Source organism: Hydrogenophaga sp. PAMC20947, assembly GCF_004795855.1.
In the GTDB taxonomy this organism is placed as follows: domain Bacteria; phylum Pseudomonadota; class Gammaproteobacteria; order Burkholderiales; family Burkholderiaceae_C; genus Hydrogenophaga.
On sequence record NZ_CP039252.1, the window covers coordinates 4,119,632 to 4,176,979 of the forward strand.

50 protein-coding genes (2 of these 50 only partly in view) are annotated in these 57,348 nt (G+C 63.4%); 35 read left to right on the forward strand and 15 right to left on the reverse strand.

Annotated features, from left to right (window positions below):
* The 3 genes from E5678_RS18845 to E5678_RS18855 form a co-directional block, all read left to right on the forward strand.
* A protein-coding gene (locus E5678_RS18845) for a metallophosphoesterase (protein ID WP_136179954.1) crosses the window boundary here: on the forward strand, positions 1–717 show its 3' portion. 363 nt of this gene lie to the left of the window's left edge; 717 of the gene's 1,080 nt are visible here — the last part of the coding sequence; its start codon lies beyond the left edge, outside the window; its stop codon occupies positions 715–717.
* A gap of 946 nt (positions 718–1,663) precedes the next feature.
* A complete protein-coding gene (locus E5678_RS18850) occupies positions 1,664–3,277 on the forward strand; it encodes a cation:proton antiporter (RefSeq protein WP_136179955.1) in 1,614 nt (537 codons plus the stop codon).
* An 82-nt stretch (positions 3,278–3,359) separates the two neighbouring features.
* Positions 3,360–3,629: a hypothetical protein gene (locus E5678_RS18855; RefSeq protein ID WP_136179956.1), complete on the forward strand. Its 270-nt coding sequence runs from the start codon at positions 3,360–3,362 to the stop codon at positions 3,627–3,629.
* 135 nt (positions 3,630–3,764) lie between these two features.
* On the opposite strand, the gene E5678_RS18860 is transcribed toward E5678_RS18855, so the two are convergent.
* The gene (locus E5678_RS18860) at positions 3,765–4,796 is read right to left on the reverse strand and encodes an isocitrate/isopropylmalate family dehydrogenase (RefSeq protein WP_136179957.1); all 1,032 of its coding nucleotides are present in this window, start codon (positions 4,794–4,796) and stop codon (positions 3,765–3,767) included.
* Positions 4,797–5,320: 524 nt separating this feature from the next.
* On the opposite strand from E5678_RS18860, the gene E5678_RS18865 reads away from it, so the two are divergent.
* From E5678_RS18865 to E5678_RS18890, 6 genes are all read left to right on the forward strand, one after another.
* Positions 5,321–5,683: a carboxymuconolactone decarboxylase family protein gene (locus tag E5678_RS18865; RefSeq protein WP_136179958.1), complete on the forward strand. Its 363-nt coding sequence runs from the start codon at positions 5,321–5,323 to the stop codon at positions 5,681–5,683.
* Between the two features lie 614 nt (positions 5,684–6,297).
* Positions 6,298–6,681, forward strand: coding sequence for a hypothetical protein (locus tag E5678_RS18870; protein ID WP_136179959.1), 384 nt, complete (start codon positions 6,298–6,300; stop codon positions 6,679–6,681).
* A 70-nt stretch (positions 6,682–6,751) separates the two neighbouring features.
* Positions 6,752–7,267, forward strand: a complete 516-nt coding sequence (locus E5678_RS22375) for a histone (RefSeq protein ID WP_168708608.1) — start codon at positions 6,752–6,754, stop codon at positions 7,265–7,267.
* Positions 7,268–7,912: 645 nt separating this feature from the next.
* Positions 7,913–8,215 (forward strand): hypothetical protein, encoded by a 303-nt coding sequence (locus E5678_RS18880; RefSeq protein WP_136179961.1) that lies wholly within the window; start codon positions 7,913–7,915, stop codon positions 8,213–8,215.
* Positions 8,212–12,267: a PAS domain-containing protein gene (locus E5678_RS18885; protein WP_136179962.1), complete on the forward strand. Its 4,056-nt coding sequence runs from the start codon at positions 8,212–8,214 to the stop codon at positions 12,265–12,267. Before E5678_RS18880 ends, E5678_RS18885 begins: the two co-directional genes overlap by 4 nt.
* A 510-nt stretch (positions 12,268–12,777) precedes the next feature.
* Positions 12,778–13,455, forward strand: coding sequence for a nitroreductase (locus E5678_RS18890; protein WP_136179963.1), 678 nt, complete (start codon positions 12,778–12,780; stop codon positions 13,453–13,455).
* Between the two features lie 253 nt (positions 13,456–13,708).
* Here the strand turns inward: E5678_RS18890 and E5678_RS18895 are convergent, their stop codons facing one another.
* The 6 genes from E5678_RS18895 to E5678_RS18920 all read right to left on the reverse strand — a co-directional run bounded on the left by E5678_RS18895 (position 13,709) and on the right by E5678_RS18920 (position 18,770).
* A complete protein-coding gene (locus E5678_RS18895; RefSeq protein WP_136179957.1) occupies positions 13,709–14,740 on the reverse strand; it encodes an isocitrate/isopropylmalate family dehydrogenase in 1,032 nt (343 codons plus the stop codon).
* A gap of 76 nt (positions 14,741–14,816) precedes the next feature.
* Positions 14,817–15,113, reverse strand: coding sequence for an alkylphosphonate utilization protein (locus tag E5678_RS18900; RefSeq protein ID WP_247596831.1), 297 nt, complete (start codon positions 15,111–15,113; stop codon positions 14,817–14,819).
* A gap of 78 nt (positions 15,114–15,191) precedes the next feature.
* The gene (locus E5678_RS18905) at positions 15,192–16,838 is read right to left on the reverse strand and encodes a SulP family inorganic anion transporter (RefSeq protein ID WP_136179965.1); all 1,647 of its coding nucleotides are present in this window, start codon (positions 16,836–16,838) and stop codon (positions 15,192–15,194) included.
* Entirely contained in the window at positions 16,835–17,629 is a 795-nt protein-coding gene (locus E5678_RS18910; RefSeq protein WP_136179966.1) for a fused MFS/spermidine synthase, read from the reverse strand. Before E5678_RS18910 ends, E5678_RS18905 begins: the two co-directional genes overlap by 4 nt.
* Before the next feature lie 32 nt (positions 17,630–17,661).
* Complete coding sequence (locus E5678_RS18915; RefSeq protein ID WP_136179967.1) at positions 17,662–17,916, reverse strand: hypothetical protein; 255 nt, start codon at positions 17,914–17,916, stop codon at positions 17,662–17,664.
* Positions 17,917–18,017: 101 nt separating this feature from the next.
* A complete protein-coding gene (locus E5678_RS18920; RefSeq protein ID WP_136179968.1) occupies positions 18,018–18,770 on the reverse strand; it encodes a YoaK family protein in 753 nt (250 codons plus the stop codon).
* Between the two features lie 84 nt (positions 18,771–18,854).
* Between E5678_RS18920 and E5678_RS18925 the strand changes: the two genes are divergently transcribed.
* The 7 genes from E5678_RS18925 (at position 18,855) to E5678_RS18955 (ending at position 26,903) form a co-directional block, all read left to right on the forward strand.
* Complete coding sequence (locus tag E5678_RS18925; RefSeq protein WP_136179969.1) at positions 18,855–19,205, forward strand: hypothetical protein; 351 nt, start codon at positions 18,855–18,857, stop codon at positions 19,203–19,205.
* A 48-nt stretch (positions 19,206–19,253) separates the two neighbouring features.
* On the forward strand, positions 19,254–19,460 hold the full coding sequence (locus E5678_RS18930) for a ribbon-helix-helix protein, CopG family (RefSeq protein ID WP_136179970.1): 207 nt from the start codon (positions 19,254–19,256) through the stop codon (positions 19,458–19,460).
* A 1,471-nt stretch (positions 19,461–20,931) separates the two neighbouring features.
* Complete coding sequence (gene pyk / locus E5678_RS18935; protein ID WP_136179971.1) at positions 20,932–22,365, forward strand: pyruvate kinase; 1,434 nt, start codon at positions 20,932–20,934, stop codon at positions 22,363–22,365.
* A 33-nt stretch (positions 22,366–22,398) separates the two neighbouring features.
* Positions 22,399–23,313 (forward strand): alpha/beta hydrolase, encoded by a 915-nt coding sequence (locus tag E5678_RS18940; protein ID WP_136179972.1) that lies wholly within the window; start codon positions 22,399–22,401, stop codon positions 23,311–23,313.
* Between the two features lie 113 nt (positions 23,314–23,426).
* On the forward strand, positions 23,427–24,491 hold the full coding sequence (gene fba, locus E5678_RS18945; RefSeq protein ID WP_136179973.1) for a class II fructose-bisphosphate aldolase: 1,065 nt from the start codon (positions 23,427–23,429) through the stop codon (positions 24,489–24,491).
* A 120-nt stretch (positions 24,492–24,611) separates the two neighbouring features.
* Positions 24,612–25,868 carry a DUF2254 domain-containing protein gene (locus E5678_RS18950; protein WP_136179974.1) on the forward strand — a complete coding sequence of 419 codons (1,257 nt, stop codon included), beginning with the start codon at positions 24,612–24,614 and terminating at the stop codon, positions 25,866–25,868.
* A gap of 126 nt (positions 25,869–25,994) precedes the next feature.
* Positions 25,995–26,903, forward strand: a complete 909-nt coding sequence (locus E5678_RS18955; protein WP_136179975.1) for a phosphoribosylaminoimidazolesuccinocarboxamide synthase — start codon at positions 25,995–25,997, stop codon at positions 26,901–26,903.
* A 65-nt stretch (positions 26,904–26,968) separates the two neighbouring features.
* Here E5678_RS18955 and E5678_RS18960 read toward each other — a convergent pair whose 3' ends face one another.
* Together E5678_RS18960 and E5678_RS18965 are read right to left on the reverse strand one after the other, a co-directional pair.
* Complete coding sequence (locus E5678_RS18960) at positions 26,969–27,229, reverse strand: hypothetical protein (RefSeq protein WP_136179976.1); 261 nt, start codon at positions 27,227–27,229, stop codon at positions 26,969–26,971.
* Between the two features lie 114 nt (positions 27,230–27,343).
* The gene (locus E5678_RS18965; RefSeq protein WP_136179977.1) at positions 27,344–28,294 is read right to left on the reverse strand and encodes a LysR family transcriptional regulator; all 951 of its coding nucleotides are present in this window, start codon (positions 28,292–28,294) and stop codon (positions 27,344–27,346) included.
* Between the two features lie 130 nt (positions 28,295–28,424).
* Here E5678_RS18965 and E5678_RS18970 point away from each other — a divergent pair, with 130 nt between their 5' ends.
* The 5 genes from E5678_RS18970 to E5678_RS18985 all read left to right on the forward strand — a co-directional run bounded on the left by E5678_RS18970 (position 28,425) and on the right by E5678_RS18985 (position 36,962).
* Complete coding sequence (locus tag E5678_RS18970; RefSeq protein WP_136179978.1) at positions 28,425–29,936, forward strand: CoA-acylating methylmalonate-semialdehyde dehydrogenase; 1,512 nt, start codon at positions 28,425–28,427, stop codon at positions 29,934–29,936.
* Between the two features lie 318 nt (positions 29,937–30,254).
* Positions 30,255–30,386, forward strand: coding sequence for a hypothetical protein (locus tag E5678_RS22850; RefSeq protein ID WP_281728082.1), 132 nt, complete (start codon positions 30,255–30,257; stop codon positions 30,384–30,386).
* Positions 30,387–30,457: 71 nt separating this feature from the next.
* Positions 30,458–32,035: a methyl-accepting chemotaxis protein gene (locus E5678_RS18975; RefSeq protein ID WP_168708609.1), complete on the forward strand. Its 1,578-nt coding sequence runs from the start codon at positions 30,458–30,460 to the stop codon at positions 32,033–32,035.
* Positions 32,036–32,685: 650 nt separating this feature from the next.
* Positions 32,686–33,825, forward strand: a complete 1,140-nt coding sequence (locus E5678_RS18980; protein ID WP_168708610.1) for an efflux RND transporter periplasmic adaptor subunit — start codon at positions 32,686–32,688, stop codon at positions 33,823–33,825.
* A gap of 35 nt (positions 33,826–33,860) precedes the next feature.
* Positions 33,861–36,962, forward strand: coding sequence for an efflux RND transporter permease subunit (locus E5678_RS18985; RefSeq protein ID WP_136179981.1), 3,102 nt, complete (start codon positions 33,861–33,863; stop codon positions 36,960–36,962).
* A gap of 99 nt (positions 36,963–37,061) precedes the next feature.
* On the opposite strand, the gene E5678_RS18990 is transcribed toward E5678_RS18985, so the two are convergent.
* Entirely contained in the window at positions 37,062–38,405 is a 1,344-nt protein-coding gene (locus tag E5678_RS18990; RefSeq protein ID WP_136179982.1) for a hypothetical protein, read from the reverse strand.
* 790 nt (positions 38,406–39,195) lie between these two features.
* On the opposite strand from E5678_RS18990, the gene mgrA reads away from it, so the two are divergent.
* Complete coding sequence (mgrA, locus tag E5678_RS18995) at positions 39,196–40,236, forward strand: L-glyceraldehyde 3-phosphate reductase (RefSeq protein ID WP_136179983.1); 1,041 nt, start codon at positions 39,196–39,198, stop codon at positions 40,234–40,236.
* Positions 40,237–40,402: 166 nt separating this feature from the next.
* On the opposite strand, the gene trxA is transcribed toward mgrA, so the two are convergent.
* Positions 40,403–41,311, reverse strand: a complete 909-nt coding sequence (gene trxA, locus E5678_RS19000; protein ID WP_136179984.1) for a thioredoxin — start codon at positions 41,309–41,311, stop codon at positions 40,403–40,405.
* 159 nt (positions 41,312–41,470) lie between these two features.
* Here trxA and purE point away from each other — a divergent pair, with 159 nt between their 5' ends.
* The 3 genes from purE (at position 41,471) to E5678_RS19015 (ending at position 44,310) form a co-directional block, all read left to right on the forward strand.
* Positions 41,471–41,962: a 5-(carboxyamino)imidazole ribonucleotide mutase gene (purE, locus tag E5678_RS19005; protein ID WP_136179985.1), complete on the forward strand. Its 492-nt coding sequence runs from the start codon at positions 41,471–41,473 to the stop codon at positions 41,960–41,962.
* Positions 41,963–42,041: 79 nt separating this feature from the next.
* The gene (locus E5678_RS19010; protein ID WP_136179986.1) at positions 42,042–43,277 is read left to right on the forward strand and encodes a 5-(carboxyamino)imidazole ribonucleotide synthase; all 1,236 of its coding nucleotides are present in this window, start codon (positions 42,042–42,044) and stop codon (positions 43,275–43,277) included.
* Positions 43,278–43,287: 10 nt separating this feature from the next.
* Complete coding sequence (locus E5678_RS19015) at positions 43,288–44,310, forward strand: L-threonylcarbamoyladenylate synthase (protein WP_136179987.1); 1,023 nt, start codon at positions 43,288–43,290, stop codon at positions 44,308–44,310.
* 65 nt (positions 44,311–44,375) lie between these two features.
* On the opposite strand, the gene E5678_RS19020 is transcribed toward E5678_RS19015, so the two are convergent.
* Positions 44,376–45,050 (reverse strand): OmpW family outer membrane protein, encoded by a 675-nt coding sequence (locus E5678_RS19020; protein WP_136179988.1) that lies wholly within the window; start codon positions 45,048–45,050, stop codon positions 44,376–44,378.
* 308 nt (positions 45,051–45,358) lie between these two features.
* Here E5678_RS19020 and E5678_RS19025 point away from each other — a divergent pair, with 308 nt between their 5' ends.
* On the forward strand, positions 45,359–45,616 hold the full coding sequence (locus tag E5678_RS19025; protein ID WP_136179989.1) for a hypothetical protein: 258 nt from the start codon (positions 45,359–45,361) through the stop codon (positions 45,614–45,616).
* Positions 45,617–45,674: 58 nt separating this feature from the next.
* Here the strand turns inward: E5678_RS19025 and dacB are convergent, their stop codons facing one another.
* Complete coding sequence (dacB, locus tag E5678_RS19030) at positions 45,675–47,264, reverse strand: D-alanyl-D-alanine carboxypeptidase/D-alanyl-D-alanine-endopeptidase (RefSeq protein ID WP_247596832.1); 1,590 nt, start codon at positions 47,262–47,264, stop codon at positions 45,675–45,677.
* A gap of 98 nt (positions 47,265–47,362) precedes the next feature.
* Here dacB and tsaB point away from each other — a divergent pair, with 98 nt between their 5' ends.
* The 3 genes from tsaB to E5678_RS19045 all read left to right on the forward strand — a co-directional run bounded on the left by tsaB (position 47,363) and on the right by E5678_RS19045 (position 49,715).
* Complete coding sequence (gene tsaB / locus E5678_RS19035) at positions 47,363–48,196, forward strand: tRNA (adenosine(37)-N6)-threonylcarbamoyltransferase complex dimerization subunit type 1 TsaB (RefSeq protein WP_136179990.1); 834 nt, start codon at positions 47,363–47,365, stop codon at positions 48,194–48,196.
* 131 nt (positions 48,197–48,327) lie between these two features.
* Complete coding sequence (rimI, locus tag E5678_RS19040) at positions 48,328–48,825, forward strand: ribosomal protein S18-alanine N-acetyltransferase (RefSeq protein WP_210732075.1); 498 nt, start codon at positions 48,328–48,330, stop codon at positions 48,823–48,825.
* Complete coding sequence (locus E5678_RS19045; RefSeq protein ID WP_247596833.1) at positions 48,822–49,715, forward strand: uracil-DNA glycosylase; 894 nt, start codon at positions 48,822–48,824, stop codon at positions 49,713–49,715. The genes rimI and E5678_RS19045 overlap by 4 nt, the downstream gene beginning before the upstream one ends.
* A gap of 11 nt (positions 49,716–49,726) precedes the next feature.
* Here E5678_RS19045 and E5678_RS19050 read toward each other — a convergent pair whose 3' ends face one another.
* Positions 49,727–50,620: an EamA family transporter gene (locus tag E5678_RS19050; RefSeq protein WP_136180872.1), complete on the reverse strand. Its 894-nt coding sequence runs from the start codon at positions 50,618–50,620 to the stop codon at positions 49,727–49,729.
* A gap of 140 nt (positions 50,621–50,760) precedes the next feature.
* Between E5678_RS19050 and E5678_RS19055 the strand changes: the two genes are divergently transcribed.
* The 6 genes from E5678_RS19055 to E5678_RS19080 all read left to right on the forward strand — a co-directional run bounded on the left by E5678_RS19055 (position 50,761) and on the right by E5678_RS19080 (position 55,891).
* A complete protein-coding gene (locus tag E5678_RS19055) occupies positions 50,761–51,540 on the forward strand; it encodes an alpha/beta hydrolase (RefSeq protein WP_136179992.1) in 780 nt (259 codons plus the stop codon).
* Positions 51,541–51,577: 37 nt separating this feature from the next.
* On the forward strand, positions 51,578–52,420 hold the full coding sequence (gene pyrF, locus E5678_RS19060) for an orotidine-5'-phosphate decarboxylase (protein ID WP_210731950.1): 843 nt from the start codon (positions 51,578–51,580) through the stop codon (positions 52,418–52,420).
* An 82-nt stretch (positions 52,421–52,502) separates the two neighbouring features.
* Positions 52,503–53,234, forward strand: a complete 732-nt coding sequence (locus E5678_RS19065) for a glutathione S-transferase N-terminal domain-containing protein (RefSeq protein ID WP_136179993.1) — start codon at positions 52,503–52,505, stop codon at positions 53,232–53,234.
* A complete protein-coding gene (locus E5678_RS19070) occupies positions 53,231–53,848 on the forward strand; it encodes a glutathione S-transferase family protein (RefSeq protein WP_136179994.1) in 618 nt (205 codons plus the stop codon). Before E5678_RS19065 ends, E5678_RS19070 begins: the two co-directional genes overlap by 4 nt.
* 90 nt (positions 53,849–53,938) lie before the next feature.
* Positions 53,939–54,766: a MipA/OmpV family protein gene (locus tag E5678_RS19075; RefSeq protein ID WP_136179995.1), complete on the forward strand. Its 828-nt coding sequence runs from the start codon at positions 53,939–53,941 to the stop codon at positions 54,764–54,766.
* A gap of 411 nt (positions 54,767–55,177) precedes the next feature.
* Entirely contained in the window at positions 55,178–55,891 is a 714-nt protein-coding gene (locus E5678_RS19080; protein WP_136179996.1) for an NAD(P)H-dependent oxidoreductase, read from the forward strand.
* A 661-nt stretch (positions 55,892–56,552) separates the two neighbouring features.
* On the opposite strand, the gene uvrA is transcribed toward E5678_RS19080, so the two are convergent.
* On the reverse strand, positions 56,553–57,348 hold the 3' end of the coding sequence (gene uvrA, locus E5678_RS19085; RefSeq protein WP_247597052.1) for an excinuclease ABC subunit UvrA. 2,180 nt of this gene lie beyond the right edge of the window; only the last 796 of its 2,976 coding nucleotides appear in the window; the start codon falls outside the window, past its right edge — the gene reads right to left on this strand; its stop codon occupies positions 56,553–56,555.

A 57,348-nucleotide genomic window follows, 5' to 3' on the forward strand; every position in this document is an offset into this window, starting at 1 on the left:
GAACGCATTGTGGCGTTCGTCTCCACGCTTCCCGTCGCGCTGGAGCGGTCAGACCTGCGCGTGGTCCACGCAGCCTGGTTGCAGCAACACATCGATGCCGTGCGAGACATGCCTGTGGAGGCATTTCGGCAGACCTACGACGCGTGGGAGCAACTGGCCACCGACATCGCCAGCAACACGGATCTGGGTGAGCGCATGCAAGCGGAGGTCGAAGACTGGCCCTGGGGCGTGGAAGACCGGGAGCGGCGACCGCCGTTCCTGCATGCACGGGCCGAGCACGAGGTGAACAAGCAAACGCTCAATCCGTTGAAGGTGCTGACCTGTGGTGTGGAGCGCACTGGCAAGCAGACCTTCTATGCTGGAGGCAAGTGGCGTTTTGTCGACCGCATGGCCTGGTGGGACGAGTACGACCAGGCCATCCCTGTGGTGGTGGGCCACTACTGGCGCCAACTCAACCCGGTGGATCGGACCAACCTGGGCAAGGAAAACACAGACCTCTTCGAGGACATCTCGCCGTTGCACTGGCATGGCAAACACCACAACGTGTTTTGCGCGGATTTCTCGGTGGGCGGTCGTTGGGCGGCGCGCAAGTCAGGCGGTGTTTTGCACCACGATTTCAAGCTCGCGGCGCTGCGCTGGCCGGAGAGGGTGCTGCAGTTTGATGACGGCAGCTCAAAAACCACCGAAGGGTTCCAGGCTTCAGCCGGTGTGGCGTGAGCAGCGCCACAGTACCGAGATCGCGCACCTGCAGTGGGCCGGCATTGCGACCTTGAGACCGAACAATCTGAAATAGACACACGGGTCTGCCAACGCGCGACCGGGTGGCTTGCGGGTCAATCCCCCATCGGCACACGCCCGGGCAGCCGATCAATTTGGGGCCGGCGCATACAGGGACACAACGGGTTGAGATCGCGGCCCAGGCCTGGCTTTTCAACACGGTGTCCCCGCCAAATCCAAGGCAAGGACGGGCGCGCAAAGCAAGGGGGTTTGGTGTGACCTTTGGAGGTTTTACTGGTCTGTCCAATGTTTCAATTTTTGCGCACGATGGACAGATGCTGGAGCAACGAAAACACCGGGCCAACCATGCAGCAACGTTCGGATGCAGCGCTCAGCTCTGCCGTTGGCTCGGCGTGTGCAGATGCAGATGCGATTGATGCCCAAACGATGCAGCCGCTGGATGAAACCTGCATGACTTGCAGCCCGATGCGTTGTGCGTCATTGCCGGCGCTACCCCCGCACCCGGGGCTGTGGCGCTGTGCAACACCGCCAGCAGGAAAGCGGGGCTGCATCCCCATACCAGGCTCCGTGCCATTGAACGCGCAACAAGCCAGAGCCGCCAGCCCTGCCTGGTGAGCCCCCGTAGCGTGTCCACCAGCCGGGGCACGACCAGCCGACCCGTCTGTGCCGTCAGCTTCAGCAAAACGAATTCAAGCCTGGCGCGCAAGCGCGCTTCATCCGTGCACTTTCCGCCTCGCACTTACGTGCTCATTGCGGAGCAATGGTGGAGTCATTCGCATACTGCCTCCATATTCGACCAACATACTCCGGGCTGTTGCAGCGGACCGACAGTTCGCCCGCTGCTATCGATCATTTCGCGTGCCTGCAGGCTTCCAGGCCCATGGCCCGCGGTTGATTGCAATGCGTGACCGCAGGAGTTTTTGTGATGTCGAACATCGAGTTGGCCTTTGTCGTGGTGTGTGTCGTGGCCGTTGTACACGCCATAGGACGCCATGTGCTTGTTCCCTCGGCCATCTTGCAGATCGCCGCCGGGGCAGCCCTGGCGGCCTTGGTTGACATGGGCGACTTGCGCGAGCAGTCGGTTTTTCTCTTCGCTGTCGTTGTGCCGCCCCTGCTCTACGTCGAGGCGCGCCGGATTCCAAAACGGGAACTGTTGCAGTCCGTCAAACCGGTATTGGGCATGACCATCGGCCTGGCAGCGCTGACCATTTTTGTGATCGGCTTTGGCCTGCATGCGATCGCTCCAGACATGCCGCTGGCCATGTGTTTCGCGCTCGCCGCCGCGCTGGCGTCGACCGACTCCATGGCGGTCAGCCGCCTGGTGCACAGGCTTCCCCTGCCTCCGCGGTTGCAAATCCTGCTGAGCGGTGAGAGCCTGCTGAATGACTCGGTCGCACTCGTCGCGTTCAAGGTCGCCATGGTGGCCTGCGTGACGGCCGAGTTTTCCACCGGGCAGGCTGCAGCGTCGCTGTTGGCCACCAGCGTGGGTGGCCTGCTCGCCGGTATCGTCGTCGCTGTGATTGGCACCGCTTTGCGGCGCCTGCTGCAATCCGACGGGACCGACAGCGCGCGTGTGGATACCACCTTGTCCCTCCTGACCCCCTACGCAGCCTATCTGGTCTGCGAACAGTTTGCGGTGTCAGGTGTGTTGGCCGTGGTGGCCGCCGGCCTGTGTGCCGGCCGGCTGGAACGCAAGCACTTGCGCGCGGACACCCGCTTGCACGCCAGCGCATTGTGGGGGATCGTCACCTGGGCCCTCAATGGCGCGGTGTTCGTGATGTTGGGGCTCCAGATGCGCCAGATCGTGCACCAGGTCGATAGCTACAGCGGCGTTCAACTGCTGGGGTATGTGGCCGTGTTGACGTTTGCGCTGTTTGCCTTGCGCCTGCTGTTGACCTTGCTGCTGGATGGCCGCACGCACCGTGATCCGGACCCCCGTCCGAAAGCCGTTTCTGGTTTTGGGCTGCTGCTGGTGCCGGTGTTAAGCGGGGTCCGTGGCTCATTGGCCCTGTGCGCGACGCTGTCCATACCGCTGTTCACAGACAGCGGCGCCGCGATGCCGGGTCGGGACCTGGCGATTTTTCTGTCTGTCAGCGCCATTGTGGCCACGCAGATGCTCTGTGGCCTGATGCTGCCGCTCCTGAAGTCCCTCGGAGATGACGAGGTCGACAACACCATGCCGACGGTGCGACGCGCCCGCTTGGCCATTGCCGGCGCGGCCGTGCGGACGATCGACAGGACACCGTTGAACGCGGTGTCGACCCAGCTTCGGGATTGGGCGATGGCGATGCGAAACCTGCATGAAAGCCGCATGGCCTCTTCGCAATCGAACGACAACATCGCTGTGGCGCATCGCGCAGAGCTGACCGCCCAGCGCGACCTGTCGATGCGCGTCCTGATGGCACAACGCCGGGCGCTGCTCCGTTTGCAAAATGAAGAAGGCGTCGCAGTCGCCGTGTTGCAGGATTTTGAGGTTGAGCTGGACCTTGTCGAAATTGCACTGAGCCGCCTTGAGTGGTTTGATCCGAAACCCGCATGAAGCTGCGCGCCTCGCTGATACGCACCGAGAGGCGATGCCGCCACCCCTGGCTGGATCCCCCGAAATTCGAGGATGAAAACTGGTGCGCCTGAATCAACATCGACCAGGGACCGGAGGTCCGCGCGGCACTGGCCCTGGTCTATTTCCGTTTGCGGTGATCGGCATCGTGGCCGGCGCTCTGACAGGCAACCCTGTCGAGCAGCAGCAGGCCCAGGCGACCTCGGGCCGCACCGATCGGGTATCCACCGACCTTGACGATGGGTACAGCCAAATTTTCGGCGTGATGGAGTTGAACGGACGACACACCGGAGAGCGTGTCCAGATCGAACATGGGCGGATCAAGCCCGTGTAAGGATGACGTGCCCGGTCAAGCGCTCTCGCGCGGCCCTCAAATGACCAGGCGGAGACGTCAGGCCATGGACGCGGGAGTTTGAATGGCCATCGGGATTGAGGGGCGAGCGAGTTTTGAAGGCTTCGAGGCCGGTGCTCAGCCGTTCGAGATGCGGTCGACCAGCGCCTTGGTGAATTCTGCCGTGGTTGCCTTGCCACCCAAATCGCCTGTCCGGACTTTGTCGACGTTCAGCGTCGCATCGAGCGCCTGGCGCAGGCGTGTGGCTTTTTCCGTGAGTTTGACGTGGTCAAGCATCAACGCGGCTGCAAGCAGCAGGGCTGTGGGGTTGGCGACCCCCTTGCCAGCGATGTCCGGCGCTGAGCCGTGGACCGCTTCAAAGATCGCCGCATCTGCACCGATGTTGGCCCCCGGTGCCATGCCAAGTCCGCCGACCAGGCCCGCCACCAGATCGGACAGGATGTCGCCAAAAAGGTTGGTGGTGACCAGCATGTCGAATTGCAATGGGTTGAGCACCAGCTTCATTGCGCAGGCGTCAACGATGATGGTGTCGAGTTCAAACTTGCCTTTGTACTTGCGTTCGTACAACTCCAGGCCAGTTTCCAGAAAAATGCCCGTGAGCGCTTTCATGATGTTGGCTTTGTGCACGATCGTGACCTTTTTGCGGCCAGCGGCGATGGCGTGTTCAAAGGCGAACTCCAGCAGCCGGCGACTGCCTGCGCGGGTGTTGATCCCCGTGCCCATCGCCACGGCATGCGGGTCGTCATCGATTTGCACGTAATGCTCGTGTCCGATGTACAGACCTTCAAGGTTCTCGCGCACCACGACGAGGTCGACGTTGTCGAAGCGCCCACCGGGAATGATGGTTCGGGCTGGCCGCAGGTTGGCGTACAGCTTGAACTCTTCGCGCAGCCGCACATTCGATGACCGGTAGCCCCCACCCGAGGGCGTTTCCAGGGGGCCCTTGAGCGCCAGGCGCGTGCGGTGGATGCTGTCAAGGGTGGCCTGTGGCAAGGGGTCTCCGGCCTGCTCGACGCCTTCGAGCCCCGCGATCTGTCGGTCCCAGTCGAAAGGCGCCTTGAGTGCCTCAAGAGCAGCCAGCGTGGCATCGACGATCTCGGGACCAATGCCATCGCCAGGGATCAGGGTGGCAGGGATCAATGTTGTCATGGTAGAGGTCCTGGAAAAGATGGGTTGTAAGAAAAAACGTGTGAGCGTCAGCGGTGACCCGTGCATGAGCAATGGGCAATGGGCAATCTGCAATCTGTCTAGATTAACTGTTCAACAACACCTGACACTGGCAGCCTTCAAGGGAGGTGTCTGATTGCGCATGCGGTGCCCACCTTCACCGACGGCAGAGGCCTGCCCTCAGGCGCATCAAAGGCTCGCGACTGGAGATCGACTTTGTCACAAACACCCAGCAGCACGGCACCGGCCAGGGCGTGTTGCTGGGCGTTGGTGGTGCAAACAGGGCCTTGTTCTTCGTTCATGTACTGAAGACGACGATAGACAGGAAAAAGGCAGTGCAAACAATCCAATCGTGTCACGAAGTGTTGTGAGGTCTGGCGCACAGACCAATCACTTTTCCTGCGATAAGTTGCATCGATGAATCGAAAGTCGCAAGCGTTGTGCGTCTTCGTGACGGCTTGTTCGTCTTCATCTATGAACGTTATCCAACCCTACAGGAGAAAACCATGAACGCCAACGACATTCTTGAGATGATGCGCAAGGGCATGGGCCAGGTGCCCGCTGCGATAGAAAAATCGGTGCCTGTCGACCCGGCGCTGATTCAGGAGCATATGCGGTCCAAAGCCTTTGCCATGCCAGCCGAGAACCCAGCCCTGGACGAAGACACACGGACCTTGATTTACCTGGCTGCGGCGCTGGCGGGCACGAGCCCTGCCTGCGTGAAAGCCATGGCCAACAAGATTGCCCAGCTAGGCATTGCCGCCGACAAGGTCGTCGAGACCGTGCATATCGTGCGGCTGGCGATGGCCACCAAAATCATTGGGGATGCCGAGCCGGTGTTTGACGCATTGGCGCGCAAGCCCGATTGAGGGTGCGGCAACCTGTTTGGCGTTTGCGTGTGGGTCAGGTTCCGCAGCACTGCGTCAGTTGAAAGGCATCGTGAGGCCCAGACTCTGCCCCCCACAACAGACGCCCGCCCGTCCTGTCACGATGGCAAAAGTGCAATGGCCTGGCAACCGAGCTGTTGTTGTGGACTCAAGTTTGACATGTGGGAAATGCTGCCGAGATTCGGGTGCCACGGTCAACGAACCGATTCGTCAAAACTGACAACGTGTTGCATGGTGATCGGTAGGTTGAGCCAAAACCGGCGAGTTTCGCGGTATCTGAGCAGTTCGGCATCGGCACGCACAGCCTCTGGCTCGGTTGAGCTGAACTTCCGCAATGGGTAGATTTGGGCCCATTGTGATCGGCTGTTTTCGGCCATCAGCGGTCTTGGCTGAGTGGCCGTTGTGAGTAAGCGCCGCTTGATCTACAGACAGCGTCAATACCCAGATCGTCGGGCGGCCAGCGGTCAGCCAGCTGGACCAGACCGCGCGATCCTTCTTGTTGCTGCACTCACTCAGTTCGAGTTAGGCGTTGTGCACGACGCGCTTCGGGGGGGGTGGTCCGTCGTCAGGCTGAGGTAGCGCCCCTCGACTGGACCGTGGCCGAACGGGATCGCCATGCCATTGCTTTGCTGAGTCTCGCGCCGGCGATCGACGTTGTTCATTTTGACACCCTCGAAGGCCATCTGGCTGGAGGCAAAGTTGAAGCCCTTGCCCTTCAGCGCGCTCATCAGCGTCTGACGCCTGTCCAATTTATGGCTCTGGCAGCAATGGCATCGGGGCTAAAAACAATGGATTGCTGCCAAGCAGCTTGGTCGCGAATCAATTCGATCGCTCAAATTGAACGTCACTTCGTTGGCTTCAGACACCACGTGCGCCTTGGTCGGCGCGAATTACAAAGGCGGCCTGCCTCCCGTTCGGGCCTGCAGGATGTGCTTTGTGTTGTGAGCATGCCGCAGACAGGCGATTTTGAACTGACATAACCTCATACTCAGCGTAGATTTCAGAGCACTGCATTTTTCGCAGGCATCCGTTCACATTCAAAGGAAGAACATGGCAACCCGCAAGACCACCAAAAAGTCTGAACTCGCAACCGCCGGCGCACACCTGAGTTCCGCTGTCCAGGAAGTGGGCACCGCCGTTTCGCACAAGATCAGCGGCCTTGTGAAGGCTGCCGAGAAGCAGCTCGCGAAAGCCCAAGCAGAGCTGTCCAAGGCGGGTACATCCGCCGAGAGGTCGGTCAAGGCCGCCGAGAAGAAGCTCGAAGCCACCAAGCGCAGCACCAGCAAGCGACTGGCTGCTCTGCAAGTTGGCGCCGAGCGCAAAGCCAAGGCTCTGCAGAAGGCTATCGAGAAGGAAGCCGCTGCGCTGAAGAAGGCTGTCGCCGCGAAGACCAAGACTGCTGCGCCGAAGAAGGCCGTCGCCGTCAAGACCAAGACTGCTGCGCCGAAAAAGGCAGCAGCGAAGGCACCGGTCGCCAAAAAGGCTGCTGTGAAACCCGCTGCCAGGAAGCCTGCAGCCAAGAAAGCCACGGCCAAAAAGGCCATTGGCAAGAAAGCCGGCAAGTAAGTCGGACTGTCGGGCGGTGGACCTATTGACGGTCTGCCGCCTGGCTGGTGCCCGGGCCTGTAGCCTGCGTCGGCAGGTTGCGAGGCGCTCTGCCTGTGTCATGAAGCGCGGTGCGGGTGGGCGCTTTGCGGCGCCTCGGCCAATGGTTCGAATGACGGCAACGGGTCGACATGGTGGACTGTCCAAGGGATAGGGACAGGTTGTCCATTCGACTGGGGACAGTCCACCCTTGAAGTCCTCAAGCGCAACAGAGCGGTGTGCAGTCAGCTCGTTCGCATGAATATCGAACCCACTATACTGGGGGTCAACGACATTCAGGTGCGTGTATGCATGGGGCTGCAGCGGTGAAACCCTGGGGTTTCCAATGGGCATTGTTTGCAGCATGTGAGGCCAAAACGCTCGGTTTTGGCAGGGTGCCGCTCGGCGAAGCGGCCTCTTCGTTCCCCATAACAAGATCCTAGGATGGCTCCATTCTCCGCTCCGACAACCTGAACTGCACCCGAACCAGGCAACGGGCCTGTCGCACTTGGCTGCAGCGGCGACGGACATCCCCGGCATCGACCCCTGTGGTGGCATGCCGCAGAGCTCGACGTGCTGTTGAGGGCGCTTCACCTCGAGATGCTGGCCAATCGCACAGAGAACTTGATGCTGTCGCGTTCAAAGAAATTCAAAGACCTGACTGAGTTGTCGATGACCTGCCCACCCGACGATAGCCTCGGGGTGTACTTCGCGGGCTGTGCCTTGAATTCGGCACCTGCCATGCGCCTCTTTGAGGCTGGGTGCCACAGGAGTAAGGTCGACGGTATGCTCAAGTCACCAATGCGGCTAAAACCGGAGCGCCTGCCTTGTAGCAAGAACGGCGACAAGGCGCAGATTTGCGACACGGCGACGCTGACGGCGTTGCTGGGCTTGCCAAAGGACTTTGTGGCGAAATCGGACCACCCATGACCGAGCCGCACCCCCATGCCGAGTCGGATCGAAAGGCGCGGATCGCAGCGCTCGTCGAAACCTTGCACGCCACCGAGCTAGAACTTGCGACGCTGATCGCTGCTGAGGTCGACACCGTGGCGAACCAGGCTGACCACAGCCTTCTGCTGCAAAACGCCCAGGCACAGGAACCGCACCAAGATTCAATACCCCACAGGGCGTTGCTCGACGCGCTACCGATCCGCATCGCTCTGCTCGATGCCCATGGCGTGATCGTCGCGGTGAACGAGGCTTGGCGTTGCTTCACCAACGCGAATGGCCTGCGCGACGTCAACCACAGCGTTGGCCGCAACTACCTCGATACCTGCGACCCGTTCCCCGGATCGGGCGCGGCGCTGCGCGCCGTACTCGCCGGGGAAAGCAAGCATTTCTCGGGCGAATACGACAGTGACACGGATGTCGAGCAGCGGCGTTACCTGCTCACGGCAATACCGCTGGAGGCGGGATGCGCTGGCGGCGCGGTGGTCATGCACCTCAACATCAGCGATCGCGCCGAGCAAGCGACACTGCCGAGCGCCCGTTTGCTGCAGGCCGTCGTCGACGGCAGCCCCAACCTCGTCTACGTCAAGGATATTCAGGGGCGCTATCTGCTTTGCAACAAAGCCCTTGCCGACTTTATGGGGCGATCGATCGAACAGATTTTGGGTTGTGACGACCACACTTTATATGGGAAGGCCGACGCCAGAATTCTTGTCGACAATGATCGGGATTTGTTTGCGGCAGGCACTGTGCAGGTTTCCGACAAGTGGCTCACAGGTGTGGGCGGCAGGCGCAACTTCAGGTCAACGCGTGTACCCTACCGCAACGCCCAGGGTGAGCTGGCTGGTGTCATTGGCATCGCCCGGGATATCACCGACGACATCCTGGCACAGCAGGCCTTGCGCGACAGCGAGGCCATGCTGGACATGGCGGGCCAGATGGCCAAGGTGGGCGGCTGGCGAAGGGACATGAGCAACGGGCATCTGTACTGGTCCGACATCGTGGCCAGCCTGCACGACGCACCGGCTGGCTACTCACCCTCGCTGGACGAGGGTATTGCCTCGTTCGTTCCCGAACACCGCGCCGTTGTCCGAAAAGCCGTTGAGCGTTGTGGCAAGTTCGGTATCCCCTACGACCTGGAGGTTGAGAAGATATCGGCCACTGGACGCCGTTTCTGGGTGCGCACGATGGGCGAAGCGGTGCGAGATGCCGCAGGCCGCATCGTGTACACCCAGGGCGCGCTGCAGGACATCACCGAACGCAAGCTGGCCGCGCTTGAAACGCAGAAGCTGGCGGCACGACTGACCAATACGCTGGAGAGCATCACCGACGGCTTCTTCACCGTCGACAGGGACTGGCAGATTACCTACGTCAACGGCGAGGCCGAGCGGCTGTTGGGACGCACCCGCGGCGCGCTGCTCGGGTGTGACTTGTGGGCGGTGTACCCAGATGCGCTGGGCACGGATTTCGACCATGGTTTTCACCGCGCGATGGGCGGAGAAACGGGCATCAGGTTCGAAACTTTCTACCCGCCGTTGGATATGTGGATCGGTGTCGACTGCCACCCCTCTGACGACGGGCTCTCGGTGTATTTCCGCGACGTCAGCGGGAGGCGTGCAGCGCACCAGCAGTTGAAGCTGCTCGAGGCCAGCGTTGCGCAGCTCAATGACATGGTCGTGATCTCCGAGCCGGCACCCGAGCTGCCACAGGGCCTGCGCATCGTGTTTGTCAACGAAGCCTTTGAGCGCCTGACCGGCTATACCCGCGACGAAGTGGTCGGGCGCTCACCTGCCCTGCTGAGTGGGCCGCTGACCGACCGTACCGAGCTCGACCGCATGCTCGCGGCGATCGCCCGTTTCGAACCCGTGCAGGCCGAACTGCTCGAATACACAAAGGACGGCAAATCGCACTGGATCGAGCTCGACATCACACCGGTGGCCGTGTCGGGCGATCGATGCACCCATTTCGTGTCGATTGAACGCGACATCAGCGAGCGCCGCCAAAACGTGGAAGACCTCCGCCAGCTCAACGCAGGGCTTGAAGATCGGGTGCGCCATCGCACCCTGGAGCTGGAGCGTTCGCGCGAACTGGCCGAGCAGGCCAACCACGCCAAGTCCTCTTTCCTGGCGATGATGAGCCACGAGATCCGAACGCCAATGAACGGCGTCGTCGGCATGATCGACGTGCTTGAAGCCAGCCAGCTCCGACCTGATCAGCTCGACCTGGTGAAGACCGCGCGCGCATCGGCATATGCCCTGATGGCTATCGTCGACGACGTGCTCGATTTTTCAAAAATCGAAGCAGGGCAGTTCGACATGGACCACGAGCCGATGGACGTGGCGACGGTCATCGAAAGCGTGTGCGATGCGTTGCATCCCCTGTCCAAGAGCCAGGGGGTTGGCCTTCGGTTCTACACCGACCCGCGCTTGTCGCGGGGGATGTTGGGCGACGCCGCCCGGCTGCGCCAGGTGCTGACGAATCTGCTTGGCAACGCGATCAAGTTCAGCCACGGGCTGGCTCGCAGCGGTTCGGTGTCCTTGCGCGCGCTGTGCGTTGCCGATACGCTGGTGCTGGAGGTGGCCGACAACGGCATCGGCATGGCGCCCGAAACCCTGGAGCGCTTGTTTTCTCCCTTCACCCAGGCTGATGCCAGCACGACACGGCGCTTCGGTGGCACCGGGCTGGGGCTCAGCATTTCGCACCGCTTGGTGTCGTTGATGGGTGGCGAAGTGGCGGTCTGCAGTGTGATGGATGAGGGGACGACCTTCACGGTGCGCCTGCCCATGGTGCCGTTGCCTGACAAAGACACGCAGCCCGAATCGGTGCCACAGCCGCTGGCAGGGTTGCCCTGCCTGGTGGTGGGGAGTTGCACAGGTCTGGGCGCCGATTTGACCGACTACCTGAGTCATGCGGGCGCCTTCGCGACCTGTCAGCAGACCTCGGCGCAGGCCCAGGCCTGGTTGCGCAGCGGTGGCCTGGAGTGCTGTGTCGTCGTCATCGCCGACAACGCCGAAAACAGTGGTGCCATGATCGCGGCCTGCCGCGCCGCCGTGGCGGAGCACCCAGAGCTGGTGCTTGCTTTTGTGGTTGTTGAGGAGAGCGGCCGGGACCGGGCGCACCGGCAGGCGTCGGACCACGAGTGGCTCAGCGGCGAATGTCTGCACCCTGCCAAATTCTTGCGCAGCGTGGCCCAGGCGGCCCGACTCCAATCGCCGGAAGTTGCCCCTGAGATGCCGTTGCATCGGGCTCCTTTGCGCGATGAGATCCCCCATGGCGCTGGCCCGTTGATTCTGGTGGCCGAAGACAACGAGATCAACCAGAAGGTGCTGACACATCAACTCGCGCTGCTGGGCTACCGTGGCGAGATGGTGGCCAATGGCGTCGAGGCACTGGCCTGTTGGCGCCGGGGGGGGCATGCCCTGCTACTGACCGATCTGCACATGCCCGTCATGGACGGCTACACGCTGGCCGCAGCGGTGCGGGCCGAAGAGGGCGGTGCTGCGCGCTTGCCGATCATCGCGTTGACCGCAAACGCCTTGCGAGAGGAAGAGCTGCGCTGCCGCCAGGCCGGCATGGACGCCTACATGAGCAAGCCGGTTCGCCTGGAGCAGTTGAAGGCGACCATCGACGCCTGGTTGCGACCCGCGCCAACGCTGCCGCGCAATGCCGTGATAGACGAAGGGACACCCACCATGCCGCCACCGGTCGACTTGCGCGTGCTCGCCGACCTCCTGGGGGGCGACACGGAAGGGATGCAGGAAGTGCTGGCGTCCTTTCGCGCAAACACGGCTGGCTCTGCACTGGCGATAGCGAAGGCCCACTCCGCCGGTTCGGTGCAGGCCATGTTCGATGTCGCCCACAAGCTGAAGTCGACCGCGCGCGCTATCGGGGCGGTGCACCTTGGGCAGGTTTGCGCCGACATCGAAGCGGCAACCGCCAGCAAGCCGCACACTGCGATGTTCGATTCTCTGGTGGCGAATTTCGAGATCGAGTTGTTGGCCGTTCGTGATTTTCTCGACAAACAACAGGCTTGAGAAGATGGACTTTGAGCACCCCCGACCGGGACGTTGATGTTCGCCTGGATCAGTGGGGGTAGTCCACAGCCCTTGCATCAGGATCGCTTCAAACGTGATGCTGGAAGCATCGATTCGAACCGCAATTGCTTGTCAGAAATGTGAGTTCAAGGGCCGCCTGCGATCGACCGCAAGCGCTGCAATACGGACATATCAGCGCTAAATGAGTTTCCGCTTTGAACGGCGGATTCAACCGGTCGATGCAACACATTCGCTGAACATCTCAGCGGGTGTATGAAAGCCGCCGCATGGTCCAGCCTCATCTGCACCAGAATTCGGCCGATTCCGGGAATCCGATGTTGCATTTCCAGAGTGGACAAACAGCCGGCCGTGCGCGTGAGCCATTGGCTGGCTACGTGGTGCAGCGTGCCGCCTTGGTGACAAGCATTGAGGCGCGCTGCGCTAGCATCACCCACGTCCGGGCAGTCGGATGTTTTTTTGACCAACCCAAGAGATGAGGGCAAGACGCTTATGGACTTCGACCAAGTGGTGCAAGGGCGCCGCAGTATCCGCGGTTACCTGAACAAGCCGGTGCCAGAGGCGCTGGTGCGCGAGGTGCTGGGGCTGGCCATGCGCGCACCGACGTCTCTGAACACCCAGCCTTGGAATTTCTACGTGGTGGCCGGCGAGGTGCTGGACCGCATCCGGCGAGGCAATGTCGAGCGCAACCTGGCCGGCGTACCCCATTCGCGCGAGTTTCGGTTGGGCCCTGACTACGCCGGTGCTCACCGCGAACGGCAGATCGGCGTGGCCAAGCAGTTGTTTGCCGCGATGGACATCGCTCGCGAGGACAAGGCCAAACGCCAGGAGTGGGTTTTGCGCGGCTTCCGCCAGTTCGACGCACCGGTGTCCATCGTCATCACCTACGACCGCGCTATCTACGGCAGCGACGTCGCGCCTTTCGATTGCGGTGGCGTCGTCAATTGCATCGTCAATGCGGCATGGTCACGTGGCTTGGGCACGGTCATCAACAGCCAGGGCATCATGCAGTCGCCAGTGGTGCGGGCCGAGGCCTGCATCCCGGAAGACCAGGTGATCCAGACCTGCGTCGCAATGGGCTGGCCTGACGACAGTTTTCCGGCCAACGCGGTCGTATCTCAGCGCAAATCGCTAGACGAAGCTGCGGTGTTCCTGGGGTTTGACGACTGACCAGCGCTGGCCCGATGCGGGCGCAGATGGCATTGAACTGTCCGACTGCTTTCGCACGCCGATTCAAGCGGTCATTCGCGGAACAGGGGCCTCAAGCGACCGCTGGTTGAGACAGACCGGTCGCTCGATCAAGACCGGCCGTGGCAAGTCCCGGGGAGGAGTTCTTACACCCAGGTTGAGCCGATGCGCCCCACCCAGAGAGTAGGGTTCGCCTAACAAATTCAACCATCGAGGGTTGAGAGATGCAATCCACTCAGCCGTTCGAGATGCGGTCGACCAGCGCCTTGGTGAATTCTGCCGTGGTTGCCTTGCCACCCAAATCGCCTGTCCGGACTTTGTCGACGTTCAGCGTCGCATCGAGCGCCTGGCGCAGGCGTGTGGCTTTTTCCGTGAGTTTGACGTGGTCAAGCATCAACGCGGCTGCAAGCAGCAGGGCTGTGGGGTTGGCGACCCCCTTGCCAGCGATGTCCGGCGCTGAGCCGTGGACCGCTTCAAAGATCGCCGCATCTGCACCGATGTTGGCCCCCGGTGCCATGCCGAGTCCGCCGACCAGGCCCGCCACCAGATCGGACAGGATGTCGCCAAAAAGGTTGGTGGTGACCAGCATGTCGAATTGCAATGGGTTGAGCACCAGCTTCATTGCGCAGGCGTCAACGATGATGGTGTCGAGTTCAAACTTGCCTTTGTACTTGCGTTCGTACAACTCCAGGCCAGTTTCCAGAAAAATGCCCGTGAGCGCTTTCATGATGTTGGCTTTGTGCACGATCGTGACCTTTTTGCGGCCAGCGGCGATGGCGTGTTCAAAGGCGAACTCCAGCAGCCGGCGACTGCCTGCGCGGGTGTTGATCCCCGTGCCCATCGCCACGGCATGCGGGTCGTCATCGATTTGCACGTAATGCTCGTGTCCGATGTACAGACCTTCAAGGTTCTCGCGCACCACGACGAGGTCGACGTTGTCGAAGCGCCCACCGGGAATGATGGTTCGGGCTGGCCGCAGGTTGGCGTACAGCTTGAACTCTTCGCGCAGCCGCACATTCGATGACCGGTAGCCCCCACCCGAGGGCGTTTCCAGGGGGCCCTTGAGCGCCAGGCGCGTGCGGTGGATGCTGTCAAGGGTGGCCTGTGGCAAGGGGTCTCCGGCCTGCTCGACGCCTTCGAGCCCCGCGATCTGTCGGTCCCAGTCGAAAGGCGCCTTGAGTGCCTCAAGAGCAGCCAGCGTGGCATCGACGATCTCGGGACCAATGCCATCGCCAGGGATCAGGGTGGCAGGGATCAATGTTGTCATGGTAGAGGTCCTGGAAAGGGTGATGATTAAAGTGAAAACCTGAAAGCGCCGTCCGGCACGCGCAGGGGTGACCGGTTCACGCCTTCTTGACCATGGCAGATTTCAGCTGCATGGCCCCAACGCCATCCCCCTTACAGTCGATGTCGTGGTCGCCTTCAAGGCGGCGGTTGTTGCGGGCCTTGGTGCCCACCTTGAGCACCAGCGACGAGCCCTTGCGCTTGAGGTCCTTGATCATCGTCACTACCGTCGTTGAGTTTATTGCCCCAGCATCGCGCCAGTCACTGACGGTCTCGGTAGTTTCGGCTTCATCACCCGCGCGCCATGCGTGGCCGCAACCGGGGCAGGCGAGCAGATCGCCGTCCGGGTAGGCCATGGTGGGTTGGCATTTTGGGCAGGTAGGAAAACGCATTGGAATCAAAAAATGCAGTGCAAAACCGAAGGGAAAGAACGCTCAAGTAGGTGCTTCGGGCAAGCGGCGCAGCACGCCGGCCAGATCGTCGGCATAGTCGCCCTCGGCCAAAGTGTCGAGCACGCCGGTCTTCCAGAGCTTGGCGCGCACACGGTGATTGGCCTCGCACAGCATCACGCGCACGCCACGCTTTTGCAGCTTGCGCACCACGTCCTGCAGCGCCTGAAGGCCTGTGAAGTCCATGAAGGGCACCAGTCGCAGGCGCAGGATCAGCACCTTCGGGTCGGTGCGGGTCTGCAGCAGAATGCGCTCCAGGCTTTCCACTGCACCGAAGAAGAAGGGACCGTTGATCTCGTAGACCAACACGCCATCGGGCAGCACCGACTGTCCCAGCTCCTGCAGGGTAGGTTTGAGGTCGTCCTCGTCCAGCGACTGCACCTCCACCGACGCGGCCATGCGGCGCAGGAATTGCAGCGTGGCCAGGATGACACCCACGTTGACAGCCACCACCAGATCGGCGAACACCGTGAGCACAAAAGTGATGACGAGGATCAGCCCGTCGGCCCGTGGCGCCCGCAGCAGAATGTGCAGGAAGTGCGGAATCTCGCTCATGTTGTAGGCCACCACGAACAGGATGGCCGCCAGCGCCGCGAGCGGGATGTTCTGCGCCAGTGGCGCCAGGAACAGGATCACCGCCACCAGGGTCAGCGTGTGCGTGACGCCCGCCAGCGGGCTGGTGCCGCCGTTGCGCACATTGGTCGCGGTGCGCGCGATGGCGCCGGTGGCAGCGAAGCCGCCGAACAAGGGGGCCACGATGTTGGCCAGACCCTGGCCTACCAGCTCCTGGTTCGAGTCGTGTTTGGTGCCGGTCATGCCATCAGCCACCACCGCCGACAGCAGCGACTCGATGGCGCCCAGCATGGCGATGGTGAAGGCTGGCCCGATGAGCTGGATCATCTGCGTCAGCGTCACCGTGGGAATGGACAGGCTGGGTAAGCCCAGCGGAATGCCGCCGAAGGCCGTGCCGATGGTGGCCACGCCCGGTATCTGCCAGACCGACTGAATCACCGTGGCCACCACCATCGCCGTGAGCGGCCCTGGCACCCGCGACATGCCCCGGATGCGAGACGAGTACAGCACCAGCAGCAGACTCAGCACACCCACGGCCAGTGTCGGTACATGCACCTGCGTGATCACGCCCAGCAGGTGTATCAGCTTCTCGTGGAAATGTTCACCGCCGGTGACGGGCAGGCCCAGGAAGTCGCGCCACTGGCCCACGAAGATGATCACGCCGATGCCGCTGGTGAAACCCACGATCACCGGCGCTGGAATGAAGCGGATCACCGCACCCATCTTGGCTACGCCCATGAACAGCAAGATGAAGCCGGCCATCAGCGTGGCCATGCGCAGGCCATCGATGCCGTACTTGGCCGTCACCCCCGCGAGGATGGCGATGAAGGCGCCGGTTGGTCCGGCGATCTGCACCCGGCTGCCACCGAGCAGCGACACCATGAAGCCACCGATGATGGCGGTGTAAATACCTTGCTCAGGTCGCGCGCCCGAGGCAATCGCAAAGGCCATGGCCAGCGGCAGCGCCACCACGCCGACGATGACGCCGGCCACCACGTTGGGAAGCAACCGGCCCTTGCCGAACTGGCCAGAGCGTTTGGCCTCCAGGATGGTGATCACCCGTATTCCTTGACCCTGCGTGCCGCTCGCAGCACGTCGTGCAGATCGGCTTCAATGCCCAACCAGGCACCTGGCGCCATGGACGCCGGGCGCACCAGGTGCTGGGGCAGCCGCGCGTCGATGGCCGTGTCCTTGCGCGCGAAGACAATGGAGTTGCCGCATTCGCGCGTACTCACCACGAGTGCGTTGCCGTCAAAGGCCAAGGCAATCCGTTCCATGAACACGCCGTAGTAGATGTCCAGCTCGTGCAGGTTGCACAACACCACGCCGCCGTGGCGCAGCAGGCGTTGGCAGTGGTGGTAGAAGCTCTGGGTCCCCAGGGCTGGCGCCATCTGCTCGGCCTCGAAGCCGTCGACCAGGATCACGTTGAATCGCTGATCGTCAACCACCGCCACAAAGTCAGCACCGTCGGCCCAGACCACGCGGAAGCCCGACTGATCGGACGGGATTTCAAACTGATCGCGCAAGGCGATCACCTCAGGGTCGATCTCTACTACTGTGATGTCAGATCCCGGCAGGTGCTGATGGCAGAACTTGGGCAGCGAACCGCCGCCCAGCCCGATCATCAGGATGTGCTGTGGTTGTGGCTGAAACAGCAAGAAGGCCATCATCAGGCGCGTGTAACTCAACACCAGCCGGTCGGGGTCGCGCAGATCCATCGCACTTTGGATGTCGGTTGTGCCAAAACGCAGCTTGCGTTTGAAGCGCACGTGATCCACCCGCGCGCCGTTGTTGAGCAAACCGGCCTCGCGTCCAGCGGTGGCGCTGGAATTGGTGCTTGATGCAGTCATGTCGTCAAGGGTTCGGCCGGTTGTGGTTTTGGTTATGGGAAGGCGGTTGGTTCGGTCACACAGTCCAGTCCGTACTCTGGGTTGAGCACACAGGCCCGCCGCACCGCTTCAAGATCCGCCGCACCGAAACACACGGCGTCGAACCATTGCATGGCGCGCATGAAGGCCGGCAAGGCGCAGGCGCAGTCACCAAACCGGTGTTCAAACGCCTGCATATCGGCATGCTCATGGCTGTCATCCAGACAGGGCGAGGACCAACGCACAAAGCCGTTGTCTTGGAAGGCCATGGCAACTGGCCAGTTTCGGGTTTCGCCCATTGGCTGGAATGTGATCACCGCTTGCACGTTTGTGCGTGACCTCTGGCCGCGTTGCAATGCTTTCATAACCTTCACCCTTTCTCAGTCTGGCGCAGCCAATCGCTGATGTCCTGCCACAGCGGTGGCGCTGCCACCGCGCTGAGCACCAGCGCCAGGGGCAGCGTGGCGACGAACCCCACGTGTTTGAACGCCAGCGCGCCCACCAGCCCGCCGGTGAAGAACAGACCGAGGATGGTGGAGTGAATCGCCAGCTTGTCGCGGTCGGCCCGCACGAAATGCACTGCATTGGCCTCGTGCGTGCGGTTCCAGTAGAAGAGCCGACCCAGTTCGATGCCCAGGTCGGTCACGATACCAGTCATGTGCGTGGTGCGGATCACGGCATTGGAAATCTTGGTCACGATGGCGTTTTGCAGTCCCATGATGAAGCTCAGGACCAGCACCGTGGCTGGAAGAAAGATATCGATCAAGGCGTTCAGGTTGGCACCCAGCAGACCGAAAAGCAGCAACAGAACCGCCTCGAGCATCAACGAGAAGGCGTACTCGCTGTGCAGGTTCCGCCGCCGGGCCCAGTTCACCAGCACGGCCGTGGTGGCGGCCCCCGAAGTGAACGCCAGCAGTGCGGCCAGGCCTGCTGCACCCAGATAGAAGTTGCCCAGTACCAGGTTGTCTGCCAGCTCTGAGACGATGCCCGTCATGTGCGAGGTGTAGCGGTGGATGGCCAGGAATCCACCCGCATTGGCCGCGCCAGCCACGAACGCCAGCAGACCCCCGAGCTGGCGGTTCGCTCTGCGTGTGCGCACCTTGTGGGTCAGGCTCTGGATCATGGTGGCGGGGTTGTGAGCTTGTGTCACATCTTTAATGCGACTACAGTATGCATTCAACACACATACAATTGCAATAATATTATCATGTCATTGTCACAGCTTGAACAGTCTCTAAAGTCTCAGCGAGCCCGCCCCCGTTGTGTGCGCGTCAACTTGCGGCTCTGGTATGCATTGACGTCGGCCAATCTCGTTGCGCAGCGAGAGGCGCCCATGAGCGACCCGGAACTGACCGGACTGCGCTTGCCCTACTTGGGTGATGTTCTGTTGGTGCTGGACCCGGACCTTCAATCAGCAGCCTTTGCGATCGAAGAAGGTGTGCCAGTTCAAGTGCCCCCAGCGTCACAACTGGTGGAGACGCAACCGGCGCCCAGGACACCGTTGCCAGTCAAGCGCCCGGATTCGGTTTTTGAAGGACGCTGGATGGGACGCTACTGAATGCCAAACCCGCCTGAGGTGGTCATCACATTTACATAGAATGCACACATGGAGTTAAAAACCGCCCGCCTGACCGTCCTGATTGACCCGGCCAAGAAAAAAGCCCTTGAAAGCCTGTGTGCGCGTCAGGACGTCACCCCGTCCCAAGTGGTGCGGCGCTTGATCCGCGACTACCTCGCCAGCCACGGCGAGGGCTTCATTCCGAGTGGCATCTCTCAGCAAGCGGACGCTGATAGCAGTGAGGCGCCAGTCTGAGGTCGGACGTAAAACAGCAAACCTGTCATCGGGCCAGCGAGACCCCATATACCTCGGATGGCAGCTTTCAGAGACAACGCGTGAGATCACGGTTCGCCCGCTGCTTCCGGTAATCGCTGCATGCAAGTCATTGCCTTGGGCCGGTTGATTGGCAGCAACAGGTTGAAATAGGACGGCCATCACCCACCGGGCCACACTTGGCTGGTCCTCACGCAAAGTCAGCCTGGGGAGCGTTTTCTAAATCGCTGACTTCACTGGAAGCATTGGACAATTCGAAGCGTTGGCCTGCACTTCTAGCCGAACTCCGCCTGCGTGTCCCTGGCGAAAGCCAGGGCAGCCCGTATCTATCCATGTAGCGGCCCGAGTTGATGTGTTCTCGCAGCAGAGACTGCAAGATCGGGCTGCACCGACAAGCGCTTGCGCGGCCGACGGCCGTCCAAATTGGAGTTCGTCGACGCCAGCCATGCTGCCAAACGCAAAGTCGATGATCCGGGGAAAAGCCGCAATAGCTTCCCAATCTCCGGCGGCCCACTACCAACCGAGTCAAAGGCGCAGTCCGGTATGAGTCGGCGCCCATCAACTTGGATTGAAAAAAGCTGCCCTCCAGTCAGAAGCTGAAACAGCTGGATCGAAATCAAGGCACCACAGCGCTCAGGAAAGATCGAGGCCCTCTCAACGTCGTACCAAGCAGTTCCCGACAAAATAGATTTCAGCGCAACGGCTTCAAGTTCTGCCTTGTCTTGTTTGATTTCACGTGACTGCTCTGCACTCGTCATAGCCTATGGCGTTCAAGAGAAGTAGTTGCGGGGTTCCACGCAGGTGCATTCAGACAAAGCATGGCCGGTTCGAGCGATAACTTCGTTACAGGCCTCCACTGCGCCCGAGTCCCCAGATCGGGGGGGCTTCCTCGCGAAGCTCAAAAATCATCTCTGCTCAGACCAAGACAAACTCAGCTAGGCACCCGAATCACAGCCGAGTTTGTCAACAGAGTAAACCTGAAACCGGGCTTTCGGCCTGCGGGGCCACAGACCTTTCGGAAGGCTGCTTCGGTGGACAACCCGTGCCATGAGCGTCCACTTACCGTAGACGCCAACCGCTGCATGGCTGTCCCCGAAGACCGCCCCTTCAGGCTGGCCGCAAGCGTTGGGTGTCTGAAATCCGTTCCCCGAAAGGTCGCAAACACGTGCAGCAACGACCATTTCCCGGTGTCGTCTGCGGGTGCAAAAGCAGTTTTAACCGCACGTTTTCGCACTGTGAGAAGGCTGCGACAGACTCTATTGTTTATGTACAGATGTGCGATAGACACTATTGCATGTACTCAACATCACCACGAGCTGTTGCATGTTGGTAACCCACTTGTAACTTGTTTCACAGATAATTGAAACCAAATTACAAGACCGGGTCTGAGCGTCCGCTTTCTGCTCAGGCACATCCGCTGACAACACCCCTTCACAGACACGAGACAAACCACATGCCACAACGCGCCACCAAAATCGTCGCCACCCTGGGTCCCGCTTCGAGCGATCCCGCCATGCTGGAGGCGATGATCCGCGCCGGCGTCAATGTGGTTCGTCTGAATTTCTCCCACGGCAAAGCCCAGGACCACATTGACCGCGCCACCATGGTGCGGGAAGCGGCGCAGCGGGCCGGGGTTGAGGTGGGCGTGATGGCCGATTTGCAAGGCCCCAAGATCCGCGTGGGCAAGTTTGCCGACGGCAAAGTGATGCTGGAGCCGGGTCAGCCGTTTGTGCTCGATGCCTCGCGCACCGAGCCGGGAGACATCGACGGTGTGGGGCTGGACTACAAAGAGCTGCCGCGCGATGTGAAAGCTGGTGACACCCTGCTGCTCAACGACGGTCTGATCGTGATGACGGTGGTCAAGGTGGTGGGCCCTGCGGTGCACACCACCGTGAAGCTGGGCGGCGAGCTGTCCAACAACAAGGGCATCAACAAGCAGGGCGGTGGACTGACCGCGCCCGCGTTGACCGCCAAAGACATGGATGACATCAAGACGGCGATGGCCCTGAAGGCCGACTACGTGGCGGTGAGCTTTCCGAAAAACGCCACCGACATGGAGCTGGCCCGCCAGCTGTGCAATGTGGCCGGCGCCGAGATGGGGCACAAGCCTGCCCTGATCGCCAAGATCGAGCGCGCCGAAGCCATCCCCGAGCTGGCGAACATCCTGAGGGTGTCCGACGGCATCATGGTCGCGCGTGGCGACCTGGCCGTGGAAGTGGGCAATGCCCAGGTGCCTGGCCTGCAAAAACACATGATCAAGCTGGCGCGCCAGATGGACAAGGTGGTCATCACCGCCACGCAAATGATGGAGTCGATGATCGTCAACCCGGTGCCCACCCGCGCCGAGGTGAGCGATGTGGCCAACGCCGTGCTGGATGGCACCGATGCCGTGATGCTCAGTGCCGAAACCGCTGCGGGCAAGTACCCCCTGGAAACGGTCATGGAAATGGCCAATATCTGCCAGGAAGCTGAAAAGACGGATTACGACCCGCTGGAAGACGACTTCCACGGTGCGACGTTCCAGCGCATCGACCAGGCCATTGCCATGGGCGCGCTGTTCACCGCCCACCACCTCAAGGCCAAGGCCATCGTGGCGCTGACCGAATCGGGTTCTTCGGCGCTCTGGATGAGCCGCCACAACGTGAACATGCCCATCTTTGCAATGACGTCGCGTCTCAGCGCGCAGCGCCGCATGACGCTGTACCGCAACGTGCGCCCCTTGCTCATGGACACCAGCGCCGACCGCGATACCGCCCTGGCACAGGCCGAAACCGATCTGAAAAAGCGCGGTGTGATTCAGACCGGCGACGTCTATGCGATCACCGTGGGCGAACCCATGGGCACGCCGGGTGGCACCAATACCTTGAAAATCTGCCGCGCGAGCTGAATTCGATCAGGGGTGGCGTGCGCAATAAAAGACATGAAGCCAGTCTGCGCTGCGCCCACTGAACCTTTGCCCAAGCCCGATCGCCGCCGCCAATGGCTGGCAGCGATCGGGCTGCTGCCTTTGCTGCAGGCCTGTTCCCCGCTGGGGCTGATCAATGCCCTCGTGCCCAACGGCAGTCACACGCTGATCGAGAGCCTGCCTTACGGCCTTCAGGAGCGCCAGCGCATGGATGTGTACCTGCCCAAGCCCGCCGTGCAGGGGGCACCGATGGCGGTGTTCTTCTACGGTGGCTCCTGGAACAGCGGCGAGCGGGCCGATTACAAATTTGTGGGTGAAGCGTTGGCGGCGCAGGGCATCGTGACCGTGGTGGCCGACTACCGCCTCAGCCCGGAAGTGCGCTACCCGGTGTTTTTGCAAGACAGCGCCGAAGCGGTGAAGCGAGCGCTGGACAGCGTTGGAGCGTGGGGCGTATCGCCCCAGCGCGTGTTCCTCATGGGGCACAGTGCGGGGGCTTACAACGCTGCCATGCTGGCGCTCGACGCCCGGTGGCTGCAGGAGGCAGGCGCCAGCCGCGAGCAGATCGCCGGCTGGATCGGCCTGGCCGGCCCCTACGATTTTTTGCCCATCCGCGCGCCCGATGTGCAAGAGGCCTTTGCATGGCCCGACACGCCGCTCGATTCCCAACCCCTGTTCCACGCACGCCGCCCGGACGCTGCCGCTCCACCCCGGGTGCTGCTGATCGCGGCCCGCAAGGACAATCTTGTCAACCCTGAGCGCAACACGCTGGGCCTTGCCCAAGCGCTGTCCGAACGGGGACAAACGGTGAGGGTCGAGCTGTTTGATGGGGTGAGTCACACCACGCTGATGGGTGCCATGGCCGCACCGCTCAGGGGCCTGGCGCCGGTGCTGGACACGGTGCGTCAATTCCTGGTGACCACGCCATCGTAAAATCTGAAGTTACCAAGCGGTTACCAAAAATGGTCCTGCTCCTTTTGTGAGCGCCGCCAGTGAGGCCCAACAAGGCTTTGCGCCCAGTTTTAAGCAACTTCAGGAGTCTTCCCATGGCACTCGTCTCAATGCGCGAACTGCTCGACCATGCTGCCGCCAACGGCTACGGCATTCCAGCGTTCAACGTCAACAACCTCGAACAGGTCCAGGCCATCATGTCGGCCGCTGATGAAGTGGGCGCCCCGGTGATCCTGCAGGCCAGCGCAGGCGCCCGCAAGTACGCGGGTGAGCCCTTCATCAAGCATTTGATCCTCGCGGCGGCCGAAATGTATCCGCACATCCCGCTGGTCATGCACCAGGACCATGGCACCTCGCCCAAGATCTGTCAGGGCGCGCTGGATCTGGGCTTTGGCTCGGTGATGATGGACGGTTCGCTGATGGACGACGGCAAAACGCCTTCCAGCTTCGACTACAACGTTGAAGTGACCCGCAAGGTGGTGGAGATGGCCCACAAGGTCGGCGCCACAGTCGAAGGCGAGTTGGGTTGCCTGGGCAACCTGGAGACCGGCGAAGCGGGCGAAGAAGACGGTGTGGGCGCGGTGGGCAAGCTGGACCACGCCCAGATGCTGACCGACCCCGAAGAGGCCGCCACCTTTGTGAAAGCCACCCAGCTCGATGCCCTGGCCATCGCCATTGGCACCAGCCACGGCGCTTACAAATTCACCCGCAAGCCCACCGGCGACATCCTGGCGATCAGCCGCGTGAAAGAAATCCACGCCCGCTTGCCCAACACCCACCTCGTGATGCACGGCTCCAGCAGCGTGCCGCAGGACCTTCTGGCCATCATCAACCAGTACGGTGGCCAGATGAAACAAACCTATGGCGTGCCGATCGAAGAGATTCAGGAAGCCATCAAGCACGGCGTGCGCAAGATCAACATCGACACCGACATCCGCCTGGCCATGACCGGCGCGGTGCGCAAATTCCTGGCAGAGAACCCCGACAAGTTCGATGCCCGCGAATGGCTCAAGCCCGCGCGCGAAGCCGCCAAGCAGGTGGCCAAGCAGCGCTACATGGAATTTGGCTGCGAAGGCCAGGCCGCCAAGATCAAGGGCGACACGCTGACCGTGATGGCTGCGCGCTACGCCAAGGGCGAGCTCGCCCAGCAAGTGGTCTGATCGAAAAGATCTTCGGCCTTGCCCAAGCCGCCCTGAGGGGCGGTTTTTTTTGTCCCGACAGGGTGGTCGAATGCCGGGACGGTTGGGAGGGCCGGTTGTTCATGCCATGATGCGCAGCACATGTTCAAACTGCATCTGATCTGGCGCCGACTCGACGGCAAACTCTGGTTTCGGCCTACGTTCTGGAGCGTGGCCGCCGTGGCGGTGGCCTTGATGGCGGCGTTGGCCAACCGCTGGCCGTTGCCTGCAGGCCTGCCCAACATCGGGCAGTCTGCGCTGGAAGGCCTGCTCACCATCATTGCATCGAGCATGCTGACGGTGAGCACGTTTTCGCTGTCCATTCTGGTCAGCGCATTTGCCTCGGCGGCTTCCAGCGCCACCCCGCGCGCCACCCGTCTGGTCATGGCCGACGACAGCGCCCAGCATGCGATCTCGGCGTTCATCGCCTCGTTCATCTTTGCCATGGTGGCCCTCACCGCCCTGGGCCTCGGTTATTACGGCGACACCGGCCGGTTTGTGTTGCTGGGCTTCACGATCTATGTGCTCGGCTACCTGATTCTGGCGTTGCTGCGCTGGATCGACACCCTGTCAAAGTTGGGCCGCATGAGCCACACCATCACCACGGTGGAAAAAGCGGCCTTGCCGCCTTTGCGCAATTGGCACCTGGCGCCTGCGCTCGGCGGGCGCGAAGACGCGCCGCTGGAGATGCCCTCGGGTGTGCGTGTGCACGGTGAGCGTTCGGGATTCTTGCAGTACATCGATCTCGCCGCGCTGCAGCAGCAGGCTGCGGACCACGAAGCGCTGTTGCATGTGCGGGTGCGACCTGGGGATTACGTGGCACCGTCGAGCGTGCTGGCGGTGCTGGTGGGCCCCAATCCGCCCGATGCCAAGGCGCTGCAAGCCATGGGCCAAGCCTTTGTGGTGAGCCGCGACCGAACCGAGGAGCAGGACCCGCGCTTTGGCCTGGTGATCCTCAGCGAGATCGCGCAGCGGGCGTTGTCGCCCGCTGTGAACGACCCGGGCACGGCGGTGCTGGTGGTGGGTGTGTTGACCCGCTTGTTGATCGATGGCACGCATGATCTGGCCGGTGAATCCAAGCCCGATGTGCGGTATGACCGCATCACCGTGGTCCCTGTGGACCCGGATGCGTTGTTGCGCGATGTGTTTGAGCCCATTGCCCGAGACGGCGCCCACATGCTGGAAGTGGGGCTGGCGGTGCAGCGCGCCCTGGCGCTGATGGCGACCAATACCAAGGAGCCGCTGAGCGCGGCCGCGCGAATAGAAGCCGAGCGGGCCATGGACCACGCGCAGCACGGTTTGAGGCTGGAGCGCGAGCGGGAGACCCTGTCCCGCTGGACCTTGCGGCCCGGCGCCTGAGCCTGTGCCGGGGGCAAAACAGGGGCCCGGAGCGACCTGCGATAATCTCCCGGAATGGTTCAAGCCCGTTGACTGTTCGTCACACGGGCTTTTTTCTTGCCCGTCCCTCTTTCTGCGCCGACGACCATGACTACCGCCCTGCACACATCCACTCTGAATTCCCTGCCGCTGCTTGCGCGTGGCAAGGTGCGCGACAACTATGCCGTGGGCAACGACCGCATCCTGATGGTGGCGTCTGACCGCATCAGTGCCTTTGACGTGATCATGGGCGAGCCCATCCCGGGCAAGGGCGCGCTGCTCACGCGCCTGTCGCTGTTCTGGTTTGACAAGCTGGGCCCGAATGGCCTGAATATTTGCCCAATTCACCTCACGGGCGATGCGCCCGAGAGCGTGGTGAGCGCAGATGAAGTGTCCCAGGTGGTCGACCGCTCGATGCTGGTGCAGCGCCTGAAGCCGATTCCAGTGGAGGCGGTGGTGCGCGGGTACCTGGCCGGTAGCGGCTGGAAGGAATACCAGGCGAGCCGATCGGTGTGTGGCGTGCCGCTGCCCGAAGGGCTGCAGAACGCGTCCAAACTGCCCGAGCCGATTTACACCCCCGCCGCCAAGGCCGAAATGGGCGAGCACGACGAGAACATTACTTTCGAGGAAACGGTGGCGATGGTGGGTGCCGACGTGGCGGGCCAGATCCGCGATCTGGCACTGGCCCTGTACAAGGCCGCTGCCGACATGGCGCTCGAGAAGGGCATCATCATCGCGGACACCAAGTTTGAGTTTGGCCTGGACCCTGCCGGTCAGGTGGTGCTGATGGACGAAGTGCTCACGCCCGACAGCTCACGCTACTGGCCCGCTGAGAGCTATGTGGTTGGCGAAAACCCGCCCAGCTACGACAAGCAGTTCCTGCGCGACTGGCTGGAAGCCGCCCAGGTGAGCGGCAAACCCTGGGACAAATCCCCACCGGCGCCCCGCTTGCCCAAAGCGGTGATCGAAAAGACCTCGGCCAAGTACCAGGAAGCGCTGACACGGCTGATGGGCTGAGTGCCCTGCTGGTGCTCCCCATGAAAAAAGCCCGGCGTGACCGGGCTTTTTTCATGGGGCTGGGCTCACGCTCTGGCGTTGTAGCCGATTTCGTGGCGGTCGGCGGCGGCAAACATGTCGGCCGCAGAACCGGCATCGATGCGCATCATGTCGCGGGCGAGGGCGCGCAGTTTTTCGGCTTCCTGGCGGTTGGCCGGCAAGGGGCGGTCCGATGGCGTGCGCACAGGGTTGCCGGAGGACCGGATGCTGTTCAGGCCCTTCTGGAACCAGTGGCTGAAGGGGTTGGCGGGTGTGAGGGGGAGCGTGATCACGCTGGCGGTCGACATCGGGTTTCCTTGGAACATTTGTTTGGGTTGACCCCTGAATACTAGGGTAAACCCTAGTTCTTGTCCGATTGATCCGACGAAGGGTGGTTTGAGCGCTTCAGCGTCACCACAAGCTCACGGCTGGATACCGTCGGCGAAACCGCCCGCCAAGGTCTGGCGCAGGTAGGCTACGAAGGCGCTGACCGCCCGCGGCACGTGGGCCGAATAGGGGCGGATGGCGTAGAGGTGCTCGGCGAAAGCGCCGACCGGCTTCCATCCAGGAAGCACCTGGATCAGCTTGCCCGCCTGCAGGCTGTCCTGGGCGGTGAAGTCGGGCAGCAGGGCGATGCCCAGGCCGCTCAGCGCAGCGTCGCGCAGGGCCTCGCTGTTGTTGGCGGCCAGCGATCCCGATACCTGTACGGTGGTTCGTTCGGTCGCCGGTTTTTCGTGCATCGGCTCCAGCGTCCAGGCGGGGGTGTCCTGGGAGCGGGGGTAGTGCAGGCAGTTGTGGGCGACCAGATCGGCGGGCGTTTGCGGCGTGCCGTGGCGGCGCAGATAGGCGCGGCTGGCCACCAGCACGGAGCACGTTGCGCAGAGCGTCCAGGCCACATGGGTGTCGGGTGGGGTGGCTGTGTGGCGGATGGCCAGGTCAAAACCCTCGGTGGCCAGTGAAGCCAGATGGTCGGACATATTCAGCTCCAGCCGTACCTCGGGGTACTCGCGCAGGAAATCGCCGAGCCGGGGCACCAGCTGCTGGCGAGCGAAGGCCACCGGCGCCGTCACGCGCAACAGGCCGCGGGGAGCGCCAGCAAGGTCGCGCACCCGCGAGAACGACTGGGCAATGTGTTCGAAGGAAGCGCGGGTGTCGTCCACCAGCCGTTGGCCGGCTTCGGTCAGCCGCACGCTGCGGGTGGTGCGCTGTACGAGGGGCACGCCCGCCATGCGCTCGAGCTCGGCGATGCGCTGGCTCACGGCCGCCTTGCTCACACCCAGGCGCGCCGCCGCCGCGGTGTAGCTGCCTTGCTGGGCCAGCACGCCGAGCCAGTGGAAATGGCCCCAGAGTCCCTGGATGTTTTGCTCGTTCATGGTTCTATTGTTCACTATATTGAACAATCAATTCAGCAGGAATGGGTTGTTTCAATGGTGCACTCTTCCTACACTGGACCCTGCGGCGCATTGCAGCCCCCATTTTTCGAACACCTCAGAGGCACACCCCATGACCGTTAAAGCCATCAACCACTTCATCGCAGGCGCACCCGCTGCCGGCACCTCTTCCCGCGCTCAGGAGGTGTTCAATCCAGCCACTGGCGCCGTCACCGGCCGCGTGGCCCTGGCCAATGTGGCCGATGTGGCCACCGCTGTGGCCGCCGCGCAGGCGGCCTTTCCCGCCTGGTCTGACACGCCCCCCATCCGACGCGCCCGGGTGATGTTCAAGTTTCTGGAGCTGGTGAACCAGCACAAAGACAAACTGGCTCACCTGATCACCGCCGAACACGGCAAGGTGTTCACCGATGCACAAGGCGAAGTAGCGCGTGGCATCGACATCATCGAATTCTCGTGCGGCATGCCGCAGTTGCTCAAGGGCGATTTTTCCGACCAGGTCAGCACCGGCATGGACAACTGGACACTGCGCCAGCCATTGGGTGTGGTGGCCGGTATCACCCCCTTCAATTTTCCCGTGATGGTGCCCATGTGGATGTTCCCGGTGGCCATTGCTGCGGGCAACACCTTCATCCTGAAGCCCAGTCCGACCGACCCGAGCGCCAGCCTGTTCATGGCTGAACTGTTCAAGCAGGCCGGTCTGCCCGACGGTGTCTTCAATGTGGTCCAGGGCGACAAAGAAGCGGTGGATGCGCTGCTGGTGCACCCCGATGTCAAAGCCATCAGCTTCGTGGGATCCACACCGATCGCCAATTACATCTATGAGACCGGCGCCCACCACGGCAAGCGTGTGCAGGCCCTGGGTGGCGCCAAGAATCACATGGTGGTGATGCCCGACGCCGATCTGGATCAGGCGGTGGACGCCCTGATCGGCGCGGCCTACGGCTCGGCCGGCGAGCGCTGCATGGCCATCTCGGTGGCGGTGCTGGTGGGCGACGTGGCCGACAAGATCATGCCCAAGCTGATCGAACGCACGAAGGCGCTGAAGGTGTTGAACGGCACCAATCTGGCGGCTGAAATGGGGCCCATCGTCACCGCTGCAGCGCACCAGCGCATCACCGGCTGCATCGAGGCGGGTGAGGCCGAAGGCGCGAAGATGTTGGTGGATGGCCGCCCGTTTGATGCCAAGCAGACGGGCGAGGGCTGCGAGGGTGGTTTCTGGATGGGCGGCACGTTGTTCGACCATGTGACGGCCGACATGAAGATCTACAAAGAAGAAATTTTTGGTCCAGTGCTGAGCTGTGTGCGCGCCAAAGACTTTGGCGAAGCGGTGCAACTGATCAACGACCACGAGTTCGGCAACGGCACCAGCTGCTTCACCCGCGACGGCCATGTGGCCCGTGAATTTGCGCGACGCATCCAGGTCGGCATGGTGGGCATCAACGTGCCGATTCCCGTGCCCATGGCCTGGCAGGGGTTCGGTGGATGGAAGAAGAGTCTGTTTGGCGACATGCACGCCTACGGCGAAGAGGGCGTGCGCTTCTACACCAAGCAAAAATCCATCATGCAACGCTGGCCCGAGAGCATTGAAAAGGGCGCCGAGTTCGTGATGCCTACCGCTAAATAGGGCCCCCACGCTCCGCCGCTGCGCGGGTCGCTGCCCCCCAAGGGGGTTGGCCTCACCTTGGGGCGGCCCGGCGGTGAGCCCGGCCCCCACGCTCCGCCGCTGCGCGGGTCGCTGCCCCCCAAGGGGGTTGGCCTCACCTTGGGGCGGCCCGGCGGTGAGCCCGGCCCCCACGCTTCGCCGCTGCGCGGGTCGCTGCCCCCCAAGGGGGTTGGCCTCACCTTGGGGCGGCCCGGCGGTGAGTCCGGCCCCACGCTCCGCTGCTGAGCGGGACGCTGCTCCCAGGGGGAGTGATCCGGCTTGGGGTGGCCCTGCGGCAGTTTGTTTGCGCCCCCACGCTCCGCGCTGGGGGGTGTTTACTTCAACTGGCTGCGGTTTCCCGACTTGTTCAATCGAATAGACGTGGGCCGTGCATCCAAACTCAAGGGCAACACCACCAGCATGGACGGTTGACTGCGCGAGGCATGAGGCGTCTGTCGCAGCGTTGTGCTGGACAGCCCTTGAACTTTGAACGGATGCCTGCCATGAAGTTTCTTTCACATCTCCGCCTGGGTCACCGGTTGGCCTTTGGCTTTGGTGTTGTGCTGGTGCTGCTGTTGGCCATTGCCGCCCTGGCATTGGGTGGCATGCGCACGCTGAACCAATCCTTGCAAGACGTGGCGATCCGCGGAGGACAGCAAACCGCTGCGGTGATGGAGATGGAGCGCAGTGCCAACCGGTTCATGGCCACGTTGCGGGGCATCCGTGGTGCGGAGTTGTCTGAGGGTGAAGCCACGATGAAGCTTGCCAGAGCGCATTGGCAAGACTTCCAGGCAGCCAGAAAGGCTGCGGGGGATTTGATCCCTGCGGGGGATGCCAGTGTGCAGCCGATGCTGGCCGCCGTGGACGCCCAAGCCAGAATGGTGCATGAGCTGATTCCATTGGGAGAAAAGGCGGCAGAAGGACGGGGCGACACGGCGGCTTTCTTCTCTATGTCGCTCATGCTCTCCAGCGAGTCTGAGAAGTGGGTCAAGCGCCACCGGGATTGGTCTGATGCACTGGTGGCTGTGTCCGTATGGAATACCGCAGCGGAACAGGCTTCGGTGGCCTTGGCGGTTGCCGAGGCCACCACCCAGCGCAACCTGGTCATTGCCGGCTGTGGGTTGGCCTTGTTGTTTGGCGTGTTCACTGCCTGGCGCATCACACAGGATGTGACTCAAGGTTTCTCGGCCACGGTCGAGGCGACCGAGCGCATGGCTCGGCACGATTTATCGGTGCCTGTGGATACCCATTTCAAGGGGGAACTGGGCGTGCTGGCCAAAGCGCTGGAGAGCATGCGTCTGGCGCAGCACGATCTGGCCTCAGGGGTTCGACAGGCTTGTGATGACATTGCCTTGGCCAGTGCTGAAATTGCGCAAGGCAGCCAGGACTTGAGTGGGCGCGCCGAGCTGGCTGCGACCAACATGCAAGGCGCTATCGGCGCGCTCAGCGAGCTCGATATGTCGGTGGATCAGGCCTCGCAATCGGCGCAGTCGGCCAACTCGCTCGCTGCCGATGCGCAGTCTGCGGCCACCCGAGGCGACCACGTGGTGGGGCAGGCGGTGGCGACCATGAACGAGATCGACGCGGCTTCGCGCCAGATTGCCGACATCACCGCGATCATCGATGGCATTGCGTTTCAGACCAATATTCTGGCGCTCAACGCGGCGGTTGAGGCCGCACGCGCAGGTGAGCAAGGCCGGGGCTTCGCAGTGGTGGCTGCGGAAGTTCGCAGCCTGGCTCAGCGCAGCGCCACCGCAGCGCGCGAAATCAGGGGCTTGATCGAGGCAACGCTGGAAAAGGTGGTCACAGGCAGCGAGCACGTCAAACGGGCGGGCAGCGCCACCAGCGAAATCATGGTCTCGGTGCAAAGGGTGTCTTCGACCATCGAGTCCATCGCGGCCGAGGGTGCCCAGCAGCGCCACGGCATCGGACAGGCCAAGTCTTCGGTCAACGATCTGGACCGTGGGGCCCAGCAAGATGCCGCCCTGGCCGAAGAGTCGGCCGCCGCAGCCAGCTCCTTGCGCGACCAGGCCGATCGCCTGAAAGGCTTGGTCGAGCGCTTCAAGCTCCGGTCAGCCTGAGTATTCGCGCACTTCGCCCCGCTGCTTTCTTCGAGGACGGGACAAACGCACCTGCGTTGATGGGTGGGTTGTCCAGAGGGAGCTTTCTGGGCCACACCTGTCCCGGTGTTGGGCCCAGCCCGGGTTGGCGTGCGGGCACGACCGCCGCGCCCTTGTCGAGCTGGGCTGTTGCCGTTCTTTCACCTGAACCCAGGGACCCTCGGCATAACCCCCGCCTTGCGCGGCGTGGCTTTTGCGGGATGAGGCGCGAGACTCGAGTTCCAGGGCGAGCCTGGACGGCGCTTCCGAATTCGCAACGAAGCCTGCACTTCGTACTTTGAATAGGGTTCCGCAAAAATCACGGCCCACCAGCGTGCGGCCCAGAACGGGCGGCTGACGCACCTGTTGGCTTGCGTCTGCCCAGTGGCACACGACGCGCCAGGCCAGCACGCCAGCCATCCCGTTTTGGATCCGAACGCGCATGGCTGAGGTGGTGCAGAGGGTCACGAGCCAAATCACAGTAGCATTGGAGCGGTTTCTCCCCGTGTTGTGCGTTGGGGCGCAGCAAGGGAACCTTGTCTGCCGCTTGGGTCTCATTGATGGGGTTGGTGTGCGTCGCATGCCGCTTGCAGCGTGTGCATGCCTTTTGTGTTGCTCCTCCAAAGGATTCTGTGAACCGACTCCGATCGCCTTGGGTTGTCTTGATGACCGTGTTGTGTCTGGCCGCAGCTGTGGCCTGGGTGGCAACCCGCACAGAGCCTGTCCAGGCCCAGGCTCCTGCTCAGTCCTCCGCTCCTGCTTCGGCACCTGCAAAGGCGGAGGGTGGGCGCAAAGGCGGCAGAGATGACGCACCGATCCCGGTGATCGTGGCGCCCGTGACCGAGGGCAGCGACGGTGTGGAGCTGACGTTGCTGGGCACCGGATCGGCGCGAAAATCGGTCACAGTTCACTCGCCGGTTGACGGTGAGGTGGCCGAGGTCTTGTTCAAGCCGGGCAAGGCCGTGCGCGCAGGCGATGTGTTGTTGCGCTTGGTGGACCGGCGCGAGCGCCTGGCGGTGGACCTGGCGGCAGCCAAGGTGGACGCGGCGCGCGTGATGCACACCCGCTATGAGGCCACGCGGGGCACCGGCGCGGTGCCCGACACCGTGTCCGACGAAGCGCGGGCCGCTTTGCGCACCGCAGAGATCGAATGGTCTCAGGCCCGCGAAGAGCTGTCTGACCGGGTGGTGCGCGCGCCTTTCGCGGGCACGCCCGGCCTCGCCGCCGTTGAGAAAGGCGAACGCATCAACACCGATACGGTGCTCACGACGCTGGACGACCGTGATGAGCTGCACCTTGACCTGCAGATTCCGGAGGCCTATCTGGCCCGGGTCTCGGTAGGTCAGCCATTGCTGGCTGTGAACCCCGCGCATCCGGCCCGGCGATTTGAGGGCAGGGTGATCCAGATTGACAGCCGTGTGGATCCCGTGACCCGCCAGATCAAGGTGCGGGCGGTCCTGCCCAATGCCGACGATGTGTTGCGCTCGGGCATGTCGTTTCAGGTGAACCTGGCTTTGCCGGGCGAGCGCCGCTTGAGCGTGCCCGAACTCGCTTTGCAGTGGGGGCGGGATGGCTCGTTTGTGTGGGTGGTGCGCAAGGGCAAGGCCGTGCAGGTGGCGGCTCGCGCAGTGCAGCGCCAGGATGGCCGGGTGCTGGTTGATGGCGGTTTGACCGCCCAGGATTCGGTGGTGGTCGAAGGCGTGCAGCGCATGCGCGAGGGGCGCACCGTCAAGGTGGTGGGCGCTGAAGCCAGTGGCAGTGCCAGTCCATAACGCTGACCAATAACCACGCAGCCACCTCACCCTGTATGACCGACGACCGCGCCTCCGGCCTGCCCGCATTGTCCATCCGCCGGCCCTGGCTGGTGATCGTGATCAACTTGTTGATCGTGATCGCCGGCGTGACAGCCTGGCTGGGTGTGGAGGTGCGCGAGCTGCCCAACATCGACCGACCCATCGTGGCCGTGCGGGCCAACTTTCCGGGCGCCTCGCCCGAGACGCTGGATGCGGAAGTGACCCGCTTGCTCGAAGGCGCGGCAGCGCGGGTGCCGGGGGTGGTGCTGGTGCGATCGGCCAGTGAAGAAGGCAACCTGCGCATCATCATCGAGTTCAATCCCAACGTCGATCTGATCGCTGCGGCCAATGACGTGCGCGATGCCGTGGCTCGGGTGCAGCGCGATCTGCCCACGGGGCTGGAGAATCTCACCATCGTCAAGGCCGACGCCGATGCCGAGCCGGTGATGCAGCTGGCCGTGTCCAGCGACACATTGGCCATCGACGAACTTTCCCGGGTGGTGGAAGAGCGCATCGAGCCCGAGCTGATTTCGGTGCCCGGCGTGGCCGATATCAACCTGTTTGGCGCGCGCCAGCAGGTGATGCGGGTGCGCATCGACCCGGCGCGCCTGAGCGCTTACAACCTCGCGGTGGACGATGTGGCGGCCTTGTTGCGCGGCGCGAGGCTCGACGTGCCGGCGGGCAACCTGGTGTCTGACAACCAGGACGTCCTGGTGCGGGCCAACGCGAGTGTGACCACACCTGAAGAGCTCAGGGCGCTGCGGTTTTCACCGGCCGTTTCGCTGGCGCAGGTGGCCGATGTATTCCTGGGGCCAGCCGATGCCGATTCCTATGTGCGCCTGAACGACAAGCCCGTGGTGAGCCTCGGCGTGGTGCGCCAGGCACAGTCCAACAGCGTGGCGATTTCCGACGGCGTGCGTGCGGCGGTGGACCGCATCAATGCGCAGCAGCGCGATGTGCGGGTGAGTGTGGTGTCGGACGATGCGGTGTTCATCCGCGGCGCGATCAGCGAAGTGCTCTGGAGTCTGGGACTGGCGGTGCTGATCGTGGCCGCAGTTGTGGCGGCTTTCCTGGGGCATGTTCGCTCCACGCTGGTGCCGGTGGTGGCCATTCCCATTGCCCTCATCGGGACCTTGGCGGCCATCTGGAGCCTGGGTTATTCGATCAATCTGCTCACACTGCTGGCCCTGCTGCTGGCCACCGGTCTGGTGGTGGACGATGCGATCGTGGTGCTGGAAAACATCCAGCGCCGGCGCGCCATGGGCCTGGGTCCGCGCGCGGCGGCGGTGCTGGGCACGCGCGAGGTGTTTTTTGCCGTGGTCGCCACCACGCTCACGCTGATCGCGGTGTTTGTGCCCATCTCGTTTTTGCCGTCAGCGGCGGGCCGCCTGTTTGCCGAGTTTGGTTTCGTGATGGCCATCGCCGTGGGCATCTCTTCGTTTGTGGCTTTGTCGCTGGGCCCCATGATGGCGTCGCGACTGCCCCCCGATGGCCCACCCGGACCGGTCTGGAAGCGGGTGTCGGCCTGGGGCGACGCTGCGGTGCAGCGCTATGGCCGCTGGCTGGCCAGCACCTTGCGCCACGGATGGTGGGTGGCGGGCGTGTGTGTGCTGCTGGCTGGGTTTGCGGCCTGGCTGTTCACGCAGCTCGACCAGGAGCTCACGCCCACCGAAGACCGGGGCAGTTTGTCGATCCGGCTCGATGGCCCTGACGGCGTGGGCCTGGCGTATTCGGACCGGCAGCTGGAGCAGGCGCTGAAGGCGGTGTTGCCACTGAAGGCGGAAGGCCTGGTGGAGAATGTGTTCACCATCACCGGCCGCTTTGACCCCAACCGCGCCGAAATTGTGGCGCCTTTATCGGATTGGGCCGATCGCTCGGTGAGCCAGGCCCAGCTGGCGGCGCGGGTGCAAAAAGCCTTGAACGACCTGCCTGGCGCGCGCGTGCGCATCCGGGGTGGAAGCAGCCTGGGGCGGGGCGGCGGGGATGGCAGTATCCAGATGGCCATCACTGGCGATAACCACGCCCGCATCGCAGAGGCTGCCTATGCATTCGCAGAAGCCATCGAGCGTGATCTGCCGCAGCTGCGTGATGTGCGGGTGAACTACGCAGCGACACAACCGCAGCTCTCTTTGCAGGTGGACCGCGAACGCGCCAGTGCGCTGGGTGTGCCACTGGACGGGCTCGATACCGTGTTGCGCGCCCTGGTCGAGAGCACCCAGGTGGCCGAGCTCAATGTGAACGACCGCACCGTGCCCGTGTTGCTGCAGTCCACCACGCGCGGCTTCACCAACCCGCAAGACTTGTTGCAACTGAGCGTGCGGGCTGCCGACCAGCGGCTGGTGCCGCTGTCGCAGTTTGTGCGTTTTGAGGAGACCGCCATTCCCAGCGAGCTGGAGCGCCTGGGGCAGCGGCGGGCGGTGCAGCTGAGCGCGGTGGCGGCCGAAGGCACCACCTTGCAGACCGGCACCCAGGTGCTGCGCGATCTGGCCGTCAAGACCCTGCCCAGTGGCATGGGCTTGCTGTTTCGCGGCGATGCGGCCACGCTGGAAGAAACCGGGCGCGACGTGAGCATCACCTTCGCCATTGCCTTGCTGGTGGTGTTCCTGGTGTTGGTGGCGCAGTTTGAGAGCGTCACCAGTGCGGCGGTGGTGTTGATCAGCGTGCCGTTTGGTCTCGCCGCGGCGGTGTTTTCCATGTGGCTGAGCGGCACGTCGGTCAACATTTACAGCCAGATTGGCCTGTTGCTGCTGGTCGGTGTGATGGCCAAGAACAGCATCCTGATGGTGGAATTCGCTGATCAGCTGCGCGATGCGGGCCGCAGCGTGCTGGAGGCCGCCCAGGAAGCGGCGGCAACCCGATTGCGGCCCATCATGATGACCATGTCGTCCACCGTGCTGGGCGCCTTGCCGCTGGTGCTGGGCAGCGGGCCAGGGGCCGAATCGAGGGCCGCCATTGGCTGGGTGATCTTTGGCGGCTTGTCGCTGGCGGCGGTGTTCACCCTGTTCCTGACGCCGGTGGTGTATCTGGGCGTGGCGCGTTTCGCCCAGCCGCGCGCGCGCCAAGGCGAGCGCCTGGCGCAGGAACTGCTGGCCGCTCCGGCTGACGAAACGGCTTGAGGTTCCAGCAGTGGGGTCGAATTCGTTGAAGTAAATGGGCTCAGGCGCCCCTGGCGCTGCCCTGCGCAGCCGGAAAAATGCCTGGATTTCCAGCTGCTTTCAATGCCTCGACAAGGTGATGGGCGTGGCCACCATCTGGTCCCAAGCCTGGGGTCCGAGCATCGTGATCTCCAGCGCCTGCAGCGTCGAGTCTTCACCATCGGGCTCGTTCAGAAGTCGGTCAATGCTGGCGTCGGCCAGCAATGCGAATGAGCTGTTCACGGGCGTGTTGGCCGCCAATCTGGCGCTGAGCTGGGCTTCCCTGGTGTGAATCCCGTCGTCTTGACCCAAACGGATTTCGCCGTGCGAAGCGCTGAGTCGGTTGATGCCCGTGAGACCTGCCATGCGCGCAGCCACCGCCACGCTGGCCACTGTGTTGCGCATGCCTTGGTCCCAATGCAGCGCATTGCGCTCGGTGGTCTCGCGCACGAGGCGCTCGGCATCGGCCAACAGCGCTTGCGCCGAGGTGGACAGCGCACCCACCGCAACCATGGGCCCGCCACTTGAGATATCCCTCATGCCAGCCGGCAGACGCACCTTGTTCAGGCGGACGTTCAGCGCATGCAGTTGAATGTGTATTTCAGGCGGTACGCTCTCGGGCTCGTTCTTGAGCAGTTCGGCCAGCGCATGGGCTTCGCGCCACTCGATGAAATGCAGCGCCTTGCTGACCGTGGCCTCACGCCCGCCGCGCCCGTCAAAACCAAGTTGGGCCACGGCCTCTACGGTTTCTGGCGTGGAATCAAGTTGAAAACCACAGCCCAGAGCCAAGTCTGGTTTGAGAATGAATTCCGACAGCGCGTTCGGGCTGTTCGGCGCCTGCACAAACACACGCGTCTGTGGCGTGGCTTCGGCCAGTACCCGGCACCATTGAGCCAGTGTTGCGTCTGGTTGGGTGTGCTGAAAGTGCGCAGCCAATGCATTGAAGCCAGCCATATCGGCCAGCGCCTCACGCTGTCGGGTACTGGCCAAAAACTGGCGCACCGCTGGCGTGTGGTCGTGCGGTGAAACATCGATGGTGATCGCCGAGGTGCCCACAAAAAACCGCTGATTGGCCTCGCGAATTTCCGAGCGGTGAATCGCGTGCTGAACTTCGCGGCCCAAGGCGTAGCAGAGCAATTGGACTGCATGCGGGTCGCGCTGTGCCGCCTGCAACAGCGTGGAGAGCACAAACAGGCACATGAGCTCCGGATCGTAGTTGACCCCCGATTTTTTTTCTTCCACCTGCCCCTGAACGATCAGCAGTGCAAAGCCACCCTCGAGATGGCCCAGTTCGTTGGCTTGCTCCAGTGCAAACACCAGTTCACTCGACGACGCGATCACCTCGCGCAGCGCCCGAGCTTCCGGGCCATGGTCGGCCTCAAATTGCGACAGCTGTTGTTCCAGGGTGAGTACCACTTTGTGCATTGCAAACCTCCATGCCACCCGAAAGATGGGTCGGGCAATCCACACATTGGTGTGCGCAACCCCATCATGAGGCCATCAACCACCAACACTTGCAACATACGCCGCTGGCGCGTGGGCGGTGTATCAAACAGAAAAATGTGTTGCGCCTGGCCGAGCGAAACGGGCCGATCGCGCCCGCTCGGACGCGGCACTGCCTTGACCTGCACCCTCGCACACCGTGGCCAGCGCGCACCGCTGGTGTGCAAGCGTTTCACGCAGTTTTTGGCCAAGGGTTCGCCACAGGCATCCAAGCGGGAGAGCCAGCGCCGCACCCCCTCCAGGCATTCACCCGCTCGTCATCACCGCGCCAATCGATCAGGCGAAGCACCGTCTGCGTCTGAGCGGAAAAGGGCTCGTTGACTTCAATAACACCCGTGCCCATTCCCTGAGGCGCGCACCGCATTTTGTTGGCCGTTACCCGAAGGGAGTGGGGTCTGAGCGGGCCCTGGTGTCGTGTCGTACGCAATCAGGCACATAAAATCGCGCCCTTTCGCCTATGGCACCGTTGCAAATCCTCGCCATGGCCATTCAATGGCTGTGGTTTGCGCCTCGCGCTGAGAAAAAAGCGCATCGGTTTCATTTGTACCCTCAAGCAAGCAACACCATCCGAGATGACCACGCTGATACGTGGCGCAACGTGGATTCATACTTGCGTTAGAACGACATGCACCTGATTCGTTTACCCGTTGGTGCGCACCGACCGTGATCGGTGTCGCAGTGCCCCCCTCTCACCACCCCTTCCGGAGACACCATGTACAGCGCATCCCCCGACCGCTATGAATCCATGCCTTACCGCGCCTGTGGCCAAAGCGGGCTCAAGCTGCCCAGCATCACGCTGGGCATGTGGCACAACTTCGGCGATGCCACCCCCATGGAAACGCAGCGCGACATGCTGCGCACCGCGTTTGATCTGGGTATCACCCACTTTGACCTGGCCAACAACTACGGGCCGCCTGCGGGCAGTGCGGAAACAAACTTCGGTGAACACATGCGTCGCGACTTTCGGCCTTACCGCGACGAGCTGATCATTTCCAGCAAGGCGGGCTGGCAGATGTGGCCTGGCCCCTACGGCTCAGGCGGCGGATCGCGCAAGTACCTGCTCGCCAGCCTGGACCAAAGCCTGAAACGCATGGGGCTGGACTACGTGGATATTTTTTACTCCCACCGGTTTGACGCCGACACACCGCTGGAGGAAACCTGCGGTGCGCTGGCCTCGGCGGTGCAGCAGGGCAAAGCCTTGTACGTGGGCATTTCCAGCTATTCGGCGGGTAAAACACGCGAAGCCGCTGCCTTGTTGCGCCAAATGGGTGTTCCCCTGCGCATTCACCAGCCGTCTTACAGCTTGCTCAACCGCTGGGTGGAAGAAGACTTGCTGGACACGTTGCAGGCAGAAGGTGTTGGTTGCATCGCGTTCAGCCCGTTGGCCCAGGGTTTGCTGACCGATAAATACCTGAACGGAGTGCCCGAAGATGCGCGCATCAACCGGCCGGGTGGTGGTTCGCTCCGGGCGGAGCACCTGAGCGAACAAAACCTGGCCCATGTGCGCGCGCTGAACACCATCGCCCAGGCGCGGGGCCAGAGCCTGGCCCAGATGGCGGTGGCCTGGGTGCTGCGCCAGCCGGGCATGACATCGGCCCTGATTGGCGCCAGCCGCGCTTCGCAGATCGTGGAGCTGGCGGGTGCGTTGAAGAACCTGAATTTCAGCGCCCAAGAGCTGGCTGCCATCGACCAGCACGCCGTGGATGGGGGTGTCAACCTGTGGCAGAAGCCTTCGATGGATCAGCGGGTTTGAATTGGCCCGCCCCTGCCGCGCTGCGCTTGACCCCCTCAAAGAGGCGACGACGCTGGAGGCCCGGCGAAGCCGGTTCCTCGGCGTCCCGGATGGCTCCCCTGCATGCGTGTGGCGTACCGCGCTCGGTACAGATTACAGATGCGGGTAACCTTGCTGAGCGAACGGGTCAGCTCAATACCACGCTGGACAGGCGCCTGCGGTAGGTGGCCACCGTAGGGTCTTCTGGCGGCACCTGGCCTTCGGCCACTTTGGGCTTGGGTGGATCGATCACATCGAGGATGGCGATGTAGGTTTTGCGCGCCAATTCTTCGTTCCAGCCCTTGTCGCGCATGAGGATCTCCAGCAGCTCGTCCATGGCGGGTACGAACTGGTTGTTGGCCCACAGCATTTGCGCCAGGTTGAAGCGGGCTTCGAAATCGCGCTTGTTGGCCGCGATGGCGGCGTGCAGTTCTTTGGCGCGGGCTTCGGGGTCGGTCACAGCGGCCTGGCTGTCGCGGGTCTGCATCCAGCGGTTGAGCGAATCGAGGCGGCGCACGGCGATGGCCTTGGCGATCACGGGCGCAAATGCCACTTTGGCGTCGTCGTCGCGGTCCAGCTCCAGCAGCAGCTTGACCAGGTCAAAGCGCGCGTCGTCGTTGTTGCCGTCTGTTTCCACGGCCAGTTGCAGTTTGGTCAGTGCGCCTTCGATGTCGCCGGCGGCCAGCGCGTCCATGGCGTCGGCTTCTTCTTCAACCGCTTCCAGCACTTCGGCTGCGGGCAGGTTTTTGTCCAGGAACGCTTTGACTTCGCCTTCAGGCAATGCGCCCAAGAAGCCGTCCACGGGTTGGCCGTTTTTCAGCAGCACACAGGTAGGGATGCTGCGGATGCCAAAGGCCTGGGAGAGTTGCTGTTCCTGTTCGGAATCGATTTTCACCAGCTTGAACCGGCCAGCGTATTCGGTTTCGATCTTTTCAAGCAGTGGGCCAATGATCTTGCAGGGTTCGCACCAAGGCGCCCAGAAATCCACCAGCACGGCGGTGGTCATGGAAGCCTCAATGACTTCGGTTTCAAAGTTGGCGGCGGTGACGTTGATCATGGCGAAGGGGGCCTTTGTTGGAGAGCGGGCGCGGTCCCTGCAGACTTGAGCCGGCCGGGTTGGGCGCAAAACGTAAAATCAACACTTTAACGGAGCCGGGCTGACCCTTGGCCCGCCCTCGGCCCCCACGGTTGAACTTTGCTCGAAAGCACTTCCCTCATGAACCCCATTCAGGTCGGCGTGGTCATGGGTTCCAGCAGCGACTGGGACACCATGCAGCACGCTGTGCAGATTTTGAAAGACTTCGGCATTGAGTTTGAAGCCCGCGTGGTGTCGGCCCACCGCATGCCCGACGACATGTTTGCCTATGCCGAAGCTGCCGTGGGCCGGGGCCTCAAGGCCATCATCGCCGGCGCCGGCGGCGCGGCGCACCTGCCGGGCATGATCGCGGCCAAGACGGTTGTCCCGGTGCTGGGTGTGCCGGTGCAGTCCAAAGCGCTGTCCGGTGTCGATTCGTTGCATAGCATTGTGCAAATGCCCAAGGGCGTGCCCGTGGCCACGTTTGCCATCGGCCAGGCCGGTGCGGCCAACGCTGCCTTGTTTGCAGTGGCCATGCTGGCCAACGAAGACCCGGCCTTGCACCTGAAGCTGGTGGCTTACCGCGTCGCCCAGACCGAAGCCGCACGTGCCATGACCCTGCCCCCCGCATGATGTCCCTCAACCCGATCCGGGGCGTTTCCGGGTCGCTGCACCGCTTTCGACCCGTTTACTTAATCCAGTCAGCCCGCTTATGAGTTTCAAACCCTTGTTGCCAGGCGCATTGTCCGAGCGTGGCCAGCCCATCACCCTGGGTGTCATGGGCGGCGGCCAGCTGGGCCGCATGTTTGTGCAGGCGGCGCAGGCCATGGGTTACACCACGGCGGTGCTCGACCCCGATCCGGCCAGCCCGGCGGGCCTGATCAGTCACCACCACGTGCAGACCGCTTACGACGATCCGGCCGGTCTGGCAGAGCTGGCGCACCTGTGTGATGCGATCACCACCGAATTTGAAAACGTGCCCGCGCCGGCCTTGCGCCAACTGGCCGAGCAGCGCCCGGTGGCGCCATCGGCCGACTGCGTGGCTGTGGCGCAAGACCGCTTGCAGGAAAAAGCGCACTTTGTGCAATGCGCACCCATCAGTGGCGTGTTCCCGGCACCCTATGCCGGTATCGAGTCGGCCGACCAAATGGCCACGGTGCCGGAGAACCTGTTGCCGGGCATTCTGAAAACTGCGCGTTTGGGTTATGACGGCAAAGGCCAGGTGCGGGTGAAGACCCGGGCCGAGCTGGAGTCGGCCTGGACCCAGTTGGGTGGCGTGGCCTGTGTGCTGGAAAAGCTCATGCCGTTGCGTTCGGAGTGTTCGGTGCTGGTGGCACGCGGGGCTGATGGCCAGACCGTGTGTTTTCCGGTGCAGGCCAACACCCACCTCGACGGTATTCTGGCCATCACCGAAGTGTTTGATGGCGCGGTGGCGGGCGAGCTGGCACAACGTGCGCAGGCCAGCACGGTGGCGGTTGCCAACCACCTGAACTACGTAGGCGTCTTGTGCGTCGAATACTTCGTGGTCGACAACGGGCAAGGGGGCAGCGACCTGATCGTGAACGAAATGGCCCCGCGCCCGCACAACAGCGGCCACTATTCACAAAACGCCTGTGATATCTCGCAGTTTGAAGCCCAGGTGCGTGCGCTGGCCGGTCTGCCTCTGCACACGCCGCGGCAACACAGCCCCAGCCTGATGGTGAATCTGCTGGGGGACCTGTGGTTTGCCCCCAATGGCGTGCGTGCGCAGGCCAGCGAGCATCCGGTGCCGCCGCCCTGGGCAGAGGTGCTGGCCTTGCCGGGGACCCACCTGCACCTGTATGGAAAAACCAGCGCGCGCAAGGGCCGAAAAATGGGTCACCTGAACATCACGGGCGAAACCGCGGCCCAGGTGCGCGAGGCCGCCGCTCAGGCGCTGGTCTTGCTGGGTTTGCCCGCGCTGAACTGATCGCAGCAAGATGCCCCGGGTTCTGAGCGCAAACGATGCCACGCATGTGGAGGCCGCTGCGCAGCGGCTGGCAGCCGGCTCGCTGGTGGGCATGCCCACCGAAACCGTCTACGGGCTGGCCGCCGATGCAGGCAACGCCAGCGCGGTGCACCGTGTTTTTGAGGCCAAAGGCCGTCCCTCTGATCATCCGTTGATCGTGCACATTGCCCCCGCTGCGACCCTGGATGCTGGCGGCTGGCGTGCGGCGGTGGCGCCCTATGCCAGCGAAGTGCCCGACTTTGCGCTGGCGCTGATGGAGCGGTTTTGGCCAGGCCCGCTCACGCTGATCCTGCCTCGCCACCCCGAAGTGGCGGCGGTCGCCGCCGGCGGTCAATCGTCGGTGGGCTTGCGCTGCCCGATGCATCCGGCCGCCCAGGCATTGCTGGTGGCGGCGCGGGCCCACGGTGTGCTGGGTGTGGCGGCGCCCAGTGCCAACCGCTTTGGCCGGGTCAGCCCGACCACGGCGGCGCATGTGGCCGAAGAATTTGCCGATCTGGGAGAAGATCAATTGCTGATCCTCGACGGCGGGGCTTGCCCGGTGGGGATCGAGTCCACCATTGTGGATGCGTCGCGCGGGGTGCCGGTGTTGTTGCGCCCCGGCATGTTGACGCCGGCAGAGCTCGAGGCCGCTTGCGGCCAGCCGCTGCGAGACCGCGATGCCCAGGCCCCCAAAGCCTCGGGCACCTTGGCTTCCCACTATGCGCCGCGTGCGACCGTGCGCCTGATGACCGCCCAGCAATTGCAGACCGGGTTGGACATGCTGGGCAAGGACGCGAAGAACATTGCGGTTTACGCCAGCGCTGGCGTGCGCGTGGCCAGCAAGTCCGTGCCGGTGCGCAGCATGCCGGCGAGTGCCGCCGCTTGTGCGCAGGAGCTGTTTGCCGTGTTGCGCGAGCTCGACGCGACCGGTGTGCGCCTGATCTGGGTGGAAACACCGCCGTCAGATGCGGCCTGGGACGGTGTGCGAGACCGGTTGCAGCGCGCGGCAGCCTGAGGACCCAGGCATGAAAAAAAAGCCGGTCGTCAATGGACCGGCTTTTTTTGTTCAGCGGAGCGGCATCAGAACCGCTTGCCCACGCCGACCATGACGGTGACGGGGTCCAGATCGATGTCGATGGACTGGCCGGTCGAGAGTGTTGTCCGGGTCTTGATGTAGGTCTTGGACAGGCTGGCGTCAAAGTACCAGGTGTCGTCCAGGCGCGCGATCACACCCACCTGGGCCGTGGTGCCCCAGCGGGAGTCCACGGTCAGTCCCGTGGCGGTGCCGCCGGGGTTGGTCAGGCCGGTGAGGGTGGTGGTGCCTCGCTCGTCGTAAAAATGTGCATAGGTCACGCCCAGACCCACGTAGGGGCGGAAGGCGGCCTGTGCTTCCCGGAAACGGTACTGGGCGATGAGGGTCAGTGGCAGGGATTTGACATCACCCACTTTGCCAGCACCTTTGATGGCGCCATCGCCGACAAGGTCGTGGCGGAAAGGCAGCGCCAGCGGCAGCTCAATGGCGACGTGGTCGGTGGCCATGTAGTTGATGCCGCCCGACAGTTGTGTGTCAGCGGTCACGTCGGTCTTGGTGCCGGCGGGGCTGGGAGCCGACAGGTTGCCGCTTTTGACGTCGGGCGCAATCTGCGTCACGCCAATGCGAGCAGACCAGCTGCCGGCTGACTGGGCGTGTACGGGCAGGGCGAAAGCCGCGATCAGGGCGGCGGAAGCGATGGAGATGGAGAAGCTGTGTTTCATGGACGGTGGAGAGGCCAGCGCAAGGAATGCAGCTGGCTGGAAAAACGGAGACAAAGAGCGGCGGATTGTGGCGTTTGTGGGCCAACGCCGGGGAACAGCAACCGGGAGACCCCCAGGTTTGTCGGTCAATGGGGCCGTCCTGCATGGGAACAGTGCCCTGTGCCTTGCGGCTGCTGATGGGCGGATGGCTCAAGAATGGGTTGAAACGGCCGATACAGCTGGAAATGCGTTGGGTGACGTGGGACCGCGCGCCCGCCTGCGTGTCTGCTGCGGCTGAAGTCGCAGCCATTTACAGAGCTTCAAACGCCATGAAACCATCACCGATTTCAAGGGCCTTCGGCGCCGATACGCTGAGCATCAACAGCGACAACGTGCACTGCTACTACAGCACCGTGCAGTCCGAGGTTCATCCGCAAGACCTGGTGGACACCGCGCTGACGCGCCGCCATGCCCGGGCACTGGAGCTGCATCGCCGCCGTCGGGCGCGGCCTGCGCGGGTGGCCTGGATCGCTGCCTTGTTGCTGGCGGGCTTGTGCATGGCCGCCTGGGGATGGCTGATGCGTTGACCGGCCCCTGGTAGGCCTGGCCCTGGTGCGGCGCCAGCGCTGCGCACCACCTCATCGTTCAGTTGGGCAGCCCTGCCGTCCACTCGACGAGTGCATCGAGTGCGGGCCGGGCCGCAGACGCCTGCTCGTGGTTCACAAACCCCACCACCACATAGCGCTGCCCGCCGACCGCGTCCACGAAGCCGGCGATGCCGGTCACGTTGCGCAGGGTCCCGGTCTTCAGCCAGGCGTTGCCGCGCGCCAGGCTGTTGGGGCCCTGGGCCATGCGGGCGGCGGTGCCGCTCACCCCGGCCACCGACAGCGACTGCACAAACCGCTCGCCATTGGGGTGCCGCGCGGCGTGCTGCAGCATGGTGGCCAACGCCTGGGGCGTGATGCGTTCGTTGCGCGAGAGGCCTGAGCCGTTTTCCATGATGGGCTCGGTGCTGCGGATGCCAAATGTGGTTCGCCACCACTGGGACAGGGCTTCGCGCGAACGCTCGAAGCGGCCGGTGCGCAGGGGCTGGAACTGGTCTCGCGTGACCCCGCGCACTTCTTGCCGTGCGGGTGCGAGCCGGCCCAGGGTGAGAAAGACCTGCTGGGCCATCACGTTGTTGCTGAAGTGGTTGACGTCCGCAATGATCTCAGAGAGCGGCAGCGACTGGGCTTCGTACAACAGCTTCACGCCGGGCGGCGTGAGGCCCGTGCGGGCCCGCCCCGTCAACGCGCCACCGCTGGCGCGCCACAAACCCTCCATGGCGCGTGCGGCGTAGCTGGCCGGGTCCTGGTAGGCCACAGGCCATACTTTTTCGCCGCAGCGGCTGGGGTACTGGCCTTCAAAGCGGATCGTGTTCGCGTCTTCAAACCGCGCGACCAGGGCGCCGCGCCAGTCGCCGCAGGCGGCCCGCGACAAGGGCACCGTGGCATCAACCGCGAGTCCGGCCAATGGGGGCTCGCTCACCACGCGCGCCACACCGGCGGCCGCATCGGGCTGAAAAGTCAGAATGACCGATTTGAAATTGACCAGCAAGGCATCGGGGCTGGCGTTGTAGGGGCGCAGGGACTCGCCGTCGAAATCGCCAGGGTCGTGTTCGGGCAGCTCAAAGGCGCTGTGGTCGAGCACCATGTCGCCCAAAATGACGCGCACACCCTTGTCCTGCAGCGCCCAGAAGGCCGCGTGGATGCGCTCCAGCACCAGCTTGGGATCGCCGCCGCCTCGGATGTACAGGTTGCCGCGCAGGCTGCCGTTGTCCAGCCGCCCGTCGGTATAAAAATCGGTGCGCCAGGTGAAGTCGGGGCCCAGCATGTCCATGGCGGCGTAGGTGGTCACCAGTTTCATCACCGAGGCCGGGTTGACCGATGCATCGGCCCGGTAGCTCAAACGCTCGCCACCACCGCTTTTTACAGGCAGCACCAACGCCGACATGGCCTGTGCGGGCACGCCGGCGCGCTGCAAAGCCGCCAGCACGCTGGGCGGCAGGGTGCTCATGGCCGGATCGGCCGCCGGCGTCTGAGCGTGGGCTGGCGGGGTGAGCGTTCCCAGGAAGATCAGGCCCAGCAAGCAGGCAGCGGCCGGCAGGTTGCGCGGGCACCCGCCGAGCGCGGGGCGCAGCCAGGGCGTCAAAAGTTTCAGGGAAGTCAGGGGGGGCAAAGCGGATGGCCGGTGCATGGTGTCACCATTATGGGAGCACCCGCATGGCGGGAGCGTGAGATCGGGGTTGAGCATTCTCGTGCGGCGCGCCAGACGGCCTGCCCGATAATCCATCCATGTCCCCGACCCTGCTTCGCACCCCAGCCCACCACCGATTGCTCGCCCTGGAGACCAGCACCGACCAGCTGTCGGTGGCGGTCGGGGCGGGTGGCGAGGGCGGACAAGTCGCCGAGTACAACGGTCCGGGTGCTGCACAGTCGTCCATGCACCTTTTGCCGTCGGTGCAACGCTTGCTGACCCAGGTGGGCTGGCCTCTGGCCTCGCTGGACGCGATCGTGGTGGCGCGAGGTCCGGGCTCCTTCACAGGATTGCGCACCGCCTGTGCGGTGGCGCAAGGGCTGGCTTATGGTGCGCAGGCCGCTTCTGAGCGGGTCGCCGAGCAAGGAGGCTTGCCGGTGCTGCCGGTGGACACCTTGCTGGCGCTGGGCGAAGAGGCGCGTTTCCGCCATGCCGCGGCCGGCGGTGCGCCTGTGGGTTGGGTGGCGGCCGGGCTGGACGCTCGCATGGGCGAAATGTATGTGGCGCTGTATGCCTGTGGTCCCGAAGGCCTGTCGCCTGAGCCGGTGCAGGCACCGCGCCTGTGTGCCCCGCCCGACTGGCTGGGCAGTGTGCAAAGCAGCTTGCCGCCCGGCATGGCGCTGACGCCGGGCGAGGTGCTGTGGGCAGGAAACGCTTTTCAGGTGTACCCCGAGCCGCTGGCGGGCCTGCCTGGCCCGCGTGTCGAGGCGCTGCCCACTGCGGCAGCCCTGTTGCGGCTGGCGCCCCGGCTGCTGGCAGCCGGGGCTGCTGTGGCGGCCGCTGACACGCTGCCGGTGTATGTGCGCGACAAAGTGGCCCGGACCACCGATGAGCGCGAAGCCGCGCGCCTGGCTGCTTTGGGGGCAGCATGAGCACCACCCACAACGACTCATCACCTGCAGAAACCGCTAACGCAGTGCCGGCGGTGCCGGTCTGGGCCCCCTCCGACTGGCCAGCTGAGCCAGCGCGCGCCGCGCCGTCCCGCAGGGTCTGCTACGCACCCATGACCGAAGCCGATCTGGATGGGGTGGCCGAGGTGGAAAAGTCCGCCTATGCCCACCCCTGGTCGCGCAAACACTTTGCCGATTCGATGGGGTCCGGCTACCCGGCCATGCTGTTGCTGGGCGAATTGCTGCCGGGCGAATTGGCATGGCCACCGCGCGCCGATGGCCGTGTCTTGCTGGGTTACCTGGTGGCCATGCCGGGTGTGGAGGAGGTGCACCTGCTCAACATCACCGTGTCTCCCGCACACCAGCGCCAGGGCTGGGCCCGATGCCTGCTGGACGCGCTGGTGTTGTGGTCGCGGGGGCACCGCGCCCTGTGGCTGTGGCTTGAGGCGCGGGAAAGCAACACGCCGGCGCGTGCCCTGTACACCAGCTATGGCTTTGCCGACATGGGCGTGCGCAAGGCGTATTACCCTGTGGGGCAGGGGCGGCGCGAAGATGCGATTGTGATGAATTTGAGCCTGCAACTTTCAGGCGCTGGGGAGGACACGGTATGAGCGACAACCACCCGGAGCCCGGTGCGGACATGTCGGCGCCTGTTGACATTTCGTTCGTGCCCGACCTCGATGCGCGCCAGCGCGCGATGCTGGCCGAGATGGGGGTTCGGGTCTGGGCACCCAAGCGCGCGCTGGAGCGGGCTCCGGTCCCTGAGGCGCAAGAGGCTGCGGTGGCTGCGCCTCCGCCACCACCTGTGACCACTGCCACCACGACCCCGCCCGCCCGTGCAGTGGCCGAACCTGCCCGCGCCCGAGCGCCGGTGGCCGAGCCGTCACCGCCGGCCCCTGTGGCGCCAGCGCCCTTGGTGGCGCCAGTGGCAGACGGCCTGGACTGGCCGGCGCTGCAGGTGGCGGTGGGTGCTTGTGAGGCCTGTGGCCTGTGTCGCAGCCGCAAACAGGCGGTGCTTGGGACCGGCAGCCGCCTGGCCCACTGGATGGTGGTGGGGGAAGCCCCCGACGAACACGACGACGCACAAGGCGAGCCGTTTTCTCAACAGGCCGGGCAATTGCTCGACAACATGCTGGCGGCCGTGGGCGTCTCGCGGGAGGGCGCGCCCGAGCACGCCGCTTACCTGACTCAAGCCCTCAAATGCCGCCCACCGGCCAGCCGAAGTGCGTCGGCCGAAGAGGCTGCGCAGTGTGAGCCCTACCTTGCGCGCCAGCTGGAGCTGGTGCAACCCCGGATCATTCTGGCCATGGGGCGGATGGCGGCTCAGTCCATGCTGCAGACCAAGGCACCGCTGGGCCGCCTGCGCGGGCAGGTGCACCAGTACCGGGGGGTGCCCCTGATCGCCACCTACGATCTGGGCTACCTGCTGCGCACGCCCGCCGCCAAGCGCGAGGCCTGGGCCGATCTCTGCCTCGCGCTGGAGACCTTGCGGGGTGCCTGAACCCACAGGCCTTAGGCGTCTGCGCCTTTCGCTCGGGCAGGCAACAACACGGTCAGGATCGCAAACATCACCAGGGCCACCGCCGTCCAGTCCTGCCAGTGCAAGATCTCGCCCAGCCACCAGGCGCCGCTGAACACGCCCAGCACCGGAATCATCATCACCGACAGCGTGGATGCAATCGGCGGCAAACTGCGGGCCAGTGCCAGCCAGGCCACCTGGGCAAAGGCAAAGACGCCGATGGCGTTGTAGACGATGGAGCCCCAGACCGGCAAGGAAGGCATGGCCCAGCGGTCCTGCTCGAACACGGTGGCCAGTCCGCTCATCCACAACGTGGTGAGCACCGTCATCCAGAACGCGATGGTCAGTGTGAGGTAGGGCAGGGTGGTGCGCCGCATCAGCTGCGTGCCCAGCGCCCAGGTGCAGGCCGCCACCAGCATCATGGCCACGCCGGTCGGGCGCCCCGAGAGCGCCGTGATTTCGTGCCACAGCAACAGCACCACGCCCAGTGCCGCCGCCGCCACACCGCCCCAGGCCCGGCTCGGCAGCCGCTGGCCAAACACCAGTGCGCCGATGAGGGCAGAAAAAATCGGCATGGTGTAGCCCAGAATCGCCGCTCGCCCGCTGGAGAGCGATTGCACCGCCAGCACCACCAGGGCATGCCAGAAAAACATGTTGGCGACCGCCAGCAACGCCACTTCTTTCCAGTGCTCGCGCGCGATGCGGAAAGGAATGCCCTTGATCTTCAGCGCCACCGCGAGCACGGGCAGGCCAATCCACATGCACAGGGCCCGGAAGGTCAGGGGCGGGAAACCGGTGACCCCGAGCTTCATGATGGGCCAGTTCAGGCCCCACACCACCGTCAGCAGGACGAGCAGGATCAGTTGCTGGCGGGTCAGGGCGTGCATGGGGTAGCGCAGGGAAGGCCGGTCGGATGCGCGGGCAGGCTGGTCAAAAGAAGCGCTCATTCTGCCCGTGATCGGTGCTTGGCGCGGGCGATGCGCTCGTGCATCATGTGGTTACCGTATCTCATCCGAGGAGCCATTTTATGAGCAGCAGCATCAACAACCTCGCCCATTTGGTGGGCACTGGCCCGCGCCACGTGATCGCCCTGAACGGCTGGTTTGGCCATGCCCAGGCTTGGGGCCCGTTCGTGCAAAGCCTCGACACCACAGCCTTCACCTACGCCTTCATGGACCAGCGCGGCTATGGCCAGCGCCAAGGCAGCGGTGGCCCCTACACCTTCGCCCAGATCGCGTTGGACGCGCTCGCCCTGGCCGATAACCTGGGCTGGAAATCGTTTGCGTTGATGGGCCACTCCATGGGCGGCGGGGCGATTCAGCTGGTGTTGGCGGACGCGCCAGACCGTGTGCAGGCACTGGTGGGCATCACACCTGTACCCGCCAGTGGTGTGCCGTTTGACGAAGCGGGCTGGGCATTTTTCTCCAGCGCGGCGAAGGACGTGGGCGCGCGGCGGGAAATTCTCAACATCACCACCGGAAGCCGGCTCACAGGTACCTGGCTGGACGGCATGGCACAAAGCTCGCTCGCCCATTCCGATGTGGAGGCGTTTGACGCTTACCTCACCGCTTGGGCCAAGACACCCTTTGCCGAGCGCATCCAGGGCAAAACCCTGCCGGTGCTGGTCGTGGCCGGTGAGCACGATCCGGCGCTGGGTGCAGACACCTGCCGGGCCACCTGGTTGCAGCACTACCCCAACGCGCGCCTGGAAGTCATGGCCAACGCGGGTCACTACCCCATGGACGAGACACCGGTGGCGCTGGCCACGGTGGTGGAATCTTTCTTGCGCGAAGTCATGCCGGGGTGAACAGGCGGGTGGTCGGGGCGGCGAATAAAATGGCCCCATGACCTTCACCCACATGCTGCAGCGCGCCGAATCGCAAAACCAATCCCTGTTGTGTGTGGGCTTGGACCCCGATCCGGCGCGCTTCCCCGGTGCCCTCAAAGGCGACGCCAGCCGGATCTACGATTTTTGTGCGGCCATTGTGGACGCCACGGCCGATCTGGCCATGGCCTTCAAGCCCCAAATCGCCTATTTCGCAGCCCACCGAGCGGAAGCGCAACTGGAGCGGCTGGTGGCGCACATGAAAGCCACCGCACCCGATGTACCGGTCATCCTGGACGCCAAACGCGGCGACATCGGCAGCACCGCCGAACAGTACGCGCTGGAAGCTTTTGAGCGTTACGGCGCCGATGCCGTCACGCTGTCGCCGTTCATGGGATTTGACTCCGTAACGCCTTACCTCAAATACCACGGCAAGGGCGCATTCCTGCTGTGCCGCACCTCGAATCCTGGTGGCGACGATCTGCAAAACCAGCGCCTGGCGTCGGTCGAAGGGCAGCCACGGGTCTACGAACACATTGCCCGCCTGGCCCAGGGACCCTGGAACTTGAATGGGCAACTCGGCCTGGTGGTGGGCGCCACCTACCCCAATGAAATCGAACGGGTGCGCGAGCTCGCGCCCACACTGCCGCTGCTGATCCCGGGTGTCGGCGCGCAAGGTGGCGATGCGTTGGCCACGGTGCGGGCCGGGTTGCGCACCGATGCCAACGGCGCCATCACGGGTGCCGTGATCGTCAGCTCCTCGCGCGCCATTCTGTACGCCTCCAGTGGCGACGATTTTGCCCAGGCCGCCCGTGTCGAAGCGCAGCGCACCCGCGAGATGCTGAACGCGGCACGGGCTTGAAGCGAGGGGTCGTGCGGGGGACTTCGCCCGCTTGCGCGCCGGCGTAGGATGTGGCGAAGTTTGCCACCGGAGTCCCGCCTGCATGATCACGCTCTATTCAGCCGCCACGCCCAACGGGCACAAGGTTTCCATCGCACTGGAGGAGCTGGGTTTGCCTTACCAGCTCGACGTGCTGGACCTGACCAGTGGTGTGCAGAAGGAACCCGCTTTCCTCGCCATCAACCCCAACGGCCGCATCCCGGCCATCGTGGACCATGAGGCCGATGATTTCGCGGTGTTCGAGTCCGGTGCCTGCCTGATCTATCTGGCGGAAAAAACCGGGCAACTGATGCCCAGCGATCCCAAAGGGCGCTCGCTGGTGATGCAGTGGCTGATGTTCCAGATGGGTGGCGTGGGCCCCATGATGGGTCAGGCCAATGTCTTCTTTCGCTATTTCCCCGAGAAGATTCCGGCGGTCATTGACCGCTACCAGGGCGAAAGCAAGCGCCTGCTTCGGGTGCTCGACCAGCGCCTGAAAGACCACGAGTTCCTGGCCGGTGGGTATTCAATCGCCGATATCGCCAACTGGGCCTGGGTTCGCACCCACCGTTGGTCGGGGGTGGACATCGACGATCTGCCGCACCTCAAGCGCTGGCGCGATGCCATCCGTGCCCGACCCGCCGTGGCCCGGGGCATCGAGCGCCCACCTTCCAAAATGGACCTCAGCCGAGACGGCGACGCAGGTGCCCAGCGCTTCTCCGAGCAGGCGCGCAAGATGGTTGAAATGGGCGCCAGCCATCAGACAACCGCCACGCCCACAGGAAACAACCCATGAAACTGTTTGTCTCTCCCCGCGCGCCCAGCCCCCGGCGTGTGTTGATGTTCCTGGTGGAGAAAAATGTCCAGGGTCTCACCCTGGTCAATGTGGATCTCAATGCCCAGGAGCACAAACAGGCCGAATATCTGAGCAAGAGTCCGCTGGCGCGGGTGCCCGCCCTGGAGCTGGACGATGGCCGCGTGCTGACCGAGACCCGCGCCATCTGCACCTACATGGAGGGGCTTTACCCCGAACCCAACCTGATGGGTGAAGACGCCACCGAGCGCGCCTTCATCGAAATGGCCGACCGGCGCATCGAGTGGTATTTTCTCGCGCCCATTGCCAACTGCATCCGCCACACCCACCCGGGGCTGGCGCCGCTGGAGCAGCCGCAGTTTCCGGAATTTGGGCTTTCTCAAGGTGCCAAGCTGCGTGAGACCGCCCGCTGGCTCGACGGCGAGCTGCAAAAGCAGGACTGGGTGGCCGGCGACCGGTTCACCATTGCCGATATCACGGCGTTTTGTGCCCTGGAGTTCGCTCGCCTGATGCGCTTCAATCCGGGGAAGGAAGGGTTTTCGGCGCTGCAAGCCTGGCGCGACCGTGTGGGGCAACGACCGAGTGCGCGGGTCTGACCGGCGGCTGGTAAAGACCGTATTGCCGATCTTTGGAGGAGGTTGATCAGGTATTCCAGCACGGTCAGTCAGTCTGGCTATGATCTGCTCATGAGCAAAACACACGCATGGCTGACAGTTTTGATGTTGGCTGGGTTCAGTGGAGCCGGGTCGGCCCGGGCCGAAGGCGCACTGAGCGTACCCGAGGTTGACGAGGGCTATTTGATTGGGGCGTCGATGGCCTCGTCTTCCGGTCACGTGGGCAATGCCAAGCAGCGCTTCTCACTCAAACCCATGTGGGCTTTTCAAGTCGGCTCGGTGCGCATTTCGCGCTCGCGGGCCAACTCTTTGATGAGCGCCGGGCGGGAGAAATCCGAAACCGGGCTGAGCACCAACTTCGACATCTTCAGCGATTGGAAGCTGGGCGCTTCACTGCGCATTGACAACGGCCGCAGTTTTGATGGTGACCCCGAGCTGGCGGGGCTGCCTGATGTGCGCACCACTTTGCGCGCCAGGACTTCCTTGGGCCGTTCTTTTGGGCCCAACTGGAGCTGGAGCGCATCGGTTGACCAAGACCTGCTGGGCAGAGAGGGCGGGCTTCGCTTGAGTCAGGGCGTGGGCTACCGCTGGCCGGTTTCAGAGAAGACCTACTGGGACCTGTCCATGTCCACCACCTGGGGCAACGGCCGTTACCTGCAGACGCAATACGGCATCAGCAACGCCGCCGCCATGGACACTGGGCGCCAGGCCTACCTGATCGGCAGTGGCTGGGAGAGCTTTCGCACCAGTGTGCAGTTCACCCACGCCCTCAGCGACCATTGGGTGGCGTTCGGTGGACTCGATCTGTCCCAGCTCCTGCGTGGTGCAGCGCACAGCCCGCTGGTCGGCCGTGTGACCACCCATGGCCTGAGCGTGGGCGTTGCTTACCGCAGCAAATAGAAGCCCCCACGCCTCACCGCTTCGCGGGTCGCGGCCCCCCGAGGGGGCGGATTCGCCTTGGGGCGAACCGGCGGCGAATCGTGCGCCTTCCGCGGGGCCCTGGGCAGGGGCACCGCGTTTGTTCTGGTTTGTGATCCTTGCAGCGTGTCAATGCGCTGAAAAGAAGAGCGCGGTGGCTTATCAGTGTTTGTGCTACTGGACCTGGCCGCGCCCAAGGGTTCTGGGCTCGCTTGTCCAACACCGTACCGCTGCTTGAACCGCGCTCGGGGCCCATGGCGCCTGGCCAGTCGGGGGACTTGATGGCGCCGCGCACTTGCCGGATACTGCGGAACAACTGGCTTCACGCCAACGCGAGCGCCATTGTGTGGCCGATGGCGAGCGGGTGAACGCCTTCTCAACCCGAGGTACATCATGAGTGAATTCAACAACCTGAACGCCCTGTTTATCAACACGTCACTAGAGAAAAAGGCGGGGAATAGCCATACGAGGCTGCTACTCGATGCTTCTGCATCCATCATGAAAAAGAACGGCATTTCTGTGGAGCACCTGCATCTGGCTGCACACGATGTACCTCCGGGCGTTTACCCCGACATGACCGTGCACGGATGGGCGAAGGACGAATGGCCGACGATTTGGGAGAAGGTGAAGGCGGCGGAGATCCTCATTGTGGGGACACCACTTTGGCTGGGGGAGGAGAGTTCCATCTGCCGCATACTGATTGAACGGCTGTACGCCATGTCAGGGGATCTCAATGAGAAAGGGCAGTCGGTCTATTACGGGAAGGTGGGCGGCTGTGTGATCACCGGGAACGAAGATGGCATCAAGCACGCGGCGATGACGATTGGATACGCGCTGAACCACTTGGGTTTTACGATACCGCCACAAGCCGATTGCGGCTGGATAGGCGAGGCAGGCCCCGGGCTCTCTTATGGTGACAAAAAGGAAGGCGGCGGGCGCGCCGGTTTCGACAACGATTTCACGCAACGAAACACGACCATCATGACCTGGAACTGCATGCATCTTGCGCGGATGCTCAAGGGGTCGGGTGGGATCCCGAACGAAGGCAATAACCGGGAGGCGTGGAAAGCTGGAGAACGGTTTGGCTTCGAAAACCCGGACGGATAAACAAGGGAACAAGGCGCCGCACCCAGCGGCGATGCCGGTCTGCTCCCGTGCCACCGGGGAGGTTGATCGTTATCCCGTTCGAACCATGACCGCCGTTTCAAACACCCAATCCGGCCTCATTTTGGGGTTCAGGAACTTGGAAGCCTGGGTCGCATTTAACCGTGATCTGTTTGAATCAAGGTCATGCGCGAAAAGCGTGGAGCGATTTCCTTCTTGGCTGCCGTGCGTTTGGCGCGGGCTACCTGGTGATCGAAACTGAGCCTTCATGCCCCCTAACATCGGGCGAAAAAGTACCAGTCGGTATCCGACAACGCCCTGATTCAATGTTCCGGATATCGCCGCGGCGCTCGAGGTTGTCCACTCAAATGGCGCAGAGGCGCGAATTGAGGGGTTCGATCGGGGATCCACCATCAGCTTGACCGACCCGGGTGCAAACACCGATTGCATTCGCGATGCTTCGACGGTGACCGTGCTCAATCCCGCGCATCCCAAGCCACGCGGGACGCACGATGAGTAAGCGTGCACCGAAGCCCTTGCATGCCGCCTTGCGGGGGGGGGGGCGGCTGCTCAAACACCCCCTGCGCCCGGCGGAGCCGGTTCCGCGGCGCCCTTGGCATGACGGCACGCCGCTCGAAACGGTTCACGCATCGACTTCGAAGGCTCAGCGATTGAGCAGTCGGGCCAGGTAGCGGCCGGTGTGGCTGGTCGCGATGGCGGCCAGGTCTTCCGGTGTGCCCATGCCCACCACGGTACCGCCGCCGGAGCCGCCTTCGGGGCCCATGTCGATCAGCCAGTCGGCGGTCTTGATGACGTCGAGGTTGTGCTCGATCACCACGATGGTGTTGCCGGCGTCGCGCAGCTGGTGCAAGACCTGCAGCAGCAACTCGATGTCGGCGAAGTGCAGGCCGGTGGTGGGTTCGTCCAGGATGTAGAGGGTGCGCCCGGTGTCGCGCTTGCTCAGTTCCAGCGCCAGCTTGACGCGCTGCGCCTCGCCGCCCGACAGCGTGGTCGCGCTCTGGCCGAGCTGGATGTAGGTGAGGCCCACGTCCATCAGCGTTTGCAGCTTGCGGTGCAGCGTGGGCACAGCGGCAAAGAACGCGTGGGCCTGCTCCACCGTCATGTTCAGAACCTGGGCGATGTTTTTGCCCTTGTACAAAACTTCCAGGGTTTCCCGGTTGTAGCGCTGGCCGTGGCAGACCTCGCAAGGCACGTACACGTCGGGCAAGAAGTGCATCTCCACCTTGACCACGCCGTCGCCCTGGCAGGCTTCGCAGCGGCCACCGGCCACGTTGAAGCTGAACCGGCCCGGGCCATAGCCGCGCTCGCGCGCCATGGGCACTTCGGCCATCAGCTCGCGGATACCGGTGAACAACCCGGTGTAGGTGGCGGGGTTGCTGCGGGGGGTGCGGCCGATGGGCGATTGGTCAACGTTGATGACCTTGTCGAAATGTTCGATG

Bases quoted from the DNA above. Each gene is read 5' to 3' on its own strand.
- E5678_RS18915 (WP_136179967.1), bottom strand. From the start codon at position 17,916: ATGGCCTTCCAAGACAACGGCTTTGTGCGTTGGTCCTCGCCCTGTCTG.
- purE (WP_136179985.1), top strand. From the start codon at position 41,471: ATGAACCCCATTCAGGTCGGCGTGGTCATGGGTTCCAGCAGCGACTGG.
- pyrF (WP_210731950.1), top strand. From the start codon at position 51,578: ATGACCTTCACCCACATGCTGCAGCGCGCCGAATCGCAAAACCAATCC.
- fba (WP_136179973.1), top strand. From the start codon at position 23,427: ATGGCACTCGTCTCAATGCGCGAACTGCTCGACCATGCTGCCGCCAAC.
- E5678_RS18955 (WP_136179975.1), top strand. From the start codon at position 25,995: ATGACTACCGCCCTGCACACATCCACTCTGAATTCCCTGCCGCTGCTT.
- tsaB (WP_136179990.1), top strand. From the start codon at position 47,363: ATGTCCCCGACCCTGCTTCGCACCCCAGCCCACCACCGATTGCTCGCC.
- E5678_RS18890 (WP_136179963.1), top strand. From the start codon at position 12,778: ATGGACTTCGACCAAGTGGTGCAAGGGCGCCGCAGTATCCGCGGTTAC.
- E5678_RS19015 (WP_136179987.1), top strand. From the start codon at position 43,288: ATGCCCCGGGTTCTGAGCGCAAACGATGCCACGCATGTGGAGGCCGCT.
- E5678_RS18950 (WP_136179974.1), top strand. From the start codon at position 24,612: ATGTTCAAACTGCATCTGATCTGGCGCCGACTCGACGGCAAACTCTGG.
- E5678_RS19050 (WP_136180872.1), bottom strand. From the start codon at position 50,620: ATGCACGCCCTGACCCGCCAGCAACTGATCCTGCTCGTCCTGCTGACG.
- E5678_RS18895 (WP_136179957.1), bottom strand. From the start codon at position 14,740: ATGACAACATTGATCCCTGCCACCCTGATCCCTGGCGATGGCATTGGT.
- E5678_RS18985 (WP_136179981.1), top strand. From the start codon at position 33,861: ATGACCGACGACCGCGCCTCCGGCCTGCCCGCATTGTCCATCCGCCGG.
- E5678_RS18930 (WP_136179970.1), top strand. From the start codon at position 19,254: ATGGAGTTAAAAACCGCCCGCCTGACCGTCCTGATTGACCCGGCCAAG.
- pyk (WP_136179971.1), top strand. From the start codon at position 20,932: ATGCCACAACGCGCCACCAAAATCGTCGCCACCCTGGGTCCCGCTTCG.
- E5678_RS18925 (WP_136179969.1), top strand. From the start codon at position 18,855: ATGTCATTGTCACAGCTTGAACAGTCTCTAAAGTCTCAGCGAGCCCGC.
- E5678_RS19010 (WP_136179986.1), top strand. From the start codon at position 42,042: ATGAGTTTCAAACCCTTGTTGCCAGGCGCATTGTCCGAGCGTGGCCAG.
- E5678_RS18860 (WP_136179957.1), bottom strand. From the start codon at position 4,796: ATGACAACATTGATCCCTGCCACCCTGATCCCTGGCGATGGCATTGGT.
- mgrA (WP_136179983.1), top strand. From the start codon at position 39,196: ATGTACAGCGCATCCCCCGACCGCTATGAATCCATGCCTTACCGCGCC.
- E5678_RS18960 (WP_136179976.1), bottom strand. From the start codon at position 27,229: ATGTCGACCGCCAGCGTGATCACGCTCCCCCTCACACCCGCCAACCCC.
- dacB (WP_247596832.1), bottom strand. From the start codon at position 47,264: ATGCACCGGCCATCCGCTTTGCCCCCCCTGACTTCCCTGAAACTTTTG.
- E5678_RS19020 (WP_136179988.1), bottom strand. From the start codon at position 45,050: ATGAAACACAGCTTCTCCATCTCCATCGCTTCCGCCGCCCTGATCGCG.
- E5678_RS18965 (WP_136179977.1), bottom strand. From the start codon at position 28,294: ATGAACGAGCAAAACATCCAGGGACTCTGGGGCCATTTCCACTGGCTC.
- E5678_RS19080 (WP_136179996.1), top strand. From the start codon at position 55,178: ATGAGTGAATTCAACAACCTGAACGCCCTGTTTATCAACACGTCACTA.
- E5678_RS18880 (WP_136179961.1), top strand. From the start codon at position 7,913: ATGCTGTCGCGTTCAAAGAAATTCAAAGACCTGACTGAGTTGTCGATG.
- E5678_RS19045 (WP_247596833.1), top strand. From the start codon at position 48,822: ATGAGCGACAACCACCCGGAGCCCGGTGCGGACATGTCGGCGCCTGTT.
- E5678_RS19075 (WP_136179995.1), top strand. From the start codon at position 53,939: ATGAGCAAAACACACGCATGGCTGACAGTTTTGATGTTGGCTGGGTTC.
- E5678_RS19025 (WP_136179989.1), top strand. From the start codon at position 45,359: ATGAAACCATCACCGATTTCAAGGGCCTTCGGCGCCGATACGCTGAGC.
- E5678_RS18865 (WP_136179958.1), top strand. From the start codon at position 5,321: ATGAACGCCAACGACATTCTTGAGATGATGCGCAAGGGCATGGGCCAG.
- E5678_RS18885 (WP_136179962.1), top strand. From the start codon at position 8,212: ATGACCGAGCCGCACCCCCATGCCGAGTCGGATCGAAAGGCGCGGATC.
- E5678_RS22375 (WP_168708608.1), top strand. From the start codon at position 6,752: ATGGCAACCCGCAAGACCACCAAAAAGTCTGAACTCGCAACCGCCGGC.
- E5678_RS18850 (WP_136179955.1), top strand. From the start codon at position 1,664: ATGTCGAACATCGAGTTGGCCTTTGTCGTGGTGTGTGTCGTGGCCGTT.
- E5678_RS18975 (WP_168708609.1), top strand. From the start codon at position 30,458: ATGAAGTTTCTTTCACATCTCCGCCTGGGTCACCGGTTGGCCTTTGGC.
- trxA (WP_136179984.1), bottom strand. From the start codon at position 41,311: ATGATCAACGTCACCGCCGCCAACTTTGAAACCGAAGTCATTGAGGCT.
- E5678_RS18900 (WP_247596831.1), bottom strand. From the start codon at position 15,113: ATGGCCTACCCGGACGGCGATCTGCTCGCCTGCCCCGGTTGCGGCCAC.
- E5678_RS18970 (WP_136179978.1), top strand. From the start codon at position 28,425: ATGACCGTTAAAGCCATCAACCACTTCATCGCAGGCGCACCCGCTGCC.
- rimI (WP_210732075.1), top strand. From the start codon at position 48,328: ATGACCGAAGCCGATCTGGATGGGGTGGCCGAGGTGGAAAAGTCCGCC.
- E5678_RS19055 (WP_136179992.1), top strand. From the start codon at position 50,761: ATGAGCAGCAGCATCAACAACCTCGCCCATTTGGTGGGCACTGGCCCG.
- E5678_RS18940 (WP_136179972.1), top strand. From the start codon at position 22,399: ATGAAGCCAGTCTGCGCTGCGCCCACTGAACCTTTGCCCAAGCCCGAT.
- E5678_RS18990 (WP_136179982.1), bottom strand. From the start codon at position 38,405: ATGCACAAAGTGGTACTCACCCTGGAACAACAGCTGTCGCAATTTGAG.
- E5678_RS19070 (WP_136179994.1), top strand. From the start codon at position 53,231: ATGAAACTGTTTGTCTCTCCCCGCGCGCCCAGCCCCCGGCGTGTGTTG.
- E5678_RS18920 (WP_136179968.1), bottom strand. From the start codon at position 18,770: ATGATCCAGAGCCTGACCCACAAGGTGCGCACACGCAGAGCGAACCGC.
- E5678_RS19065 (WP_136179993.1), top strand. From the start codon at position 52,503: ATGATCACGCTCTATTCAGCCGCCACGCCCAACGGGCACAAGGTTTCC.
- E5678_RS18910 (WP_136179966.1), bottom strand. From the start codon at position 17,629: ATGACTGCATCAAGCACCAATTCCAGCGCCACCGCTGGACGCGAGGCC.